Raw genomic sequence first — 56256 nt, forward strand, 5'->3', positions numbered from 1 at the left:
GCTGAAGACGAAGTCGGGCGCCAAGAAGCGCTTCAAGATCACCGCCAAGGGCAAGGTCAAGGTGGCCCAGGCGGGCAAGCGACACGGGATGATCAAGCGGTCGACGAAGTTCATCCGCCAGGCCCGTGGCACGACCGTGATGTCCCCGCAGGACACCAAGGTCGTCAAGTCGTTCATGCCCTACGCCTGAGGAGGTTGATCCATGGCTCGAGTGAAGCGCGGCGTCACCGCCCACGCCAAGCACAAGAAGGTTCTGAAGCAGGCCAAGGGGTATTACGGCCGGCGTAAGAATACGATCCGCGTCGCCAAGCAGGCCGTCGAGAAGGCGAACCAGTACGCCTATCGCGACCGCAAGGTGCGCAAGCGCCAGTTCCGGGCGCTCTGGATTCAGCGCATCAACGCCGCGGTCCGTCCGCTCGGCCTCACCTATGCGCGTCTCGTCGACGGCCTCAACAAGGCCGGCATCGAGGTCGACCGCAAGGTGCTGTCCGATCTGGCGATCCACGAGCCTGCGGCGTTCGCGGCGATCGTGGAGCAGGCCCGCGCCGCCCTCCCGGCGGAGCTGCAGGGCAACCCCGCCGCCTGAGGCGTCCCCCGCCGGCACGTCCGGCGATCCGATCCGATGGCGAATGTGTGTTCGGCGGGCCCCACGGCCCGCCGAATGCGTTTCAAGGCCGCCCGTGCCGCCCGCGGAGAACCTGCAATCGGCGGCGGAGGCGCGGCGCGCGGCCTTATCGCGGATGGCGCGAGAGACCTGCGGCGATCAGGTCGTGGGGCGCTGCGGCTTCCAGGTGGTGCGGAACACGGAATCCCAGATCGTCGTCGTCACGCCGTAGTTCACCGTCTCGTCGCGGTGATGGTGGATCGCGTGGTGGCGCTTGAGGGTGCGGGCCCAGGCGTTGCGCATCGGCAGATGGTGGCAGGCGACGTGGACGTATTCGTAGGCCTGGTAACCGAGAAGGACCCCGGCGTTGAGCGCCAGCGACACCGCGAGCGGCACCCCGACCAGCCACATGAAGACGGTGTAGACGAGCGACAGATAGACGGTGATCTTGAGCTGGAGCTTGACGTTGATGCGCTCCTTGATCGGGTCGTTGTGGTGCGGCCGGTGGCTCGGGAAGCACTTGCGCACGATCTTCAAGCGCTTGTCCTCCGGCTCCCAGTGCAGCACCCAGCGGTGCAGGAGGTATTCCAGGAACGTCCAGTAGAAGAGGCCGGCGGCGACGACGCCGAGCACCATCAGCGGCGCGCCGCTCCAGGCGATGGCGAGGAGGGTGTAGAGCACCGCCATTCCCGTCGATACCAGCAGGATCGGCTTGAGGCCCGACATTCCCATGATGGTGAAGGGGGTGTGGCGGAACGGTCCCGTGTCCGCCGCCTCGTGCGACAGTGCCATAGCCTCTCCGTCAGCGGTCCGCCGATGCTCTCGTGCTCGGCGATCTCCGAAGGACGGCGCAGCACTAGCGTTGCATTCGAACAGTTAAACAGAACGACACCAGTCGTCGCATGTAGATGCCACACTTCGGAATGGATTGCGAGCCCTCCGCGCGTGGTGCAGAAGGGCAACGACGGACGGTCAACCGCCACATCCGGTGCGGCCCGCCGCCGCCGCGTCTTCTTTCGCAAGCGCGGTCTGTTAGAGTTCGGCAAACGACAGGATTGACACCTATGGACGTGGCGCCCACCCCGCTCCCGGACGACTTGGCTGCCCTCGAGGCAGACATCAACGCCGCCGTGGACGCTGCGGGCGACGAGGCGGCGCTGGAGGCGGTGCGGGTCGCCGCGCTCGGCAAGAAGGGCTCCGTCTCGGAGAAGATGAAGACGCTCGGCCGGATGAGCCCGGACGAGCGCAAGACGATGGGTCCGGCCCTCAACGGCCTCAAGGCCCGCATCGGCGACGCCATCGCCGCGCGGCGCGAGACCTTGGCCGCGGAAGCGCTCACCCGCCGCCTCGCCGCCGAGACGGTGGACGTCACGCTGGAGCCTCAGCTCGGCGGCACCGTCGACGGGCGCATCCACCCCATCAGCCAGGTGATGGACGAGCTCGTCGCGATCTTCGCCGACCTCGGCTTCACCATCGCCGAGGGGCCGGACATCGAGACCGACGACCTCAACTTCACCAAGCTGAACTTCCCCGAGGGTCATCCCGCGCGGGACATGCACGACACCTTCTTCCTGCCCGAGCGGGCGGACGGGACGCGGCGGCTGTTGCGCACCCACACCTCGCCGGTGCAGATCCGCACCATGCTGCGGCAGAAGCCGCCGATCCGCATCATCGCGCCCGGCCGCACCTATCGCTGCGATTCCGATCAGACTCACACCCCGATGTTCCATCAGGTTGAGGGACTCGTCATCGACGAGCAGGCCCACGTCGGCCACCTCAAGTGGGTGCTGACGGAGTTCTGCAAGGCCTTCTTCGAGGTCGAGGATGCGGCGATGCGCTTCCGCCCGTCCTTCTTCCCGTTCACCGAGCCGTCCTACGAGGTCGACATCCGCTGCCGCCGCTCCGCCGACGGCATCGAGCTCGGCACCGGGGACGACTGGCTCGAGATCCTCGGCTCCGGCATGGTGCACCCGAACGTGCTGCGCAATTGCGGCCTCGATCCCGACGTCTACCAGGGCTTCGCCTGGGGGATGGGGATCGACCGCATCGCCATGCTCAAATACGGCATGCCGGACCTCCGCGCCTTCTTCGAAGCCGACGTGCGCTGGCTCGGCCACTACGGCTTCGGTCCGCTCGATCGCCCCTCGCTCGCGGGAGGCCTGTCGAGGTGATTCGCCGGCTCGCCGCGGCGATCCTCCTTCTCAGTCTCGCGAGCTGCATCTCCGCACCGCCGACCGACGTCAGCGTCCGCACCTACAAGGTGTCGGGCTCGTCGCTGTCGGCGCTGGAGCGCTCGTTGTCGACCCACGGCCCAGAGGTTCCGGGGCTGAGCGGGAGGGCCTTCGCCGCGGTCGAGACCACGTTCCTGCACTCCTTCGAGCCGGTGCAGCAGGGCAGTGTCTGCCGCTACTCGCGTAGCGGTCGCGTCGGCATCCGCTCCGAGGTGATCCTGCCCGAGTGGCGCCAGCGCGAGACGGCGGCGCCGGATCTCAAGGAGAAGTGGGACGTCATCTCGAGCTACGCCGTGATCCACGAGTCGGGTCACATCAAGATCAGTCAGAAATATGCCCGCCAACTCGAGTCGGCCTATCGGCAGGCTTCCGCACCGACGTGCGCGGAGCTAGAGGCGAAAATGGAACGGATCATCGGCCCGATCGCCGATGCCCACGTCCGCGCGCAGCAGCACTTCGATGCGACGGACATGCCCCGTTTCCGCAGCTATCTGCGCCAGCACGGCTATTCGATCGGCGGCTAACTCCAACCGAAGACCAGTCATGAAGTTCACCCTGTCCTGGTTGAAGGACCATCTCGATACCGACGCCTCGTTGGAGGCGATCCTCGACGGCCTCACCGTCATCGGCCTCGAAGTGGAGGGCGTGGAGGATCGCGCCGCCCCGCTCGCGCCCTTCCGCATCGCCCGCGTGGTGACGGCGGAGCAGCACCCCGACGCCGACCGCCTGCGTGTCCTCACCGTGGATGCGGGGGCGGGCGCCGTCGTGCAGGTGGTCTGCGGCGCGCCCAATGCGCGGGCGGGCCTCGTGGGCGTGTTCGCCGCGCCGGGCACGCACATCCCGGGCACCGGGGTCGACCTCGCCATCGGCACCATCCGCGGCGTCGAGAGCCGGGGCATGATGCTGTCCGAGCGTGAAATGGGTCTGTCGGACGCGCACGAGGGCATCGTCGACCTGCCGGACGACGCGCCGGTGGGCACGCCCTACGTCGAGTGGGCGAAGCTCGACGATCCGGTGATCGAGATCGGCGTGACCCCCAACCGCGCCGACTGCCTCGGCGTGCGCGGCGTCGCCCGCGACCTCGCCGCCGCCGGCCTCGGCGCACTGAAGCCGCTCTATGACGACAAGGTGCCCGCCGCCCACGACGGCAACCTGCCGCCCGCCGTGGACCTTGAGACCGCCGATCCCGCCTACTGTCCGGCCTTCGCCCTGCGTCTCATCGAGGGCGTCAAGAACGGCCCATCGCCGGAGTGGATGAAGCGCCGGCTCACCGCCATCGGCCTGCGTCCCATCAACCGCCTGGTCGACGTCACCAACTACCTCACCTACGACCTCAACCGGCCGCTGCACGTGTTCGACGCCGACAAGGTGTCGGGCGCCCTCACGGTGCGGCAGGCGGCGGAGGGGGAGACCTTCGAGGCGCTCGACGGGCGCACCTATACGCTCGATCCCTCGATGGTGGTGATCGCCGACGCCAACGGCGTGGAGTCGCTCGCCGGCGTGATGGGCGGCGAGGCGTCCGGCTCCTCGGAGGCGACGACGCGGGTCCTGGTGGAATCGGCGCTGTGGGACCCGATCAACATCGCCCGCACCGGCCGCACCCTCGGCATCAACTCCGATGCGCGCCATCGCTTCGAGCGCGGCGTCGATCCCGCCTTCGCCGAGCCGGGGCTCGAGATCGCCACCCGGCTGATCCTGGAGCTCTGCGGCGGCACGCCGGGGCCCACCGTAACGGTGGGCCAGGTGCCGGATGCGACGCGCGTGATCGCCTTCCCACCGACGGAGATCAAGCGTCTCTCCGGCCTCGACGTCACCGAGGATGCCGCGGCCGAGACGCTCGCGGCGCTCGGCTTCACCGTCGACCGCAGCGCGACGCCGTGGCAGGTGACGACCCCGTCCTGGCGCGCCGACGTGGAGGGTAAGGCCGATCTGGTGGAAGAGGTGGTGCGCATCGTCGGCATCGACGACGTGGCGCCGACGCCGCTTCCGCGCCTCGCCCCCGTGGCGCCCAAGGTGCTGACGACGCTTCAGTCGCGCGTTGCGACCGCGCGCCGGGCGCTCGCCGCGCGCGGCATGGTCGAGGCGGTGACGTGGTCGTTCGTGAGCAAGCCGGATGCCGAGGCCTTCGGTGGTGGCGGCGCGGCGCTGGCGCTCGCGAACCCCATCGCCGAGGCGCTGAGCGACATGCGGCCGAGCCTATTGCCGGGCCTCGTGCGGGCGGTGACGCGCAACGTCAATCGCGGCCACGCCGACCTCGCCCTCTTCGAGGTGGGGCAGGTGTTCGCGGGCGACGAGCCGGAGGACCAGACGACGTCGGCAGCGGGCGTGCGGCAGGGCCGCAATCGGCCTGCGGGCGTCGGCCGGCACTGGTCGCATGCGGGCGCCGCGGCCGACGTGTTCGACGCCAAGGCCGACATCCTCGCCGCGCTCGCCGCGATCGGCGGTCCGGCCGACCGGGTCGAGGTGACGCGCGATGCGCCGTCCCACTACCACCCCGGCCGCTCCGGCACGCTGCGCCTCGGGCCGAAGGTGCTCGGCCACTTCGGCGAGCTCCACCCGGCGCTGTTGGCCGAGATGGACGCCCCCGAGCGCCTCGTCGGCTTCGAGCTGACCCTCGAGGCGGTGCCCGAGCCGCGTCGCAAGGCCACCAAGAAGCCGGCCCTGTCGGCCTCCGACCTGATGCCGGTGCGCCGCGACTTCGCCTTCATCGTGACCGAGGCGACCGACGCGCGCGCGCTGGTGAAGGCGGCGAAGGGCAGCCGGAAGGACCTCATCACCGACGTCACGGTGTTCGACGTCTATCGCGGCCAGGGTGTGCCCGAGGGTCACAAGTCGGTGGCGATCGAGGTGACCCTGCAGCCGGTCGACCGCACGCTGACCGACGAGGACATCGAGACGGTGTCGCAGGCGCTGGTGGACGCGGTGGCGAAGGCGACCGGAGCGACGCTGCGCGGCTGACGCTCTCCGCACAAGCATCGTGGTCGAACCTCGGTGCTTGTGCGAAGACGGTCCGACACCGCGACGAATGGAACCCCGTCGCACGCCATCGCTTGCGGGGAGGGCGGGGCGTCGCTAGGTACGGGACGAACAGGTCAAAGGCGCTCCATGGGCTCGATCCTCCAACTGATCCTCACCATCATCCAGCTCTATACCTGGGTGGTGATCGCATCAGCGGTCTTTTCTTGGCTTTACGCCTTCAACGTGGTGAACCCGCGCAACCAGTTCGTGGCGACGATCGGCACCACGCTCTATAAGCTCACCGAGCCGGCGCTCCGCCCGATCCGCAACGTGCTGCCGGACATGGGGGGGCTCGACCTGTCGCCTCTCGTCCTGCTGCTCGGCCTCTATTTCCTGCAGGTTCTGATCGTCAACAACGCGCCGCTGCTCGTCTGACCTCGGCGCGCGCCGCACCCGTTCCGCCGGGCCGCCGGGCGATCGCCGTCCCGCATGCGGCTGTGCATCGTTGGGGTCGGCATCTTGCCAAGCCCCGTTCTATTCCGGACAGTTGCTGCGACTTGCCGGATTTACGGACATGGTGATCGGTCTGCTCCCCGTCTCGACGCAGGTTGAGGCGCACGAACGATTTGTCTCGACGAGGGGCGCAGTGCTTGCGCGCGCGGCGTCGGCATGATGCAGCTCGACCTCTTTCCGATGGAGCTTCACCTGCGCTGCATCGAGCCCGGAAAGAACAAGTACCGCTTCTACGCGCTCTCGGTGCAGCCGACGCTGTTCGGCGAGTGGGTTCTCGTGCGCGAGTGGGGCCGCATCGGCCGGGCGGGGCGGCGGCGGCACGACCACTACCGCGCCGCCGGGCCCGCCTGCGACGCTCTCCACGCGCTGGCGCAGCAGAAGAAGCGCCGCGGATACCGCGGATAGGCGCCGCCTCCCGCCGCCAGAGCCGCCACCGCCTCAAAAGGAGCCGAAGGCGCTCGCGAGGAGGATGACCGCGACGAGGGCGAGGAGTGCGCTCACCACCGCCGCCATCACCACGTCGAAGTAGCTCTCCTTGTGGCTGGAGCCGCAGACGGCGAGCATCGTCACGACGGCGCCGTTGTGGGGGAGGCTGTCGAGGGTGCCGGAGGAGATGACGGTGACCCGGTGCAGCACCTCCGGGTCGAGGCCCGTTGTCGCGGCGATCTCCATGAAGGTGGAGCCGAGCGCGTCGAGGGCGATCGTCATGCCGCCCGACGCCGAGCCGGTGAGGGCGGCGAGGATGTTGGTGGCGACAGCGAGGGATACCAGCGGGCCACCCTCGATCCCGAGCACCCATTCCTTCACCGCTTCGAAGGCGGGGAGCGCGGCCACCACCGCACCGAAGCCGACGAGGCTCGCGACGCTGAGGATCGGCAGCACCGAGGCGTTGGCACCGGCATCGACGGAGGCGCGCAGCTGCGGCAGGCGGCGGAAGGAGGTGGCGAGGAGCGCGAGAATGCCCGATAGGAGCGCCACCGCCACCGCCCATACCCCGCCGACGGCGCCGAGGCTCGTCTCGCTCCAGCCCGGCTCGGCGAGGAAGCCGAAGTCGAGGCTCGGCAGGATGAGCTGGGCCATCAGAAGGTTGACGACGACGACGACCGCGAGCGGCAGGATCGCGAGGGTCGCGCTGGGTCGCTGGAGGCTGCGGGTGCCCGCGCCGATCTCGTTCGGATCGAATTCTCGCGCCGTGGTGGCGAGCTCGCGCACGGTGAGGTCGTCCGCCAGCGCCGTTGCCGCGGTCTCGCCGTAGCCTTCGCCCGCCGCGGCGGCGCGCCGCCGGCGCAGGTTGAGCCACCAGAGGCCGAACCCCAGCATCACCGCCGAGGCGATGATGCCGAGCCCCGGCGCGGCGAAGGCCGTGGTGCCGAAGAAGGGCATCGGGATCGCATTCTGGATCGCCGGCGTGCCGGGCAGGGCCGACATGGTGAAGGTCGAGGTGCCGAGGGCGAGCGCGGCAGGCAGCAGTCGTTTGGGCACTGCGCCGGCACGGAAGAGGGCCTGACCCATCGGCGCGATCACGAAGAAGGCGACGAAGAGGCTCACGCCGCCGTAGGTGACGAGGGCGCCGGCGAGGACCACCGCGAGGATCGCCCGCTTCGGACCGAGCGTGCGGGTCATGACGTCGGCGATGGCGTCCACGGACCGCGAATCTTCCATCAGCTTGCCGAACAGGGCGCCGAGCAAGAAGAGGGGGAAGAACTGGGCGATGAAACCCGCCGCCGCCCCCATGAAGGTCTGCGTCCAGTGGGCGAGCAGTGGCGCGCCGGAAAAGGCCGCCGCCACGAGCGCCGCGAAGGGGGCGAGGAGAAGGATGGTCCAGCCGCGAAAGGCGAGGCTCATCAGGATTGCGAGGCCGATCAGAATGCCGAGGAGGCCCATCGCGTCACATTCCTTCGAGGAGGTCTTCGAACTGGAATGACGAGCGCACGCCGACGTCCGCGCCGCTGGTCGTGGCGAAGTCCATCGCTGCGCGGCGGCCCTCGTCGCGCAGCATCTTCAGGAACGGCCATTCCGCGTTGAGCTTGGAGGAGGCGCTAAGCTCCACCATCTTCTCGCTCGTGATGCGGTGGAGGCGCATTTCGGCCCACTGGCGGCCCTCGACGCTGCCGGGGTCGACGACCTGTCGCATCAGCGCGATCATCTTCAATTCCTTGAGGAGGGTCGCGTTGAACGACACTTCGTTCACCCGGTTGAGGATGTCGCGGGCATGCCGCGGCACGTCGGGGCGCGTCACCGGGTTGATCTGAACGAGGAAGGTGTCGCGCGAGGTGCACTCGCGCACCAGCGGAGTGATCGTGGGATTGCCGGCGTAGCCGCCGTCCCAGTAAGCCTCGCCGTCGATCCAGACGGGCTCGTACATCGTCGGCAGGCAGGCTGATGCGAGGAGCACGTCGGCGGTGATCTCGTGACGGCGGAACACCCGTCCGCGCCCCGTGCGCACGTTGGTGGCGGTGATGAACAGCTTGATCGGCCCCTCGGCGAGCGCCTTGAAATCGATCACGTCGTCGAGGATGTCGCGCAGCGGGTTCCAGGTGTAGAGACCGCTCAGCGCATAGGGCGAGACGAAGCGCGCCATCATGTCGGCGAAGATGTACATGGGCGAGTTGTCGAGCGTCCAGTTGCCCATCATCCGGTCGACCGGGGTGCGCTGGAACGGGCTCGCCATCGCCGCCCGCGATACGGCACGCCAGAAGCGATGGAGGTGGGTGCGCGCGCCCTCGCGGCCGCCGACCTGCATGCCGTAAGCGAAGACGGCGGCGTTCATGGCTCCCGCCGAGGTGCCGGAGATCGCCTCGACCTCAAGCCAGGGATAGTCGAGCAGCCGGTCGAGGGCGCCCCAGGCGAAGGCCCCATGCGAGCCTCCGCCCTGTAGGGCGAGGTCGATCAGGAGCGGGGCCCGCTCGACCGCGGTCGTCGCACCGTCCTGCGGCATCCTGCGCACCTCCACGTCGGCCCGTCGCCGAACAGAAGCGATGTGCCCCGATCGGGTCCGGCGCCTCGCGTGGCGACGTATCGCTGCCGTGGTGGCACTTGCAACACCGGTGCCGGCTCGGCGCCGGAGGGTACCGTGCCGCCGGGAGGCGCCGTCAGCGCGTTCTGTGGCCGGCGTTCAGCACGGTGAGGTTGGGGGGCGTCACCTCGCCTTCCGGCTGCGCCGTCTCGTCGTCGGTGAGAAGGCCCCGGGTCGCGAGATGGCGTTCGGGCCGCCCGTAATAATATCCCTGGATCAGGACGCAGCCTTCCGCGCAGAGGTAGTTCAACTGCTCGATGGTCTCGACGCCTTCGGCGATGACGGGAACGTCGAGCGCGGTTCCCAGCGACAAGATCGCCCGGACGATGCCCTTCGATTTCTCGGACGAATTGAGGTCTTCGATGAGGGAGCGATCGAGCTTGATCTTGTCGAACGGGAACGAGTTCAGCATGGCGAGCGAAGAATAGCCGGCGCCGAAATCGTCCATGGAGATCGACACGCCGAGCTGCTTGACGGCGTGGAGCACCGCGCCCGCCTTGGCGCCGTCGGCGATGAAGCAGCTCTCCGTCACCTCGAGCTCCAGCCGCTTCGGATCCATCCCGGTGATCTCCAGAATGCTCTTCAGCTTGGCGACGAAGTTCGGGGCGACGAGCTGGAGCGGCGAGAGGTTGACGGAGACCGGCAGCTGACTCGGCCACGCCGCCGCCTCCGCGCAGGCGGTTCGCAGCACCCACTCGCCGAGCTTCACGATCAGCCCCGACTGCTCGGCGAGGGGGATGAAGTCGTTCGGCGGCACCAGACCGCGCTCCGGATGCCGCCAGCGCACCAGCGCCTCGTAGCTGACCGCCTCCTCCGCGGGCAGGCGGATCTGCACCTGATAGTGCAGCTCCAGCTCGTTGCGGGCGATCGCCTGGCGCATGTCGTCGACGAGGCGGCGCTGCATTCGCGCGGTGTCGTCCATGGCCTTGTCGTAGAGGCAGATGTGGTCGCCGCCGGAGGCCTTGGCGCGATACATCGCGAGGTCGGCGTTGTTGATCAGCACGGTCACCTCGTCCCCGTCGTTGGGATAAAGCGCCATGCCGATGCTCGCGTGGCATTGGAGCAGCGCGCCTTCGAACTCCACCGGCTTGGAGAAGGTGGCGTCGATCCGCTCGGCGAGGGCGATGGCCTCCTCCTTCGAGTGGACCTTGGCGAACACGGCGAACTCGTCGCCGCCGAGCCGGGCGGCCATCTGATTGCGGTCGAGCGCATCCTTCAGCCGCATTCCGGCGGTGCGCAGGACGCGATCGCCCGCGGCGTGGCCGTAGGTGTCGTTGACCTCCTTGAAGCGGTTGAGATCGATGGCGAGCACCGCGAAGTGGGCGGGCGACGCGTTCCAGTGCAGCACCGCCGTGCACTGCTCCAGGAAGGAGGCGCGGTTCCGCAGGCCGGTGAGGCTGTCATACTCGGCGAGGAAGACGATCCGCTTCTCCTGGGCGAGGCGTTGGCTCATGTCGCGCAGCGAGAAGACGGTGAGCGGCCGGCCGTCGGTGGTGCCGGCCTCGGTGTGCACGGCGAACTCGACCGGAATGCTTTCGCCCGCAGCCCGCGTCAGGCTCGATGAGAGGAGGGTCGCCTGGGGCAGGGCGCTCGGAAGGAGCAGGAACTCGCCCATCGAGCGGCCCAGCAGCTCCGCCCGGGACATGCCGGTCATCCGCTCCAGCGCGGCGTTCGCCTCCACGATCCTCTCGTCCTGCACCACCGCCATCCCGTCGACGGCGCTCTGGGTCAGGTGGCGGAGCTGGGAGGACGACTTCTCCTGCGCCTGGGCGTCGAGGAAGTAGCTGATGGCGCCGGTGAAGAGGAGGAGGAGGCCGATGCCGGTCACCGCAAAGGCGATGAGCCCGCGGGCGACGTCGTCGACGATGTCGCCTGCGGCCGGCGCGTTCGGATAGATCGAGAGCGCCGCCATGCCCGTGAAGTGGAGCGCGACGATGGTCAGCGACAGGAGGCCCGCGCCGACCAGCACGGCCCTGCGCGGCGTCGATCGAGCGATCTGGCTGAAGGCCGCGACGCCGAAGAGGACCGACAGGACGATCGAGACGACGACGAGGACGGGGCTCCACTCCACCGTGCCGTTCACCGCCAGCGCCATCATGCCGCAATAGTGCATGGCGGCGATGGCGACGCCGAAGGCTGCGCCGCCGAGGGGGGCGGCATAGCGCAGCTTCTCGCTCGCCATGCCGAACGCGGCGAAGCAACCGACGATCGCGAGAAGCAGCGAGACCAGCGTGATGGTGGGATCGTAGGTGACGACGACGCCCGGCACGTAGCCGAGCATGGCGATGAAGTGCGTGCACCAGATGGTGCAACCGGCGGCGATGGCACCGAGCGCGATCCAGGCGAGGCGCGCGTGCCCGTAACTTGCGATGACTCGACGCAGGAGGCGGGCCGTGATGGCGCTGCCGACGAGGCAGAGCACGACCGCGAGGCCGACGAGAGCGAGATTATGCCCAAAGGCAACGCAGGAAGCGAGGCGCAGCATGTGCCACTCCAAACCAGGCAGTCAGTCTGATCTAATAGGCCTTGATCCCGCGGTGCAACACTTTGCAGAAAGACAAGTGATCGGTCGTCGTCCTGAATGATGCATCGAACAGGGTTCCGACTGCTCCATATGACCTGATCCCGCCGAATGACCAGACATGTGACGCGCAATCAGGCGGTGCACAATGGCGTGATGAGCCCGCCGTCCGACGCGTTTGCCGGTGAGGGCTCGGCGCCGCAGCGCCGCAGCGCCGCAGCGCCGCAGCGCCGCAGCGCCGATGCGGCGGCGTTGTGTCCGTGCATCTGGGGTGGGGAAGCGGAGTGTCGACGGCGGCTCGGGATGCCGCATCGGCCCGCCCGCCGCCGTCGTCGGGCGGGATGTGCGCGGGCGCGGCGAGCCGAGGGGGCCGCCCGGCGAGGTCGTGCGGCCTCGCCATTCGCCGGGAGGCCGACGGCTACCAGGCGCCGGCCTTCAGCTCCTCCAGCGCGCCCTCGATGGTCTGCGCGGCCGTCGCGGCGTCGGTACGGCCGGACAAGAGAGCGTGGACTTCGGCGCTGAACACCTGCGAGACGGCGTTGTAGGCCGTGCCGGTCGTCGTCGACGGGCGATAGACGAAGTCGAGGTCGGCGACGTCGGGGAGAAAGTCCACCGCCGCCTGCAGTTCGGGATCGCGGTAGAGATCGGGCCGGCTCGGACCGTAGGAGGCTTCGATGGCGCGCTCCTTCTGCAGCTTTCGGGAGGTGAGGAAGCCGATGAGATCGGCCGCTTCCTTCGGGTTGGCGGAGGCTTTCGACACGCCGAGCTGCCAGCCGCCGAGCGTGCCGGCCGCATGGCCCTCGCTCCCGCCCGGGAGAGGGGCGATGCCGACGTCGCCGGACACGGCGCTGAGCGGCGAATTGAGCAGCGTCCACACGTAGGGCCAGTTGCGCATGAAGACGGCGTTGCCGGCCTGGAAGGCGTAGCGGGTCTCCTCCTCGTCGTAGTCGAGAACGTCCGGAGAGACGATGTCGCCCATCCAGCCAGCGACCTTGTCGAGCGCCGCGACGGCTCGCGGATTGTTGATCGTCACCGTGCCGTCGGGCTCGACGATCCGGCCGCCGCCGTGGCTGTAGATCCACTCGAGCGCGTTGCAGGTGAGGCCCTCGTAGTCGCGCCCCTGGAAGACGAGACCCCAGAGCTCGGTGTTGCCCTCGCCGCGCTCGCCCTCCTGGATCAGCCGCGCGGTGTCGGCGAGCTCGTCCCAGGTCTTCGGAACCTCCCGCCCGTACTTGTCGAGGAGGTCACGCCGGTAGAGGAGATAGCCCGCGTCCATGAACATCGGGATCGCCTTGAGCTCGCCGTCCACGGTGTTGTTTTCGATGATTTCCTGGACGTGATCCTTGGCCGCCTCGCCGAGATAGGGGCGCAGGTCGATCAGGTCGTCGCCGACGACGGCGGGCCACACCACGTCGATCAGGAACACGTCGATCTTGCCGGTACCCTCCGCCATGACGGCGCGATAGAGGTCGAGGCGCTTTGCCGAGTTATTGGGCATCGGAAAGGTGAGGACCGTGTTGCCGGTCTGGGCGCCCCACTCCTCGGCGGCGGCGCGGCAGTCCTCATACTCGATGCCGACGGCGCCGCAGGCGAGCGTCACCGTCGCGGCGCGGGCGTCGCCGCCCCATCCTGAGGCGAGAAGACCGCCGGCGATCGACAGGCCGAGCATGCGGAAGAGTCGTGTCGTGTTGGGCATGACAGATGCCTTCTCAGCAGTGGGTGCAGGCGGGTTGGGGGAAGCAGCGCGGGTAGTTCGCGTAGAGAGCCGCAATCATCATGAGATGAAGACTTGTGTCAAAATAGTTTTTCATCTTCATCTCGAGGGATTTGAATGAGGCTGTCTTATTCGAACTCATGCAACCGAGGATGTCGTGCATTAATTCATAGGAATTTCCCCAGAACCGATCGGTCTTTCCCATGGTCATCACGTTGAAGCTGAACGTCGGCCCATTGATCGGATTGCCCCAGATCTCGTTCAGGACCTGAGCCGTCTTCTTGTGCATGAGGCCCGCCTGGAGCAGATACATCGGAATGCGCACCGCGTCGTAGCTGAACTTCCGCGGGAAACCGCGCGCCGGCTCGGGTTCGCCGTATTCGTTGATGGCGGTCCAGTCCGACGGGGGATGGATCATGTCGTCGAGAATGCGGAAGCTGTCCCGATAGACCTCGTCCCACGGATAGTCGGGCGCCAGTCCTTCGTAGATCTGCAGCGCGAGCGGGATGAAGTAGCTCATGTTGACGATGGCGTAGGGACTGTTGCGACTGGGGCGCGCCCACTCGCCCGGAAGCAAGAGCGTGTATCCGCCATAGTTGAGGATGAGCTTCTTACCCACAGCGTTGGCGATTCGCCGGGCCTCCAAGAGATAGGACTGGTTTCCCCATTTCACCGTTGCAAGTGCCAAAGCCATGCCGATGAAGAGTTCTCCGTCCGTTGCATTGTTCCGGTCGGTGATGCCCCGCCCGGGCACGAACTTCCATGAAATGAGCCCATCCGCGCGCTGCATTTCGGATTTAGTAAAATTCCAAATCAGATCGAACGCTGCCTGATCGTTTCCAAGCAGGGCGAGCATCATTCCATAACCTTGGCTTTCCGAATGGGTAATGCCGCCATTCTGCGGATCGAAGACTCGACCGCTCGGTTTGATGAAGGTCTTTTTGTAAATCGTGAACGCGCTGGAGAACCAGTACTGCGTTTGCGGGTCCAATTCTCCAAGATAAGGCTTGAAAGAGTCCGCACTATCTTCGGCTAAGGCCGACACATTCATGACGACAATCATGAATGTCGCGCAAATTAAGGAAATGCTTGAGCGATTTATTCCTTTGTTTTGCAGCATAAGCCCTCACCGTAAGGTTTGACAACCAAAGGTCACAGTTTGGGGAATAATGTATTCAAATCTAGGTTAAAGCAATCTGTCGTGAGTCCGACATTCGTCGAAAGGCGGTACTAATTCGTCGTGCGAGGGTCCGAAACCTGTCATATGTTCGGACATGTAAATCGACTGGCCGAGGCGGCCGGCGCGGTGGGGGAGGGGTGTTGCTAAGGAGCGCGATTTGGTGAAGGGCTATCGCGCACGCCGACACCATCGGTATCGATCGAGAGGCTGGCCGCGCCCATGACGTCGCTCCGCAAGTTCATCCTGCCGCTCGGCGTCGTCGCCCTCGTCGGCGTCGCGGCCTACGCGATGTGGCTGGAAGTTCGTCCCAGCGCGCTTCCCGAAGGGTTTGCGGCCTCGAACGGGCGGATCGAGGCCGTCGAGATCGACATCGCGGCCAAGTCCAGCGGGCGTGTGAAGGAGATCCTCGTCGACGAGGGGGACTTCGTGGAGGCCGGCGCCGTGCTGGTGCGGATGGACACCGCCGTCCTCGAAGCCCAGCTGCGGGAGGCGCAGGCGAACCTCGAGCAGGCCAAGATCGGGGTGAAGACGGCCGGCGACGAGGTGACGCAGGCGGAGGCCGAGAAGCGCGCCGCCGAAGCCGTCGTCAAGCAGCGCCAGGCCGAGCTCGAGATCGCCCAGAAGACGTTCGAGCGCGCCGATCATCTCGTGACGCGCAACGCGATCGCCGTCTCCGAGCTCGACGAGGCGCGTGCGGCGCATCAGGGGGCCGAGGCCGCCGTCGCCGCCGCCGAGGCTTCGCTCGCCGCGGCGGACGCCGCGATCGGGCTGGCGAAGTCCGGCGTCGTCCTCGCGAAGGCGAAGATCAACGCCGTCGAGGCGACCATCGAGAGCATCCAGGCCGACCTCGACGATGCCGTCCTGAAGTCGCCCCGCCCCGGCCGCATCCAATATCTCGTCGCCCGGCCCGGCGAGGTGGTCTCGGGTGGCGCGACGATCCTCAACCTCGTCGACGTCGGCGACGTCTACATGACCTTCTTCCTGCCCACCGCCGATGCCGGGCGGATCGCGGTCGGCACCGAGGCCCGCATCGTCCTCGACGCCGCGCCGCAGTACGTCATTCCGGCGAGCGTGTCGTTCGTCGCGAGCGTCGCCCAGTTCACGCCCAAGACGGTCGAGACGCGGGAGGAGCGCGAGAAGCTGATGTTCCGCGTCAAGGCGCGCATCGATCCGGCGGTGCTGAAGGAATATGTGCGCTACGTGAAGACCGGCCTGCCGGGGACGGCGACGGTCCGCGTCGATCCACGGGTCGCCTGGCCGGAAGAGCTGCAGCCGAGGCTTCCCTGAATGAGCGAAGCGGCGGCGCAGGAGGCGGGCGTTCCGGTGGTCGCGCGCCTGCGCAATGTCGGCCTGCACTATCGGCGCGCCGAGGCGCTCGCCGACGTGACGCTCGACATCGAGGCGCGGCGCATGGTGGGCTTCATCGGCCCCGACGGGGTCGGCAAGTCGAGCCTCTTCTCGCTCGTCGCCGGGGCGCGCAAGGTGCAGACCGGCAGCGTGGAGGTGCTCGGCGGGGACATGCGCGACGCCGCCCACCGCCAGACGGCCTGCCCGCGCATCGCCTACATGCCGCAGGGGCTCGGCAAGAACCTCTACGCCACCCTGTCGGTCGCCGAGAATATCGACTTCTTCGCCCGCCTCTTCGGCCACGACCGGGCCGAACGCCGGCGCCGCATCGCCGACCTCACCACGAGCACCGGGCTCGCGCCGTTCGTCGACCGGCCGGCCGGCAAACTTTCGGGCGGGATGAAGCAGAAGCTCGGCCTCTGCTGCGCCCTCGTGCACGATCCCGACCTTCTTATTCTCGACGAGCCGACGACCGGCGTCGATCCCCTGTCGCGACGGCAGTTCTGGGAGCTGATCGACCGTATCCGAGCGAGCCGGCCGGCAATGAGCGTGATCGTCGCGACCGCCTACATGGAGGAGGCCGCCCGCTTCGACCATCTCGTCGCGATGGACGCGGGCAGGATCCTCGCCGAGGGCACGCCCGCCGCGCTGCTGGAGCGCACCGGCACCACCTCGCTCGAAGCCGCGTTCGTGGAGCTCCTGCCGCAGGAGCAGCGGCTCGGCTACGAGGGCGTGACGATCCCGCCGCAGCCCGACGGGGCCGACGGCGACATCGCCATCGAGGCGGAGGGGCTGACGAAGCGCTTCGGCGACTTCACCGCCGTCGACCACGTCTCCTTCCGTATCCGGCGCGGCGAGATCTTCGGCTTTCTGGGCTCGAACGGCTGCGGCAAGACGACGACGATGAAGATGCTCACCGGCCTGTTGTCGGTGAGCGAGGGTCGGGCGCTGCTCTTCGGTCAGGAGATCGACCCCGACGATCTTCGCACCCGCCGGCGCGTCGGCTACATGAGCCAGGCCTTCTCGCTCTACGGCGAGCTGACGGTTCGGCAGAACCTCGAACTCCACGCGCGCCTCTTCCACCTGCCCCTTGAGGAGCGGGAGGGGCGGATCGCGGAGATGATCGAGCGCTTCGATCTCGCCGACGTGACGGGCAGCCTGCCGGAGGCGCTGCCGCTCGGCCACCGCCAGCGTCTGTCGCTCGCCGTCGCGATGATCCACGCGCCGGAGCTCCTCATTCTCGACGAGCCGACGTCGGGGGTCGATCCCGTCGCACGCGACGCGTTCTGGCGCATCCTCGCCGAGCTGTCGCGGCGCGACCGGGTGACCATCTTCATCTCCACCCACTTCATGAACGAGGCGGAGCGGTGCGATCGCATCTCGTTGATGCACAACGGCAAGGTGCTTGTGACCGGAGAGCCGGCGGCGCTCGTCACAGAGCGCGGCGTCGAGCGGCTGGAGGATGCGTTCATCGCCTGGCTCGACGAGGCGTCCACCGCGCCACAGGCGCCCGCCGTCGCGACTCCGACGCCGGCAGCCGTCGAGACGTCCGCCACCGAGGGCGTGGCGCAGACGCAGCTTCGCCGCTACTTCGACCCGCGCCGCATGCTCAGCTATTCCAACCGCGAGGCGCTGGAGCTGCGGCGCGACCCGATCCGCCTGACGCTCGCCCTGCTCGGCAGCGTGATCCTGATGCTCGTGATGGGCTACGGCATCAGCCTCGACGTGGAGGGCCTCACCTTCGCCGTGCTCGACCGCGACCAGACGACCACGAGCCGGGACTATTCCTACGCCATCTCCGGCTCGCGCTACTTTCTGGAGAAGCCGCCGCTGACGAGCTACGCCGAACTCGACCAGCGGATGCGCGATGGCGACATCAGCCTCGCCATCGAGATCCCGCCGGGCTTCGCCCGCGACGTCGCCCGCGGCAGTGACATCTCCGTCGCCGCCTGGATCGACGGTGCGATGCCGACGCGCGCCGAGACGATCTCCGGCTACGTCCAGGGCATGCACGCTCACTGGCTGGAGGCCAAGGCGCGTGAGGCGGGCAACGCCGACGCGCTGTCGGGCCTCGTCACCATCGAGACGCGCTATCTCTACAACCCCGACGTCAAGAGCATCATCGCCATCGTGCCCGCCGTCATCCCGGTGCTTCTGATGCTCATTCCCTCGATGCTCGCCGCGCTCAGCGTGGTGCGCGAGAAGGAGCTCGGCTCGATCGTCAACTTCTACGTGACGCCGACGACGCGGCTGGAGTTCCTCGTCGGCAAGCAGATCCCCTACGTCGTCCTGTCGACGCTGAGCTTCCTGACGCTGCTCGTCCTCGCCGTCTTCGTGCTGGGCGTGCCGTTCAGCGGCAGCGTCCTCACGATCACCCTCGCGGCGATCATCTACGTCACCTCCTCGACGGCCATCGGGCTCCTGATCTCCACCTTCATGAAGAGCCAGATCGCGGCCCTCTTCGGCACCTCGATCCTCTCGATGCTGCCGGCCGTCAGCTTTTCCGGCATGATCGATCCGGTGTCCTCGCTGGAGGGCATCGGCCGCGTCATCGGCGAGATCTACCCGACGAGCTACTTTCTGACGATCTCGCGCGGCGCCTTCTCGAAAGGGCTCGGTCTCGCCGATCTCTGGCCCTCGTTCCTGCCGCTCCTCGTGGCGATCCCGGTCATCCTCGGCGCCGCGGTGCTGGCGCTCGCCAAGCAGGATCGCTGATGCGCACCCTCGCCAACATCGGTCATCTCGGCGTCAAGGAGCTGCGCAGCCTGTCGCGCGATCCGACGATGCTGATCCTCGTGGTCTACGCCTTCACCCTCGCGATCTACTCCGGGGCGACGGCGATGCCGGAGACGCTCAACCGGGCGCCGATCGCCATCATCGACTACGATCGCTCCCAGCTCTCGGCCCGCATCACCGACGCTTTCTACCTGCCCTATTTCACCGAGCCGTCGCTCATCGGCGAAGCCGAGATGGATCGCCGGATGGACGAGGGGATCGACACCTTCGCCCTGTCGATCCCGCCCGATTTCGAGCGCGACGTGCTCGCCGGCAACGCTCCCGCGGTGCAGCTCAACGTCGACGCCACGCGCATCTCGCAGGGCTTCACCGGCGCGGGCTACGTCCAGTCGATCGTCTCCGGCATCGTCACCGACTTCGTCGAGGGTCATCGCTCGGTGGACGACCTCTCGGTGGACCTCACCTTGCGATCGCGTTTCAACCCGACGCTCGACAAGTCCTGGTTCGGCGGGATCATGGAGATCATCGACAACGTCACGATGCTGTCGATCATCCTCACCGGCGCGGCGCTGATCCGCGAGCGCGAGCACGGCACCGTCGAGCATCTGCTGGTGATGCCGCTGACGCCCTTCGAGATCATGATCTCGAAGGTCTGGTCGATGGGGCTCGTCGTGCTCGTCGCCACCGCCTTCGCGCTGCTCGTGATGGTGCAGGGGCTCCTGGCGGTGCCGATCGAAGGGTCGATCCCGCTCTTCCTCGCCGGCGCGGCCCTCCACCTCTTCGCGACCACCTCGATGGGGATCTTCCTCGCCACCGTCGCCCGCTCGATGCCGCGGTTCGGCCTGCTCCTCATCCTCACGCTGCTGCCGCTGCAGATGCTCTCGGGCGGCAACACGCCGCGCGAGAGCATGCCGGAGTTCATCCAGACCATCATGCTCGCGGCGCCGACGACCCACTTCGTGTCGCTCGCCCAGGCGATCCTCTATCGCGGCGCGGGCCTCTCGGTGGTGTGGCCGCAGTTCCTCGCCCTCATCGCCATCGGCGGGGTGCTCTTCGCCCTCGCCCTCGTGCGGTTCCGCTCCACGATCAGCGCGATGGCCTGAGCCGCGGCGCAGGTCGACAGCGCCGGCGCCGCGGCTAAGCGCGAAGCTCCGGCAGGTCCTTGTAGAAATCGAGCGCCTCGGGGTTGGCGAGAGCCTCCTTGTTCTTCACCTCGCGGCCGTGCACCACGTCGCGCACCGCGAGCTCGGTGATCTTGCCGGACTTGGTGCGGGGGATGTCGGCCACGGCGACGACGACGGCCGGCACGTGGCGCGGCGAGGCGCCGGTGCGCACCTGCGTCTTGATGCGCTTGACGAGGGTCTCGTCGAGGGTGGCGCCCTCGGCGAGGCGCACGAAGAGGACGACGCGGACGTCGTCGTCGTGGTTCTGGCCGATGGCGATGGATTCCAGGACCTCCGGGATCTGCTCCACCTGGGCATAGATCTCGGCCGTACCGATGCGCACGCCGCCGGGGTTCAACACCGCGTCGGAGCGGCCGTGGATGATGATGCCGCCGTGCTCGGTCCACTCGGCGAAGTCGCCGTGGCACCAGACATTGTCGAACCGCTCGAAATAGGCGGCGTGATATTTGGTGCCTTGCGGATCGTTCCAGAACATCGCCGGCATCGAGGGGAAGGGGCGGCGGCAGACGAGCTCGCCCTTGCCGGCGGGGAGGTGGCTGCCGTCGTCGGCGGCGACGTCCACCGCGAGGCCGAGGCCGGGGCCCTGGATCTCGCCGGCCCAGACGGGCTTCGTCGGCACGCCGAGGACGAAGCAGCTCACGATGTCGGTCCCGCCGGAGATCGAGGCGAGGTGCACGTCGCTCTTGATGGCGTCGTAGACCCAGCGGAAGCTCTCGGAGGCGAGCGGCGAGCCCGTCGAGCAGATGGTGCGCAGCGCGGAGAGGTCGTGGGTCTGCGCCGGTCGCGCGCCCTCCTTCTTGAGGGCGTCGATATATTTGGCGCTGGTGCCGAAGAGGGTGACGCTCTCGGCCTCGGCATAGTCCCACAGGACGCGATGGCTGGGGGCGAAAGGGGAGCCGTCGTAGAGGATGAGCGTCGCCTCGCTCGCGAGCGCGGTGACGAGCCAGTTCCACATCATCCAGCCGCAGGTGGTGAAGTAGAACACGCGATCGCCGGGCCGGATCTCGGAGTGGTAGAGGTGCTCCTTGACGTGCTGGATGAGGACGCCGCCGGCGGTGTGGACGATGCACTTCGGCACGCCCGTGGTGCCGGAGGAGAACAGCACGAAGCCCGGCTCGTTGAACGGCACGCGGGTGAAGCTCGGCTCGGTCTCGGTGCGCTCTCCCACCACGCGGTCGTAGGTGGTGGCGTCGGCGACGTTGGCGGCGAGCTCGGACGCGCGCAGCGGGTCGAGGTAGGGGACGACGAGCAGCGCCTTCGGGGCGAGCACGCTCGCGACCGCGGCGACCTTCTGCGACACGTCGATAGGCTTGCCGTTGTACCAGTAGCCGTCGCAGGCGACGAATACGGTGGGCTCGATCTGACCGAAGCGGTCGAGCACGCCGCGCTCGCCGAAGTCGGGCGAGCACGAGGAGAAGACCGCCCCCAGCGAGGCCGTCGCCATGCAGGTGACGATCGTCTCGGGCAGGTTGGGCAGCATCGCCGCGACGCGGTCGCCCCGCTTCACGCCCGCCTCGGACAAGAAGGCGGCGACGCGGGCGACCTCGGCGCGCAGCTCGCCCCGCGTGAGGCGGCGCTCCACCTTGTCCTCGCCACGGAAGACGATCGCCTCGGCGTCGGCCGGGCCGCCGAGGCAGTTTTCGGCGTAGTTGATCATCCCGTCGGGAAAGAACCGGCCGCCCGGCATCTTGTCGCCGTCGACGAGCAGGGTTGCGCCCTTCTCGCCGACGAGGCCGGCGTCGTCCCACACCGCGTCCCAGAAGGCGCCAGGATCCTCGATGGACCAGGCGTGGAGGGCGTCGAAGTCGGGCAGGGGGCGCCCGGCACGGCCGCTGCAGAGGGTCGCGAGACGGGCGATCGCGGTATCCTCGACATGCTTCGGGCGCCAGAGCGGTTCGTTCGACATGGGGTCCTCCTCAACGGTCACGATCGTTTTGCCATGGGGGATGGCCATGGATCACGGGTTTTCTGTTCCTATATCTCGCTTAACGGAGGAAGGAATGAGCGAATTCAATCATCGGGGCAGCGTGGTCGAGCGTGTCCTAGGCGGATCGCCGCTCGGCGTGCTGCTCCGGCTGATCGTCCTGTCGTTCGTCGTGGGGGTGGTGCTCACGGTGCTCGACATCAACCCGGCGGACATCGTGCGCTGGGTGGAGGACCGTTTGCGCTACTTCTCGAGCCTCGGCTTCGACACCGTGGAGGAGGCGGTGCGCATCCTCATTCTCGGCGCCGTGGTGGTCGTGCCGGTGTGGCTGGTGCTGCGCGTGCTGCGGCTGATGTCGCGCTGAGCCGCGGCCTTCCTCGCCGAACCAAAAAAAGCGGCCCTCACGGACCGCTTTTTCATTGGGACTGCCGCTTCGTTGGGACTGCCGCCCGATCGGCGCTGCGCCGGAAGGGCTCGGTGTTGCCCGCGCTCTCCCGAGGCGCCGTCCGTTCCGGCCGGTCGCGTCATCCCCCGCCGGGCGCGCCATCGTGGTCCGGTGAGCGCGAGGGCGACGGCGGGGTGAGCGGCCGGTGGGCCTCAGCGGGCGGTGGGAGCGAGCACCATCACCATCTGGCGGCCTTCGAGCTTCGGCTCGGCCTCCACCTTGGCGATCTCCTGGGTGTCGGTGCGCACCTTGTTCAGCAGCTCCATGCCGAGATTCTGGTGCGCCATCTCGCGCCCGCGGAAGCGTAGCGTGACTTTGACCTTGTCGCCGCCTTCGAAGAATTTGCGAATGGCCTTCATCTTCACGTCATAATCGTGCGTGTCGATGTTGGGACGCATCTTGATCTCTTTGACCTCGAAGGTCTTTTGCTTTTTGCGCGCCTCGGCGGCTTTCTTCTGCGTCTGGAATTTGAAGCGGCCGTAGTCCAGGATCTTGCACACCGGCGGGTCGGCGTTGGGGGCGACCTCAACGAGGTCGAGCCCGGCGTCCTCCGCGAGCTGCATCGCTTCGTCGATCGACACGATGCCACGGTTGGAACCGTCGGCGTCGACAAGCTGCACGCGCGGAACGCGAATATCCCGGTTCGTCCGGGGGCCTTGCTTCAGAACGGGAGCAGGGGCGCGATGGGGTCGGCGAATGGCAAGTTCTCCACAAATCGTTGGGCGATACGACGCGTCTCACCGCGCCCGAACAACGCAACAACGCGTCGTCCGGTTCGGCGATAGTGTCGCTCATCCCCTAATATAGCGCGGAAACGCCGTCTTCCAAAAGGGAATGGTAGACGCCGAGTGTTTTTCGCTTCATGGCGTCCAGCGAAAAATTGGCGAGGGCGTGGGCGCGGCCGCGCCGGCCGATGGCGTCGCGCGTGTCGTGGCTCGCCATCAGCGCCTCGAAGAGGGCGTCGGCGAGGGCGTGCGCGTCGCGCGGGGGCACCCTCCAGCCGGTACGCTTGTCGCGGCCCACCTCGGGCGGGGCGAGCACCGTCTCGCGCACCGCGCCGAGGTCGGTGACGACGACGGGAAGTCGCGCGGCCTGCGCTTCCACGGCGGCGCGGCCGAAGGCTTCGGGCTCGATCGAGGGTTGCACGGCGATGGTCGCCGCCGCCATCGCCCCCGGCACGTCGTCGACGTGGCCGACGAGGCGCACCCGCTTCTCGATGTCGAGCGCCCGCGCCTTGTTGATCAGCTTGTCGCGGTAGTCGGTGCGGCCCTGCTCGTCGCCGGCGAGGACGCAGACCCACGGGCCGGTGTGCTTGTGGGCGAGGAGGGCGACCGCGTCGAGAAGCACTTCCTGCCCCTTCCACGGCGTCAGCCGGGCGACGTTGATGAGCACGGGAACGCGCGGGTCGACATGCCAGCGCCGGCGCAGCTCCATGCCGCGCGCGCCGGCGTCGGCCTCGAAGGCGGTGAGGTCGATGCCGCGATGGATGGTGACGAGGCGCGAGGCCGCGAAGGGGTGCCGCTTGGCCACCAGCTTGGCGGTGAAGCCGGAGTTGGCGATCACGATGTCGCCCCGCGCCATCACCGAGTTGTAGCGATTCTTCAGGATCGTGCGCTCGTTGTAGGCGCCGTGATAGGTGGTGACGAAGGGGCGGTAGGTCCACGACGCCGCCCACAGCGAGGACCAGGCGGGAGCGCGCGAGCGGGCGTGGATGATGTCGACGCCCTCCTGCTCCATGAGGTCGGCGAGGCGGGAGGCGTTGGCGCGCATCGGCAGGAGGCTCTTGGTGGCGACCGGCATCATGATGTGCTCGGCGCCGGTGGCGAGGAGCTCGTCGAGCATGCGGCCGCCCTCCGACACCACGAGCGCGCGGTCGCCCTGCGCCACCAGCGCGGCGGCGATGTCGATGGTGGTCCGTTCCGCCCCGCCGGTGCCGAGCTCCGGCACCACTTGCAGGATGGTCATCGGCCGCGCACTCATGCCGTTTTCGTCCCCTCGTCGCAGGGCGAGGCGCCCCGATGGTCTCGTATCCTGCGAATCAGTAGCAGAGGAAAAACGCCCAATGGTTGACGAACCGCTGTTCATCCCCTCCGACACCGCCGACGTGGCCGTGCGCATCACCGAAGGGGAGGGGCCGACGGTGCTGTGGTGCGGCGGCTTTCGCTCCGACATGATGGGCGGCAAGGCGGTGGCGCTCGCCGACTGGGGCGCGCGGACCGGGCGGCGCGTGGTGCGCTTCGACTACCGCGGCCACGGCGAATCGGGCGGCCGGTTCGAAGATCTCGCGATGTCGGACTGGCTCGCCGACGCCGAGCGTGTGATGGACCGCTTCTGCCCGGGGCCGACGGTGGTGGTCGGCTCCTCGATGGGCGGGTGGATCGGCCTTCTCCTCGCCAGGGCGCGGCTCCGCGCCGGCACGCCGCTCGCCGGACTGGTGCTGATCGCCCCCGCGGCCGACTTCACCGAGCGGCTGATGTGGCCGCAGCTGCCGGACGACCGCAAGGCCGAGATCGAGCGCGAGGGACTGACGCTGCTGCCGTCGGCCTACGGCGATCCCTACCCGATCACCCGTCGCCTGATCGAGGACGGGCGCAACCACCTCCTCTACGGCGACGCGCCCATCGAGACCGGCTGCCCCGTCCACATCCTGCAAGGGGTGATGGACGAGGACGTGCCCTACCGTCATGCGCTGGAGCTGGTGGAGCGCCTCGCCCACGACGACGTGGTGCTGACCCTCGTCAAGGACGGCGATCACCGCCTGTCGCGCGAGGAGGACATCGCCCGCCTCATCGCCGCGGTGGAGGGGATCGTCGACGACGCCTGACGGGCTCGCCTCAGGTGGCGTCCTTGCCGCGGCTGATGGCGGCGATGCCGGTGCGGGAGACCTCCACCAGTCCGACCGTCGCCATCAGCGCCACGAAGCGCTCGATGTCGGTGGTGGCGCCGGTGATCTCGAACACGAAGCTCTCGAGGGTCGCGTCCACCGTGCGGGCGTCGAAGGCCTGGGCGAGGCGGAGCGCCTCGACGCGGCTCTCGCCGCGGCCCTCCACCTTGACGAGCGCCAGCTCGCGCTCGATCGCGTCGCGCTTGTCGGCGGTGAGGTCGGCGACGCGGTGGACGGGCACCAGGCGGGCGAGCTGGTTCTTGATCTGATCGATGACCATCGGCGTGCCGGTGGTCACGATGGTGATGCGCGAGAGGCCGCGCGCGTGCTCGGTCTCCGACACGGTGAGCGAGTCGATGTTGTAGCCGCGGCCCGAGAACAGGCCGATGACGCGGGCGAGCACGCCCGGCTCGTTGTCGACGAGCACGGAGAGAGTGTGGCGCTCCTGCGCCGGCTCGGGCGAAAGGGCCGGCGAGACGCCGATCGGTTGTGTGTTCATGGCTCCACCAATGTTCTGGCACGGCTGGCGAGCGCGCCCGGCTCGCCGTCGATCCGCACCGTCTTGAGGCGCGAGGTGGAACCGGAGGTGACGGCCACATCGCTTTTCCTGACGCCGAACGCCTTGGCGATCAGCGCTTCGACCGCCTTGTTGGCGGCTCCCTTGTCGGGCACCGCGCGCACCTTGAGGGCGAGGCGGACGCTGCCGTCGTCGAGGCTGAGCGGCCCTTCGATGCGGTCGGCCGACGCCTTGGGCGTCACGCGGACGGCGAGGAGAAGGCCGTCGTCCACGTGCCGCCAGAAGGCGTTGGCGTCCGCCATCGGGCTTAGACGAGCGCCTGGCCCTCGGCCTCGATGGCGTTCTCCACCATCTCCGCCTCGAGGTCGTCACCCGACGCGAGCAGGATCTCGTTGTGCGGCTTGCCCGACGGGATCATCGGGAAGCAGTTGGTGAGATCGGCGACGCGGCAGTCCATGAGGACGGGGCCGGGGGTTGCGAGCATCTCCTCGATCGCGGCGTCGAGGCGCGAGGGATCGGTGACGCGCACGCCCTTCGCCCCGTAGGCCTCGGCGAGCTTCACGAAGTCGGGCATCGCCTCGGTGTAGGAGTGCGACAGGCGGTTGCCGTGGTTGAGCTGCTGCCACTGGCGCACCATGCCCATGTGCTGGTTGTTCATGATGAACACCTTCACCGGCAGGTCGTACTGCACCGCGGTCGACATCTCCTGGATGTTCATCTGGATCGACGCGTCGCCGGCGATGCAGAGGACCAGCGAGCCCGGGTGGGCGATCTGCGCGCCGATGGCGGCGGGCAGGCCGTAGCCCATGGTGCCGAGACCGCCGGAGGTCATCCAGCGGTTCGGCTTGTCGAAGCCGTAGAACTGGGCCGCCCACATCTGGTGCTGGCCGACGTCGGTGGTGACGTAGACGTCGCGATCCTTGGTGAGGGCGAACAGGCGCTCGATGGATTCCTGCGGCATGATGGTGGACGGCCGCGTCGTGTAGGCGAGCGACTTCTTGGCCCGCCAGCCGTCGATCTCCTTCCACCACGGGGCGAGGCGCTTCTTGTCGTGCGGCCCGCTCTCCGACCACACGCGCACGATGTCCTCGAGCGCGTGGGCGGCGTCGCCGATGATCGGCAGGTCCACCTTCACGTTCTTGTTGATCGAGGAGGGATCGATGTCGATGTGGATCTTGCGCGAGCCGGGCGAGAAGGCGTCGATACGGCCGGTGATGCGGTCGTCGAAGCGCGCCCCGATGCAGATCATCAGGTCGCAGCCGTGCATGGCGAGGTTCGACTCGTAGGTGCCGTGCATGCCGAGCATGCCGAGCCACTGCGGGTGGCTCGCCGGCATCGCGCCGAGGCCCATCAGCGTCGACGTCACCGGGAAGCCGGTGAGATCGGCGAGCTCGCGCATGAGGTGGCTCGCCGCCGGCCCGGAGTTGATGAGGCCGCCGCCGGTATAGAAGATCGGCCGCGAGGCCGCCTTCATCAGCGCCACGGCCTGACGGATGCCCTCCATCTCGGGCCGCAGGCGGGGCTGATAGGTCTTGTGGCGCGCGTTGCGCGGCGGGGCGTAGCGGCCGAGCCCGACCTGCACGTCCTTCGGAATGTCGATGACGACGGGGCCGGGACGGCCGGAGGTCGCCACGTAGAACGCCTCGAACAGGATGCGGGGCAGCTCGTCGACACTCTTCACCAGCCAGTTGTGCTTGGTGCACGGGCGGGTGATGCCGACCGTGTCGCACTCCTGGAAGGCGTCGGAGCCGATGAGATGGGTCGGCACCTGGCCGGAAATGCAAATGAGCGGGATCGAATCCATCATCGCATCGGTGAGGGCCGTCACCGCGTTGGTGGCGCCGGGGCCGGAGGTGACCAGCATGACGCCGGGGCGGCCGGTGGAGCGGGCATAGCCTTCGGCCATGTGGCCGGCGCCCTGCTCGTGGCGCGCGAGGACGTGGGTGACGTCGGTCTGCTGGAAGATCTCGTCATAGATCGGGAGCACGGCCCCGCCGGGGTAGCCGAAGATGGTGTCGACGCCGTGGTCTTTCAGCGCCTCGATGACCATTTGCGCACCGCTCATGCGGCCTGAGTTGCGCTCGTCCATTGTCGTTCTCCGGATCCGCCGTGAGGCGGTCTATTGTCACCGACCCGCTCGGGGTCTGGCGAGCGGGCAACAAAAAAGGCCCCAAGGGGCCCATGTTCCGCGCATCACCGTTCCCGGGCCTGGTCAACAGGCCCCGGTGATGCGCTCCGCTACGATAATAAGCCGACGTGCCATTTCGATGTCGCTTCCGAGTGATCTTCTTCGCGTCTGAGGAAGCCCGGCTATCACGTCTCGCCCTCGCGTGCAACGACGATCGTCGCCGCAGCGCCGTCGCCGATCTTCGCGGCTGCGACATCGCGGCCGTCGGATTCGCCGACGCACGACTGCAATTGGCGGACGGCGTGCGCCATTCTGGTGATGGTGCAACGCAGCGAAGGAACCGCCCATGATTTCTCTCCTCGACAGCCCGTCCGGCTACGGACTCGTGAGCCGCGGCCTCCATTGGGGGATGGCGCTCGTCATCGCCTGGCAGTTCACGAGTGCGGTTCTGCGCGTCGTCGCATCCGACACGCCGGTGGAGGAGTTCTTCTGGTCGACCCACTATTCGGTTGGCTTCACCATCCTGCTGCTCGTGCTGGTGCGGGGACTGTGGGGGCTCGCGAACCTCGCGCGGCGGCCGCGGACGGAGGGGCCGGCGCTCCAGCGGCGGCTCGCGGGCATCGCCCACCTCGTCCTCTACGGGCTGATGGCGGTGGTGCCGGTGCTCGCGATCGCCCGCGCGGCGGGCAGTGGGCGGGGCCTTCGCGTCTTCGGCGTGGAGCTCATCGCCGGCGGCGGCGAGCGGGTGCCGCAGCTGATGGCGCCGGCGAACCTCCTGCACGGCAATCTCGGCTGGCTGCTCTTGGCGCTGATCGCGGGCCACACGCTGATGGCGCTCTATCACGGCCTGTTGCGCGCCGATCCGACGCTCGACCGCATGACCAAGGGCTGGAGCGACAAGGGGAGCGCTACCGCCTGACCGGCGACAAGGAGGGCACCGTCGCCTGACCGGCGACGAGGAGGGCAACCGTCGCCTGACCGGCGACAAGGAGGGCACTGCCACCTGACCGGCGGCGAGGGCTCACGGGAAGTCCGGCGCGCGGCGCGGCCAGTCGGGGAAGCGGTTGCGGAACCACGTCTCCTGGCGCTTCGCATATTGGCGGCTTTCGGCGACGGCGCGGGTGATCGCGGCGTCGCGGTCGAGGCGGCCGGCGGCGTGGGCGGCGAGGGGCGCGACGCCGATCGCCTTCATCACCGGCCGCGACGGGTCGAGGCCGCGGTCGGCGAGGGCGGCGGCCTCTGCGAGCGCGCCGGCCTCCATCATGGTCTCGAAGCGGGTGGCGATCCGGCGACGCAGGGCGGCCCGGTCCGGCGCGAGAACGATGCGCTCCACCTCCGGCCCGAGCGGCAGGACGGGGCGCGAGCGCTCGGCGTGGAAGGTGGCGAGGGAGCGCCCGGTCGCTTCCACCACTTCCAGCGCGCGTACGATGCGTTGGGGGTCGCTGGGGCGAAGCCGGGCGGCCATCACGGGGTCGCGGCGGGCGAGCTCGGCGTGGAGCGCCTCGGGCGCCTCGCGCGCCTGGCGGGCCCGCCAGTGGGAACGCACCGCCTCGGGCACGGCCGGCACCGGGGCGAGCCCCTCGGTGAGGGCGGCGAAATAGAGGCCGGTGCCGCCGACGAGGATCGGCAGGCGTCCCGCCCCCTGGACCTCGGCGATGGTGGCCGCGACATCGGCGAGCCACTGGGCGACCGAATAGGCGGCCGCCCCGTCGACATGGCCATAGAGCGCGTGCGGCACGCTCGCCTCCTCGTCCGCGTCGGGGCGGGCGGTGAGGATGCGCAGATCGCGATAGACCTGCATCGCATCGGCGTTGATGACGGTCCCGCCGCGCTCTTTCGCGAGGGCGAGGGCCAATCCCGACTTGCCCGAAGCCGTCGGACCGGCGATGAGGACGGCCATGGATCTCGTCGTCACACTCGTCGCCCCCGTCTCGCTCGACCCGTCCCGCGTGGTCCCCTTCGTCCGCGAACTCGGCGCCTTGCGCGCCGAGCGGCTCGGCACGCGCGCCGCGGACGTCTTCCTCTGCGCGGACCTCGCCGCAACGCGCGCCGCCGTCAAGGCGCTCGCCGGGGACGATGCGCTCGACGCCCTCGTCCAGCCGCTCGCGCACCGGACGAAGCGCCTCGTGGTGAGCGACATGGACTCCACCATGATCGAGCAGGAATGCATCGACGAGCTCGCCGGGGTCCATGGGCTGAAGCCGCGGGTCGCGGCGATCACCGAGCGGGCGATGCGGGGCGAGCTCGATTTCGCCGCGGCGCTGACGGAGCGGGTGGGGCTCTTGAAGGGCATCCCCGAGGCCTCGATCGATGAGCTGTTGGCGCGCGTCATCACCCCGTCGCCGGGGGCGGCGACACTCGCGGCGACCTGCCGCGCGCACGGCGTGCGCACGGTGCTGGTGTCGGGCGGGTTCACGGCGTTCGCCGAGCCGGTGGCCGCGCGCCTCGGCATCGACGTCGCCTTCGCCAACCGCCTCATCGCGGCCGACGGCGTGCTCACCGGCGAGGTCGCGCATCCGATCCTCGGCGCCGACGCCAAGCGCGAACGCCTGCTCGCCGAGGCGGACGCGCTCGGCGTGTCGCTCGACGACACCATGGCGATCGGCGACGGCGCCAACGACCTCGCGATGATCGAAAAGGCTGGGCTCGGCCTCGCCTACAAGGCGAAGCCGAAGGTTGCTGCTGCCGCCGACGGGGCGATCCAGCACACCGACCTCAAGACGGTGCTCTATGCGATGGGAATCGCTCCGGAGCGGTTCGTGGTGCCCGAAGGCGACGGGGCGCCCTGAAGCGGCCCGGTGCGGCCTCGGCTGAAGGTGCGGCGTCGGCTGAAGGTCCGGTCCCGACCGGACGGGCGGCCGGACGCCGCCCGATGAATCAGAGAACCCCGAAGCAGATGGCGAGAACGAAGGCCATCGCCGCAGTCACCGTCACGAGGCCGGTGCCCCGGGCTTGTAGTGTGCGAAACCTATACATGGCGTCCCCCTGATCTGACGATCGATCGTTGTTGTTCTTGACGCTCGGAATCCCAACCATACAGGCCCGGGATCACCGCATCAACCACTCTCGACAAATGCCCCGGATGTGACCTCCGGCTAGCGCGGTCCGGCTGGACCTTTGGCAGGTTCTGTCGCCAAGCTTGCGCGAGCCTTGCCGGCGCGTCGGCAGGCGCGGAACCCCGAGATTTCCACTTTGCGCGAACTTGATCTAGGGAATGCGCCGCAAAGGGAGAACCATGATGAGCACCGCCTACATCGTCGACTATATCCGCACGCCTATCGGACGCTTCGGCGGCAGCCTCTCCGCCGTGCGGGCCGACGATCTGGCGGCGATTCCTCTCCGGGCGCTCATGGCGCGCAACGAGGCTGTGGATTTCTCTCTCGTCGACGACGTGATCATGGGTTGCGCCAACCAGGCGGGTGAGGACAACCGCAACGTCGCCCGCATGGGCGTGCTCCTCGCCGAGATGCCGGTGGAGGTGACGGGCACCACCATCAACCGCCTCTGCGGCTCGGGGATGGACGCCGTCGCCATGGCCTCGCGCATGATCAAGACGGGGGAAGCCGACCTCGTCATCGCCGGCGGTGCCGAATCGATGTCGCGTGCCCCCTTCGTGATGCCGAAGGCCGACACCGCCTTCTCCCGCAAGGCCGAGATCTACGACACCACCATCGGCTGGCGCTTCGTTCACCCGATGATGAAGAAGCTCTACGAGACGCACTCGATGCCCGAGACGGGCGAGAACGTGGCGGAGGACTATGGAGTGTCGCGCGCCGATCAGGACGCCTTCGCGTTCCGCTCGCAGCAGCGCGCCGCCGCCGCGGCCAGCCGTCTCGCCGAGGAGATCGTCCCGGTGACGATCCCGCAGCGCAAGGGCGGCCCGAAGGTGGTGAGCGCCGACGAGCATCCCCGCCCCGACACCAGCCTCGAAGCGCTCGCCAAGCTGCCGACGCCGTTCCGCAAGGACGGCAGCGTGACCGCCGGCAACTCCTCCGGCGTCAACGACGGCGGCGCGGCCCTCCTCCTCGCTTCGGAGAAGATGATGGAGCGCTTTGGCCTCACCGCGATGGCGAAGGTGGTGGCGGCGGCGACGGCCGGTGTGCCGCCGCGCGTGATGGGCATCGGCCCGGCACCCGCCAGCACGAAGCTGATGGAGCGCATCGGCACCACCATCGGCGACTTCGATGTGATCGAGCTCAACGAGGCCTTCGCCAGCCAGTCGCTCGCCGTGCTGCGCATGCTCGGCCTGCCCGACGACGCGGCCCACGTGAACATCAATGGCGGGGCGATCGCGCTCGGCCATCCGCTCGGCATGTCCGGCGCCCGCCTCGTGGGCACGGCGGCCGTGGAGCTCGCGGCGGGACGCGGCAAGCGGGCGCTCACCACCATGTGCATCGGCGTCGGCCAGGGCATCGCCCTCGCGCTCGAGGCCGCGTGAACGAGATCACCCGCATCACGGCGCCGCCGCGGCCGCCCAAACCAAGCGCCATCGGCGCCCGGCCCATCGCGGCGGGCGAAGCCTGGCCGTTGGCGAAGCGGCTGTGGCGCGACTATCTCCACACCCACCGCAACACGCTGCTCCTCACGCTGGTGGCGGTCGCCTTCGTGGCGGCGTCCACCAGCCTCTATCCGCTGATCATCAACTGGGCGTTCGATTCCTTCGCCGCGAAGAGCACCTGGGCGATTACCACGCTGCCCTTCCTCATCCTGGTCGCCTCGTGCGGCAAGGCGGCCTCGCTCTACTCCCAGGTCGCGCTCACCCAGCGCGTCGTCACGCGGGTGGAGACGGACATGCAGAAGGACCTTTACGGCCACCTCGTGTCCGCCGATCTCGCGCAGATCGCCGCCGAGAGCCCCGCCGCCTGGACGCAGCGCTTCACCACCGATCTCCTCTATGTGCGCCTGGCGCTCACCCGCGTCACCGGCGTTCTGGTGCGCGACGGGCTGACGATCGTCGCCCTCTTCGCCACCATGATCTACCTCGACTGGGTGCTCTCGCTGATCGCCGGGGTGATCCTGCCGCTCGCCCTCATCCCGGTGAGCCGGATCGGCAAGCGGCTGCGCCGCGTCTCCCGCTCCACCCAGGAGGAGACCGGCGGCATGGCGAGCCTCACCTCCGAGACTTTCGCCGCCGCCCGCGTGGTGAAGACCTACCGCCTCGAAGACTATCTCGGCCGGCGCGCCGACCGCGTGTTCGAGAGCCTGCGCACGCTGCGCCTCAACGCCGCCCTCCAGAAGGGGCGGATGGAGCCGGTGCTGGAAGCGCTCGGCGGCGTCGCCGTCACGGTCATCCTCCTCGTCATCGGCTGGCGCATCCTGTCGGGTGACAGCACCGTCGGCGAGTTCTCCGGCTTCCTCGGCGCGCTCCTCATCGCGGCGCAGCCGATCCGCGCACTCGGCAACCTCTCCGCCGTGGTGCAGGAGGGATTCGCCGCCCTGAGCCGCTACTATGCCGTGCTCGACACGCGCCCCACGGTGACCGATCGGCCCGGCGCCGTGGCGGTGGCGCTCGGCCCGGACCCGGTGCGCTTCGAGGGCGTGACCTTCGGCTACCGGCCCGGCGCCTCGGCGCTCCACGGCGTCGCCTTCGAGGCGGCCGGCGGGGCGACCACCGCCATCGTCGGCCGCAGCGGGGCGGGCAAGTCCACCATCTTCAACCTCATCCCGCGTCTCTACGAGCCGTCCAAGGGCCGCATCCTGATCGGCGACACCGACATCGGCGCGATGACGATCGACAGCCTCCGCTCACAGATCGCCGTGGTGTCGCAGGACGTGGTGCTCTTCAACGACACGGTCGCCGCCAACATCGCGCTCGGGCGGGAGGGGGCGAGCCGGGCCGACATCGAGGCGGCCGCCCACCTCGCCGGCGCGCACGACTTCATCGCGCAGCACGCCGAGGGCTACGACGCCTCGGTGGGCGAGCGGGGCGGCAACTTCTCCGGCGGCGAGCGCCAGCGGATCGCCCTCGCGCGCGCCTTTCTGAAGGATGCGCCGATCCTCCTCCTCGACGAGGCGACGAGTGCGCTCGACGCCGAATCGGAGGCCGCCGTGCGGGCGGCTTTGGCGCGGCTCGCGACGGGCCGCACGACCCTCGTGATCGCCCACCGCCTCGCCACGGTCCGGGCGGCGGAGAAGATCATCGTGCTCGACGCCGGCCGCATCGCCGAGACCGGCACCCACGCCGAGCTGGTCGCCGCCGACGGGCTCTACGCCCGCTTCCACCGCCTCCAGCTCGCCGAGGACTGAGCCCGGCCTATTCGCGCTGGATGGCGGCGAGCACCGCGTCGGCAGCACGGTTGGAGCGGAAGGCGGCGTTGAGGGCGGCGGGGTCGTAGACTTCCTCCACCCAGTCCGCGAAGGAGAGGCCGGCGGCCTCGCCGGTCGCCTCGTAGGCGTCGAGAAAGGCGTCGAGCACGCCGGTGCGCGCCTGCGCCACGTGGCCGTAGCGCCAGGAGAGCTGGCGCTTGGCCTCGGCCGTGGAGATGTCGTCGAGGATGATCAGCCAGAGGGCGGCGCCGAGGCCGGCCCGATCGGCGCCCGACTTGCAGTGCATCAGGACCGGGGCCTCGAGCGTCGGCAGGAGGGCGATCGCCTGGCGCAGCGTGTCCTTCGGCGGGGCCGCGCGCGACAGGAGCACCAGCCGCTCGAAGCGCAGCCCTGCCCGCGCGCACGCCTCCTGCTCCAGAAGATCGCCGCCGAAGCCGTCGCCGCGCAGCGACAGCACGGTCTTGACCCCCGCCTGCTTCGCCCAGCGCACGTCGGCGGGGGAGGGCTGCGCCGAGCGCCACAGCACGGGCGTCACGGCGTGGCGGTTGCGATAGGCGAGGCGCAGCACGCCGTGGTCGGCGAGCATCAGGCTCGCCCACGCCTCGCGCCGGTCGCGGTCGCTCTCGATGGGGCGGCGCCAGCGGTCGGCCCGCGCCTTGCGGCGGGCGCGCGCGGCGGGCGTGCGCCCGCGCAGGATCTTGATGAAGCTCGTCAAAACTATGCCCCGTGCGACGCCTTCGGCTCGGCCGCGGCGTCAGTCCCCCACCGCGAGGCCGCCGGGGCGACGCGGGTCGCTCGCGCCGGTGAGCACGCCGTCCGGACCGACGGCGATCGACTGCGCCGCGCCCATCGCGTCCTGTATGCGCACATCGTGGCCCTTCTCCTCCAACAGGCGGATGGTGTCGTGGGAAATCCCTTCCTCGATGCGGATATAGTCGGGAAGCCACTGATGATGCACCCTCGGCGCCGCCGTCGCGGTGGCGATGTCGCGTTCGTGCACCGTGGCGTTGAGGATCACCTGCAACACGGTGGTGATGATGCGGCTGCCGCCCGGTGAGCCGGTGACGAGGGCGGGCTTGCCGTCCTTCAGGAGGATCGTCGGCGTCATCGAGGAGAGCGGGCGCTTGCGCGGCTCGACGGCGTTGGCCGCGCCGCCCACGAGGCCGTAGGCGTTGGGCACGCCGGGCTTCGCCGAGAAGTCGTCGAGCTCGTTGTTGAGGAGGAAACCGGCGCCGGCCGCCGCGAAGCCGACGCCGTAGGAGAAGTTGAGCGTGTAGGTGTTGGAGACGGCGTTGCCCGCCGCGTCGACGATCGAGAAGTGGGTGGTCTCGTTGCTCTCGTAGGGCAGCGTCCCCGGATCGGCGGCGATCTCGGAGGACGGGGTGGCGCGGTCCATGTCGATCCGGTCGCGGATCGTCGCCGCGTAGTCCTTCGACGTGAGGGCGGCGATGGGCACGTCCACGAAGTCCGGATCGCCGAGATAGACGGCCCGATCGGCGTAGGCATATTTCTCCGCCTCTACCATCATGTGGATCATGTTGGCGCTGTTGAGGCCCCAGGTGCCGAACGGGGAGGGCTCCAGGATGTTGAGGAGCTGGACGAGGTGCACCCCGCCGGAGGAGGGCGGCGGCATCGACACCACCTCGTAGTCCTTGAAGGTGCCGCGCACCGGCTCGCGCACCACGGCCTCGTAGGTGGCGAGGTCGTCGAGCGTCATGCGCCCGCCCTTGGCGGCGACGGCCGCCACGATCGCCTCGGCCACCGGACCCTCGTAGAAGGCCGCGGGACCGGCCTCGCCGATCGCCTCCAGCGTGTCGGCGAGGGTGGGGAGGGCGAGGGTGCTGCCGGCGGCGGGAGGCTCGCCGCCGGGATAGAAGAGGGCGGCCGCGGCGGCGTCGGCGAGGAGGCGGTCGCGGAAATAAGGCGTGGCGAGCGCCGCCGCCATCGCCGGCGACACGGTGAAGCCGTCGCGGGCGAGGGCGACGGCGGGGGCGACGAGATCGGCGAGGCTGAGCTTGCCGGAGCCGTAGCGCTCGTGGGCGAGGGCGAGGCCGGCGACGGTTCCCGGCACGCCCACGGCGAGCCCCGACCGGCGCGACAGCTCGGGCGAGGCCTCGCCCGAGGCGTCGAGGAACATATCCCTCGTCGCCGCACGCGGGGCCATCTCGCGATAGTCGACGGCGACGTTCTCCCCCTCGGCGGTGTGGATCACCATGAAGCCGCCGCCGCCGATGTTGCCGGCCCGCGGCAGCGTCACGGCGAGGGCGAAGCCCACGGCCACCGCCGCGTCGACGGCATTGCCGCCGTGCCGCAGGATGTCGAGCCCCACCTCGCTCGCCTGGGCCTCCTGGGTCACCACCATCTGGTGTTCGGCCATCACCGGCACGAAGCGCTGACCGTTGGCGATGATCTGCGCCTCGGCCGCCGACCCCGACGCGATCAGCGCGAGGGCGATCGCCGCCGACCGCGCGACGCCTCGCCAGGCGGAGACCGCGAAGAAGGACCAGGGTGCCGTCATGATCTGCTCCATGGTTGGTTAGGTGCCGAAAACCGAAGCGTCCAGCCTATATCTGTTGTCGACTTTTCGGATGTTTCGCTGAGCCGATGAGAATTGACACACCGTCGCGGTCTGCCTATTTCGACGCCGGTCCGATAGGACGATTGTCATTTGCGCAATCGGTGAACTGTGAAGTCGCGGATGGGGTTAGGGCTCCATTTGCGGTGCCGGCGGCGGGTCGGTTCGGAGGATGTGCCGGGGAATGTCGCGACTCAACATGCATCGGATGGCGCTCGAGCGTGTGCCATTCTCGATCGTCATCTCCAACCCCTTCCTCGAGGACACCCCCATCGTCTTCGTGAACCGGGCCTTCACCCACCTCACCGGCTATTCCGCCGAGGTCTCGGTGGGACGCAACTGCCGCTTCCTGCAAGGTAAGGACACCGAGCCCGAGGCCATCGAGGCGATCCGCACGGCGATGCGGCGGCGCGAGGAGGTCTCCACCGAGATCCTCAACTACAAGGCCGACGGGACGCCGTTCCGCAACCACGTCTACATCGCCCCGCTCAACGACCCCGACGGCAATCTGCAGTTCTTCATCGGCCTGCAGCGCGCGGTGGGGGCGAAGGGCTCCGAGGTCGTCTCCGACGGCATCGAGGAGGCGCTTCGCGAGATCCACCACCGGGTGAAGAACCACCTGTCCATCGTGGTGGGGATGATCCGCATGCAGGCCCGCGCCGACAAGGCGGATTCGGTCGGCAACTACGTCACCCTCGCGCGCCGCATCGAGACGCTGCAGTTCCTCTACGACGAGATGACCACCGGCGGCACGCGCCGCGCCTCAGACAAGGACATCGCCCTCGGCGCCTACGTCTCGCGCATCGCCTCCGCCATCGCCTATCTCGACGGGCGCGAGAGCGTGCGCCTCAATCTCGACCTCAGCAACCTGCACGCGCCCGTCGACACGGCGGCGCAGGTGGGTCTTCTCGTGTCGGAGCTCCTGACCAACGCCTACCAGCACGCCTTCGACGATCGGGCCGAGGGGCTGATCGAGGTGCGCCTGTTCGAGTTGAGCGGCGGCGTCGTCCGGCTGCAGGTGATCGACGACGGCGTGGGCCTCGCCGAGGGGTCGAGCTGGCCCGACGGCGGCAATCTCGGCGGCAAGATCGTGCGCTCGCTGGCGACCGGCCTCGACGCCGAGCTCGACGTGTCGGGTGCGGGACGGGGCACCACCGTCACGGTGGACATCCCGACCAAGGCCGCCGCGCCGTCCGACCCGTCGAGCGGCGGTTCGATCGCCGACGAATAGCGCCGCCGCGGATGGCGGCGCGTCATTCGCGCTTCGCCGCGCCCTCGGGCGGCGGCAGGTGGTCGACCCGCGGCCCCTTGTCGCGCCGGCGGTCCTGCGAGATCTCCTCCATCACCTGGACGTAGGCGAGCGCGGCGAAGAGCACCGTCCCGCCGAGGATGTTGCCGGCGAGGGCGGGCAGGATGACACCGCCGACGGCGCCGACCGGATCGATCCGGCCTTCGAGCAGGAGGAGAAAGGCTTCGCCCGAACCCGCCACCACGTGGGTGAAGTCGCCGAGCGCGATGACGTAGGTGATGATGAAGATCAGGAGCACCTTGCTGCCGCGCGAGGTCGGCATGCACCAGACGAGAGCGGCGATGAGGAAGCCGGCGACGACGCCGTAGCGCAGCGTCTCGAACGGCGTGTTCGCCATCACCTTGGCGGAGACCTCGACGATGCCGGCGAGCTGCTCGGGCCGGACGATGCCGCCGACCGAGAGGAGCATCGCCCCGAGGAAGGTGCCGACGAGATTGGCGCTGAGCACGATCGCCCAGAGCCGCCCGGTGCGCCAGAAGGCGTGCTTGGTCGGGTTGGCGAGGAGCGGCAGCACCGGCGTCGTGGTGTCCTCGGTGAAGAGCTGCATGCGGCCGGTGATGACGATGATGAAGCCCACCGTGTAGCCCATGTCGGCGATGAGATGGCGGCCCGCAAAGGCCGGCAGGGCGTGATGGAGAAGCCCTTCGGCGATCACCGATATCATCAGCATCAGCCCCGCCGAGACGCCCGAGCCGAAGAGGGAGATGGCCGGGCGGTTGATCTCCTCGAGGCCGCGGGCGCTGATCGAGGCGTAGACCACCGGCGCGCGCGGGCCGGCGCGGCGGATCGCCTCCCGCTCCTCGCCGTGGGTGAGGTTGCGGATCGCGGGATCGGTGTCGCCGGCGCGAGGGTCGCGCTCGACACGGTCGGACTGAAGCGTGGCCATCCTCTCCGTCGCGGGTCCTCGCGCAGCGCACCGAAGGGCGGGCCGGGCGGTGGTGACGTCCTGCGGGAAAGAACGGGAGCGGGCGGGCGTCCGTTCCGCCGGCTGCCGTCAGTCGGCCCGGCCGGCGAGGGTGAGCGCGACGATGCGCATCAGCGTTTCGGGTGCCTCGATGTGCGGCATGTGGCCGACGCCGGGCAGGAGATGGCGGGCGAACACCGCCGGCGCCGCCAGCGCCTGATGCACCGGCACCACCTCGTCCGCCTCGCCCCACACGAGGGTGACGGGGAAGGGGGCGGCGGCGAGGCTGGAGAGCGGCAGCACGCCTTGCCCATCGCCGCGGGCGATGTGGCCGAGGATGGTGGCGAAGGAGGCGCGCAGTGCCGGGTCCGCGCGCTGCTCGGCGACGAGGCGAGGGAGCGCGTCCGGAATTGTCGAGGCCGGGCCGAAGAACGCGTCGAGCACCGCCGCGATCTCCTCGGTGGTCTGCATCGCGGCGTAGCGGGTGAGGAGGGGCACGTTCATCTCCCGCCCGAAGCCGCCGGGGGAGACGAGGATGAGGCGTTCCACGAGGTCGGGTCGCTTCAGCCCCACGATGGAGGCGACGGCGCCGCCCATCGAATGGCCGATGAAGGCGGCGCGGGCGATCCCCATGGCGTCGAGGCTCGCGATCAGCGCCTCGGCGGCCCCGGTGGCGTCGGCCCGGCCCGGATAGTCGACCGCCTTGCCGTGACCCGGCAGGTCGAAGGCGATGGTGCGCCGCAGCGCGGAAAGCCCGCCCATGAGGCCGGCGAAGGCCAGCATGTCGCCACCGAAGCCGTGGGCGAGGACGATGGGGGGCGACTTGCGGCCCCGGGCACGGTGAGGCAGCGGCAGATGGGGCGTGGACATGGAGGCTCCAGCGGTGGACCGGACGCAGATGGTTAACGCGTCGGTAACGATATTGGTTGAGGATTCGTCAACCATTGGAGATCGGATCGATGCCTGTCGTCACGTCCCTCAAGCTGATCCTTGCCATGGCTGCGCTGATGAGCTTTGCGGCGCCCGCGCTCGGCGTCGAACTCACCGATCCGCGTACCGGCAAGACCTTCACCTACCGCCCGTCCTTCGTCGAACGGCCGAAGGTCGAGGAGGATCGGCCGCAGTATCGCTTCTTCGACGCCGCGAGCCGCAAGTGGGTCACCTATCAGGCGACGCGCGAGGAGATGCGCGAGCGCCACCGCATGAAGTATGCGCGGGCCGAGGTGCGCTTCGTGTCCTCCGAGCCCACCGGCACGGTGATCGTCGACACCACCTCGCGCTATCTCTATTTCCTCAAGGGCGACGGGACGGCGATCCGCTACGGCATCGGCGTGGGCCGCGAGGGCTTCACGTGGGCCGGCGTCCAGCGAATCTCGAAGAAGGCGGAATGGCCCGACTGGCGCCCGCCCGCCGAGATGCGCGAGCGCGAGCCCTGGCTTCCGGAGTGGATGCCCGGCGGCCCGGAGAACCCGCTCGGCGCGCGCGCCCTCTATCTCGGCTCCACCCTCTACCGCATTCACGGCACCACCCACGACGAGACCATCGGCTACGCCGTGTCCTCCGGCTGCATCCGCATGCTGAACGAGGACGTGAGCGATCTCTATAGCCGCGTGAAGGTCGGGACCGAGGTGGTGGTGCTCGGCCCGAATTCGGACCGCAGCGGCCTCCTCGCCGCTCTCAGCGGCTTCTGAGGCTGCGACGGTGGAGGGTACGGCGCGGATGATCAGGCCGGCCTGATCGTCGCGCCCTCCGCACCGGCGACGATCGCGAGGACGGCGGCTTCGGGCAGGCCGTCCCACGTGTCGCGGCGAATGACCGGCGGCGCGCTGAGCCCCATCTCGCGGGCGACGAGGCAGCCGACGACGAGGATCGCGTCCACCTTGGTGAGGAGCACCGCCGCCGGTGCGAGGCCGGCGTGGACGAGCTCCAGCATCACCGAAGAGGACGAGGAGGAGCCGATCAGGTCCGGGATAGCCACCACGCGGCCGGCGAGCGACACGCCGCGCTGGGGGTGGCGGCCGTTGATGATGCGGCCCGTCGCCGGATCGACGCCGCCCCAGAAGCTGAGCGGCGCGGTGAGCGGCAGGAAAGCGCCCGACGCGGTGCCGGCGAAGAGGGTGTCGGCGGTCAGCTCCACAGCGAAAGGTCCCGCCGCAGCGTGCCGGCGACGGCGGTCTCGACGCAATCGGCGAGGCTGCCGTAGATCACCGCGTGGCCGATGTTGCCGGGCGCATAGTGGGCGAACTTGCCGGAGTTGGTCATGAGCACGCCACCGGCGGCGGGGATGATGCGGGTCGCGACGATGCAGGTGTCGGCGACGAGGGTCACCCCGGCCGCGTCGAGGGCGGGAAGGTGGCCGCGCGCCTCGAGCTCGGCCACCACGTGGCGCCCGGTGTTGGCGTAGAAGGGCAGGCGGGCGCGACGGCCGGCGAAGGTGTCGATCAGCGCCTCGAACTCGCCGAGCGAGAGGTGGGGGGAGCCGATGCCCACCGCGCTCACCGCCTCGTCGGCTCCGGTCGCGGTGGACAGCAGCGCGAGCGCCTCGCCGATGTCGCCCATGGTGAGGCGCTCGACGTCGGCATCTGCGCCGTCGAGCGCGGCGGCGAGGGTGGGGGCCTCCGGCGTCTCGCCGACCACGTGGAAGAGGCCGACGGCGCCGAACGAGGCCGCCGCCGCGCCGAGCGCCTTCAGCCGATCCTCCGAGGCGAAGCCTTCGAGCCCGGTGATCGCCGGCACCCGCTCGCCGGCCTTGCGGCCGGTCAGCGCGCCGAGCACGGGCCAGAAGGCGTCCTCGTCCTTGAGGCGGTCGGGCAGGGCGGAGGCGTCGAGCACGAGGCGCGCCCGGCGGTTCTGCGGCAGATGCAGGCCGACGGCGGGGGCGGCGCCGGCGATGGCGCAGGCGATGTCGAGAAAGTCGCCGTAGCGGTTGGTGCGGGCGCCGAGCACGGAATTGCAGAAGGCGACGGCGTTGCTCTCGCCCCAGGCGACGTCCTCGCCCACGGCGGGACGGTGGCCCGCCTGATAGGGCGCGCAGGTGAAGGTGGAGCGGCAGCCGAGCGCCTGATAGGCCTGCATCAGCCGTAGCGCCATCGCCCGGCGCTCCGGCGGCATCCGCACGTTGCCCGGCTTCATCAGGTCGAGGGCGCCGATATTGAGCGTCGCCGGCACCGCGACACTGGCGCCGAGCGCGACGAGATGCTCGGCGAAGAGGGTGCCGGCGTCGCCGTGGTAGAGGCAGCCGTCGATGTGAGCGGAGGCGACGGGCACCAGACGGCGCGCGCCGAGGAGGCGGGCGGCGTCGGCAACGAGGCGCATCGCGGCGGCGGCGCCCTCGCCCGCCTCACCGGCGAGCATCGCCCGCTCGCGCTCGCCGAGGGTCAACGACCCGGTCTCCTCCATCGCCCAACCCCTCGCCGCATCGTGGCGCGGCCCGCGCCTGCGAGCGCTGCCGTCAACGCTGATAGATGTAGCCGCGGGCGATCTTCTCCTCAATCTCGGCGGCGGCGCGGGCGGAGCAGCCCTGGGTATAGAGGTCGATGGCGGAGGAGACGTTGATGCCCTCGCCCTCGAGGTCGCGGATCTTCTCCGGGTTGCCGGTGATGAGCTGCACCGAGTGGATGCGCAGCGCCTTGAGGAGCTTCGCCGCGGCGGTGTAGCCGCGGTGGTCGACGGAGAAGCCGCGGGCGATGTTCGCTTCGTCCGAGGAGTAGCGGCGCGGCCCGCGATGGCCGTCGGTGAAGCCATATTGGAGGGCGAGGCAATCGAGCTTGTTGGGCAGGCCGATGCCGCGCCCTTCCTGGCGCAGATAGATGAACACGCCTTCGCGCCGCGCCTCCATCTCCTCCATGGCGAGGCGGAGCTGGTCGCCGCAGTCGCACATCGAGGAGCCGAAGGCGTCGCCGAGGATGCACTCGGAGTGGACGCGGGAGACCACGTCGTGCCCGCCGGCGAATTCGTCGAGCGCGGCCTTGTAGAGATCGTCGACCTTCAGCCAGTCGCGCTGACCGTAGAGCATGGCGAAATGCGGGTGGTGGCCGAGCGGTTCGTCCTTCTCCTCGAAGCCGACGCACAACCAGATGCGGTTCTGCAGCTCGACCGGGGCGATCGACCGACAGTTCAACCCGTGCGCGTCCATTGAGTCCCTTAGATCCATTCCCTCACGTCCTCGGCAACGCTTGCACCTTCCCCCACGTCTTGGTGCTGCGCGCGGGAAGGTCAACGCAGAGGTCGCGATTGTCGCGCACCGGCGCCGCGAGGGCTACGCAAACGGCCCCGTTCTTAGTTCAACTCTGGGTTCACAAGTTCGTGGGGAGGCGGCCGCTTGACAGGAGGATGCCCGCCCTTCCTCCTGTGGGCGAACCACAGGCGCCCGTCGACCAGGGCGTGCGCGACCGGAGGATGTGAGGATGGCAGTGGATCAGCAGTCGGCCGGGCGCGCTCTGCCAGTAGCCTATTCGGCGGTGGCGAAGGGCTTCCACTGGATCACGGTGCTCGCCGTCGCCGCGCTTCTCGCGCTGGGCTTCTGGATGGCCTCGCGCGCGGAGGCGAACGTCTGGGGGTCGCTGACCGACACCCTCTTCGCCTCGCACAAGATCATCGGCTTCACGCTCCTCTGGTTCACCGCGGCGCGCCTTCTGTGGCGGCTGTTCCGCGGGGCGCCGCCGGCGGCGGTGAGCGGCGTGCAGAAGCTCGTGGCGGCGATCACCCATTGGGGCCTCTACGCCGTCCTGATCGCGGTGCCGCTGTCGGGGTGGGCGGCGGTGTCGGCCTTTCCCGCCCTCAACATCTTCGGCCTCTTCGACCTGCCGGCGCTGATCTCGCCCGACAAGGAAGCCTACGGGCAGATCATCGAGGTGCACGAGACGTTGGTCTGGGTGCTGATCGTCCTCGCCGTTCTCCACATCGCGGCGGCGCTCTATCACGGCGTGGTGCGGCGCGACGGGGTGTTCTCGCGGATGTGGCCGCGGTCGCTCTGAACCCCATGGTGGCGGACGGGCCAGTGGATGGGGCGGTGCTCGAAAGCCTTGCGGCCCTCGCGGTCGCGCGGGCGACGGGGGCGCCGCTGGTGGTGGCGCAGATCGGCCAGTCGATCGACGGGCGCATCGCCACCCCGTCGGGGCATTCCCACTACATCAACGGGCCGGACGCCATCGGCGTCCTCCATCAGCTGCGCGCGAACGTCGATGCGGTGGTCGTCGGCGCCGGCACCGCCCAGGCCGACGATCCGCAGCTCACCGTGCGCCACTGCATCGGCCGCGATCCGGCGCGGGTGCTGATCGATCGGCGCCGCCGGGCGGGGGCGGGGCTGCGGATGCTCGCCGGTCCCGGGCGGCGCATCGTCTTCGGCGCCGCCGCGCCGGACGATCCGGAAGGGGTGGAGGTGATCCCGCCGGCGGCGGTGGACGCGCCGCTGGAGCCCGCCGCGATCCTCGCTGCCCTCGCCGCGCGGGGATTGCGCCAAGTGCTGGTGGAGGGCGGGGCGGCCACGGTGAGCGCCTTCCTCGCCGCCGGCGCGCTCGACCGGCTCTGCGTCCTCGTCGCGCCGATGCTGATCGGCTCCGGTCCCATCGGCGTCGATCTGCCGGGGATCGACCGGCTCGACGATGCGCTGCGGCCGCGCGTCACCGTGCTGCCGCTCCCCGGCGGCGACGTGGTGTTCGACTGCGACCTCAGGAGTTGAGCGGCAGCGCCAGAACGTCCTCGTGGCCGACGAGGAGGCGGCTGACGCCCTCCGCCCGCGCGGCGCGCCAGTCGGCGATGGCGTCGGCCGCGTCGGGGCGGATCTCGTGGGCGGCGGCGGCCCAGCCGTCGAGCGTCGCGGCGATCAGCGCGGCGTCCGCCTCGCCGAGGACCCAGGGGGTGTCGCGTCGCTCCACGGCGAAGCCCGCCGCCGCGAACACCTCCACGATGACGGCGGGTCCGTCGGGCCCGACGGCGCGGCCGAACGACTTCTCGCCTTGTTGGTGCGCGTTGAAGGCCTCGCGCATCGCCGCGTCGAAGGGGTGGGCGGGGGTGAGTTCCAGCCGACCGTCATAGGTCAGCATGGCGAGGAGCGGGGTCCGGTCGGCCGCGAGACGGTCGGCGAGGGCGGCGATGTAGTCGCGCGAGGCGAGGTCGAAGAGGGCGGACGCGGTCACGAGGTCGGCCCGCCCCTCCCAGGGAGCCGGCGTGGCGGTCAGATCGGCGACGCGGGTGCTGACGGTGATGTCGCCCGGCGGCGCCTTACCATGCGCGAGGAGGCTGGCATCGGCGTCGACGAGCAGCCAGTCCTGCGGTCCGGGCAGGCGGGAGGCGAGCGCACGCAAGGTCGCGCCGGTGCCGGCGCCGAGGTCGACGATCCGCAGTCGATCCCCGACGGTTCCGCGGGCGATGCGGCCGGCGCGATCGATCAGCTCGAGGCTGCGCGCGCGGGCGTCGGCCGGGGCGCGCAGTGACAGCCAGTCGGCGGAAAAGCTCAACCCTGCAGCTCCTGCACCAGACGGGAGACGATGGCGCCCGTCTCCTCCCATCCGTCGAACGTCTTGGCTGCGGCGGCGGCGCCGGCGGAGAGGCGCTCCGACAGGGCCGGACCGGTGAGGACGGTGCGCAGGGCGGCGGCGAAGGCATCGGCGGCGTCGACGTCGACGAGGATGCCGGCGGTCTCGGGAACGACGTCGGGGATCGCGCCGCCGCGGGTCGCGACGATCGGCAGGCCGGACGCCATCGCCTCCGCGAACACCATGCCGAATCCCTCGTAGCGCGAGGCGAGGGCGAAGAGGCTCGCCTCGCGGTAGACGGCGCGGATCTCCGCTTGCCCCGCCTCGCCGATGAAGGCGATGCGGCGACCGAGCCCGGCGGCGGCGATCTGGTTGGCGAGGGCGACCACCGCGTCGGGCGCGCGATCGAGGCTGCCGATGATGGTGGCGTTCCACGCGAGGTCGCTCACCTTCGCGAGCGCCGCGACGAGGATGTCGAACCCCTTGCGCGGCACGATGCTGGCGACGGACACGATGCGCGGCGGACGGGCCGGCCGGCGCGCGGTGGACTGGTGCCAGGCCCCGTCGAGGCCGGGCACGGCGACGTGGATGGCGTCGGCGGCGACGCCATAGTCGGCGACGAGGGTGTCGCGGGTGTGGCGGCTCGTCACCACCACGGCGCGGGCATGGGTGAGGGCGGCGCGCTCGCGTGCGGCGATGGCGGGGGCCGCGTCCGGCGCGACGCCCGTCTCGAGCGCCAGCGGGTGGTGCACGACGGCGACGATCGGCGCGGCGACCCGTTCGAGCCCCTCGGCCGGCAGGGCGCCATAGGCCAGACCGTCGACGAGCAGCGTTGTGGTGGCGGGAACGGCGGCGAGGCGGGAGAGGGCGCCGTCGAGCGTCGGCCCGTCGGGATCGGGGAAGCCGTCGCCCAAGGCGAGCGGGGTCACCGTGTGGCCCGCCGCCTTGAGGGCTTCGATGAGCCGCCGGTCGTAGCCGTAGCCGCCGGTGAGCGTGTCGAGATCGCCGGGATAGGCGAACGTGATTGGGCGCATCTCAGAGATCGGCTTCGTACCAGGCCCGGGCGACGTGGGACTCGTTGAGCGCGACACGTAGCCGCCTGACATTGGCGCCATCCTCCCCCATGCCGCCGCTTCTCAATTCGGCGGCGAGCTTATCGAAGATCCACTTCGCCAGAACCTCGGTGGTGGACCGGGTCGCCGCGAAATCGGGTAACGCATCGAGATTGCGAAAGTTCAGCTCGCCGAGAACGCGCTTCAGCACGTCGGCGGCGAGGCCGATATCGATCACGATGTCGTTGGGACCTAAGGTATCGCAGAAGAAGGCGGCGTCGACCACGAAGGTCGCCCCATGAAGCTGCTGCGCCGGGCCGAAGGCGTCGCCGGAGAGGCTATGGGCGATCATGATGTGGTCGCGGACTTCGAGGGCGTACATTCAGGCTCCTTGGGCGTCGTAGGTGATGAGAATCCCGAGCGCACCGGGCTCCTTGAGCAGGCCGGGCAGGCGGGCGGGCGCTTCGGCGAGGGGGACTTCGTGGCTGATGAGGGCGTCGAGGGCATCGTCTTCCAGGAGGCGCATGACGGTAGCGAGGCGGCGGCGGTGGGTCCAGCGAGCCGCCCGCGCCGCGGGGATGCGTCCCACCTGCGAGGACTGGATGGTGAGGCGGCGGGCGTGGAAGGCGCCGCCGAGGGTGACGCGCTGGGTGCCCTCGCCGTGCCAGCTCGCCTCCACGATGCGCGCCTCGAGGCCGGCGGCGGCGATCGCCATGTCGAGCCCGGCATCGGAGCCGGTGGCGTTGATCGCCACGTCGACGTCGGCGGGAAGGGAGTGCGGGGCGGCGAAGGCGGCCCCCATCGCCTCCGCGGCGGCGCGCTTGGCGGGGTCGGCGTCGGCGAGCGTCACCTCCACCCCGGCGATGCGGGACAGGAGGCGCGCGACGAGCAGGCCCACCACCCCGGCGCCGATCACAAGGACGCGATCGCCGAGCGAGGCACCGGAGTCCCACACGATGTTGAGGGCCGTCTCGAGGTTGGCGGCGAGGGTGGCGCGGCGCGGCGGCACGCCTTCGGGCACCAGCGACACCGCGTCGGCGGCGACCACCGCGGCCGACTGATGCGGGTGGAGCGCGAAGCCGATGCGCCCGATCAGCGCCGCCGGCCCCTCCGCGATGCGGCCGACGAGGGCGTAGCCGTACTTCACCGGAAACGGGAACTCGCCTTCCTGGTGGGGGCAGCGCATCCGCTCCGTTTCGGACGCCGGGACGCGGCCTTCGAGCACTAGACGCTCGGTGCCGCGGCTCACCGCCGAGGCGATGGCGACGAGCCGGACGGCGTCGGAACCGACGGGCGGGAGCGGGGCGGACGCTAACGCATACGTGTCTTTTCTTTCGCACCACAACGCCGTAGCGCGATGCTCGTCACATCCTCTGGCCGCAATATGCCGCATCTCACTCCCCGGTTGACGAACCGAACAACGAACACAGTTGGGGCAGCACGCCGCGGACGCCAGAGCGGCGGGACCACGTTCGGCCTGCCCGCCGAAGAAAGGGAGACCATGGTGCACCGATCCGCCTCAGACACCACGTTCGCGACGCAGCGGCCCCTGTCGGACCGGGGACGGCTGCGGCGCGCGGGGCGCCTTCTACGGCGCCGGCGGATCATGGTGGCGACGCTCAACGGCGCCACCATCCTCACGCTCGCGGTGGCGATGGGGGTGGTGCTGTTCTCGACAGGCTTCGCGCTCGCGAAGGTCGGCATGTGGCTCGCCTTCGTCACGACGCTGCCGTGGCTCTCCATCGGCTTCTGGAACGCGATCATCGGCACGTTCGTGCTCGCCCGTGGCGAGGACGGCGACGACCCCTTGGCGCTGGAGGCGCCGGCCTTCGCCCCCGTCACCACCCGCACGGCGCTCGCGATGGCCTTGCGCAACGAGGCGCCGGGCCCGGCGATCGCGCGGGTGCGGGCGATGCTCGACGATCTCGCCCGCGAGGGGATGGCGGCGCATTTCGACGTGCATCTCCTGAGCGACACCGACGATCCGGAGATCGCGGCGGAGGAGGAGAGGCTCGTCGCCGCCTGGCGGGCGCAGAGCCCATTGGCCGATCAGATCTTCTATCGCCGACGGGCCGTCAACACCGGCTACAAGGCGGGCAATCTGGAAGAGTTCTGCCGCCGGGCGGGGGAGGATTACGACTTCTTCCTGCCGCTCGACGCCGACAGCTTCATGGGGGCGGCGGCGGTGCTGCGCCTGGTGCGCATCATGCAACGTCACCGCCGCATCGGCATCTTGCAGAGCCTCGTGGTGGGCACGCCCGCGACCGCCTTCTTCACCCGCGTGTTCCAGTTCGGCATGCGCCACGGGATGCGGGCCTATACCGCGGGCTCGGCCTGGTGGACGGGCGATTGCGGCCCCTATTGGGGTCACAATGCGTTGATCCGCACCCGCGCCTTCCGCGACCACTGTTCGCTGCCGACGCTGAACGGCAGGGGCCCGCTCGGCGGCGCGATCATGAGCCACGACCAGGTCGAGGCGGTGCTGATGCGGCGCGCCGGCTACCACGTGCGGGTGCTGGCGGAGGAGGGGGAAAGCTACGAGGAGAACCCGCCGACGCTGCCCGACTTCATCCGCCGCGAGCTGCGCTGGTGCCAGGGCAACATGCAGTATTTTCAGCTCCTCGCGATGCCCGGTCTGCGGCCGATGAGCCGGGTTCAGCTGTCGCTCGCGATCCTGATGTATCTCGGCGCGCCGGCATGGATGGCGTTCATGGGCTTCGGCGTCGCGCTTCTCTTCGGGCCGGCGGGCGTCGGGGACTATCCGGTGGGCCTCGGCCTCGCGATCTTCGCGGCGGTGATGGCGATGACCTTCGCGCCCAAGCTGATGGGGCTCGCCGGCGTCGTCGCCTCGGCGCGCGAGAGCGCCCGCTACGGCGGCCGGGGCCAGGTGGTGCTCGGCGGCGTGGTGGAGCTTCTGTGCTCGGCGATCGTCGCGCCGGTGGTGGCGTTCGCGGTGGCGGTGTTCGCCGTGGGCCTCGCCTTCGGCCAGCGGCTCGACTGGCGGGCCCAGTCGCGCGCGGTGAGGCGCGTCGGCTGGGGCGAGGCGATCACCACCTTCCTGCCGCAGACGGCGGCGGGGATCGCCCTCTTCGCCGTGTTCGCGGTGATGGCGCCGGGGGTGCTCCCGTGGGCCGCGCCGGTGATCGCGGGCTTCGTGCTCGCGGTGCCCTTCGCCGTCCTCAGTGCCGGCGAAGGCGTGGGGCGGTGGGCGACCGCCGTCGGCCTCTGCGCGATCCCGGAGGAGGGGCAGCCGCACCCGACGCTGTCGCGGCTGGCGCTCGCGGCATAGCGCCCGTCCCGCCGAAGTGGGAGCGCTTGGGCGGGACGACGTGCTTCCGCTCAACGATGTGGGCGCGGAATGCTCCAGCGCCGCACCGCGCCGTGCGGCGAGCAGATACAAAAACGGCCCGGCGGAAGGCCGGGCCGTCGAGGGGTCGTTCGGTCGTTCAGGCCGGGGAGGCGAGCTGCTCCTGCGGCCGCTCCAGTTCGCGGGCGGCGCGCATGACGGCCTTCTGCACCTTCTCGAAGGCGCGTACCTCGATCTGCCGCACGCGCTCGCGCGAGACGCCGAATTCGGTGGAGAGCGCCTCCAGCGTCATCGGCTCTTCGGCGAGGCGGCGCATTTCGAAGATGCGCTTCTCGCGCTCGTTGAGCACGCCGAGGGCGTTCTTCAGGAGGGCGCGACGGTTGTCGAGCTCCTCGCTCTCGGCTAGGATTTCCTCCTGGCTGTTGCTCTCGTCGACCAGCCAGTCCTGCCACTCGCCCGAATCGGCCTCCTGACGGATCGGCGCGTTGAGCGAGGAATCGCCCGACAGGCGCCGGTTCATCGAGATCACGTCCGCTTCGGGCACGTTGAGCTTCTCGGCGATGGTGCTCACCTGATCCGGGCGCAGGTCGCCGTCCTCCAGCGCCTGAATCGAGCTCTTCACCTTGCGCAGGTTGAAGAACAGACGCTTCTGGTTGGCGGTTGTGCCAAGCTTGACGAGGCTCCAAGAGCGCAAGATGTACTCTTGGATTGCCGCCTTGATCCACCACATAGCATAGGTGGCGAGGCGGAAGCCCTTTTCGGGGTCGAAACGCTTCACCGCCTGCATGAGGCCGACGTTGCCTTCCGAGATGACCTCGGAGATGGGAAGACCATAGCCACGGTAACCCATCGCGATCTTGGCGACGAGGCGGAGGTGGCTGGTGACGAGCTTGTGGGCCGAATCGGAGTCGTCATGCTCAAGGTACGCCTTGGCGAGCATGTACTCCTCTTGCGGCTCCAACATGGGAAACTTGCGGATCTCATCCAGATAGCGCGACAGTCCTGCCTCGCCGGATGCGATCGCCGGTAGGGATTGGGCCATAAAGTCCCTCCTATTGGGGGTGCGCCACCCGTCGGGCGTGACGCGTGCGCGGTCCGAAGGCACCGCGGGACCGCTCTACATGGGTATTCTGCTGAGCGAATTCAACACTCCCAGGCCGGGCCGAAGCTTGCAACTTACCATAAGTACACGTTGATCGGGCTGAACTGGACATGAATCAGCCTTGCGATTTTGTGCGCAGTACCGTCACGAGGTGCGCGAGGTCGTCCGGCAACGGCGCGTCGAAGGCCATCGTCTCGCCCGTCACCGGGTGGCGGATGGTGAGGTGGCCGGCATGCAGCGCCTGCCGCCCGAGCGCGGCGAGGGCGGCCCGCGCCGCCTCCGGCAAACGGTTCGCCTTGCTCGCAAATCCCGCCCCGTAGAGCGGGTCGCCGAGGAGCGGGTGGCCGATGGCCGCGAGATGCACCCGGATCTGATGGGTGCGCCCGGTCTCGAGCTCGCATTCGACGAGGCTCGCCTCCCCGAGCCGCTCCTTCAATTGATAGTGGGTGATCGCTTCCTTGCCGCCCGCGCGCACCGCGAAGCGCTGGCGGTCGGACGGGTGGCGCCCCAGCGGCCGGTCGATGGTGCCAGTCGCCGGCGACGGCTCGCCCCACACGAGGGCGGTGTAGCGCCGCCGGAGCGGCCCGGTGCGGCCGTGGTCGGCGAACTGGGCGGCGAGCGACTGGTGGGCGACGTCGCTCTTTGCCGCCACCATCACGCCCGAGGTGTCCTTGTCGAGCCGATGCACGATGCCGGGGCGCAGCACGCCGCCGATGCCCGAAAGGCTGCCGGCGCAGTGGTGGAGGAGGGCGTTGACGAGCGTACCCGAGGCGTGGCCGGCGGCCGGATGCACCACGAGCCCCGCCGGCTTGGCGATGATGATGACGGCGTCGTCCTCGTAGAGCACGTCGAGCGGGATCGGCTCCGGGACGGGCTCGGCGGCGACGGGGGGCGGCGGCACCAGAACCAGCGTGTCGCCCGGCTTCACCTTGTAGCTGGGGTCGGCGAGCGGTGCACCGTTGAGTTCCACCGCGCCAGACCGTATCAGCCCCTGGATGCGGGTGCGGCTGAGGTTCGCCACCGCGGATGCGAGGGCCGCGTCGGCACGCCCTGCGCGTTCCACATTCACCTCGATTTCGTCCTCGTCCATGGAGCGCCCGTGACTGACATCGAACCGGAGAGCGAGCTCGATCCCGCCATGGAGCGGGTGCGCAAGAAGCTGACCCGTCTGCTCCTGGTGTCGTCGGCGATCATGGGCCTCGGATTCGTGACCGTTGGTATCGCGGTGGTCTATCGCGTGTCGAGGGATACGGCCAGCGTGCCGGAGCCGGCGGCGCCCGTCGCCCTTCCGATCGAGCCGGGCGAGCTGGTGGCGGCGACGGTTTCGGGCGAGCGGCTCGTCCTCACCGTCGGCGGCGATAATCCGCGCATCGAAGTGCGCCGGCTCGGCGACGGGGCGCTCACCGACACCTTCATGCTGGCGCGCCCGGCAACGCCGGAGCCGCCGCGCTGAGCTGAGCCGAGGCGCGGCGGCGTCGCTTCCGGATCAGGCGATCTCCATCACCACGCGGCCATCGATCTTGCCACCCTTCATGCGGTCGAAGATGGCGTTGATGTTGTCGAGCTTGTCCCAGGAGAAGTGGGAGGCGACCTTGCCCTCGCCGGCGAACTCCAGCGCCTCCACGAGGTCCTGGCGGGTGCCGACGATGGAGCCGCGCACGGTGATGCCGTTCAGCACCACGTCGAAGATCGGCAGCGGGAAGTCGCCCGGCGGCAGGCCGACGAGGGCCATGGTGCCGTGCCGCCGCGTCATCGCGACGGCCTGGGCGAAGGCGCCCCGCGACACGGCGGTGACGAGCACCCCGTGGGCGCCGCCGTCGGTGATCTTGCGGACCTCTTCCACCGCATCGTTGGCGCGGGCGTCGACGGTGGCGTCGGCGCCGAGCGATGCCGCCAGCGCGAGCTTGTCCTCGGCGACGTCGACGGCGAGGACGTGCATCCCCATCGCCTTCGCATATTGCACCGCCATGTGGCCGAGGCCGCCGATGCCGGAGACGACGGCCCACTGGCCGGGCTTCGCCCCGGTCTCCTTGAGGCCCTTGTAGACCGTCACCCCGGCGCACAGCACCGGGGCCGCGGGGCCGAACTCGAGCGCGTCGGGCAGATGGCCCACATAGTCGGGGTCGGCGAGCACATATTCGGCGAAACCGCCGTTGACGGTATAACCCGTCATCTGCTGGTCGTAGCAGAGCGTCTCCCATCCGGTGCGGCAGTGCTCGCAGTGGCCGCACGCGGTGTGGAGCCACGGCACGCCGATACGGTCGCCCTCCTTCACCGCGGTCACGTCGGCGCCGACCGCCGCCACGTAGCCGACGCCCTCGTGCCCGGGCACGAAGGGCGGGGTCGGCTTCACCGGCCAGTCGCCGGAGGCGGCGTGGAGATCGGTGTGGCAGACGCCGGACGCCGCCACCTTCATCAGGATCTGGCCGCGCCCGACCTCGGGTACCGGCATGTCCTCGATCACCAGCGGCTCGCCGAACGCATGCACGACCGCCGCCTTCATCATCTTCGCCATGATAGCGTACCTCGCTTTCAGTCCGGACGGATGTCCGCACCGCCGCGCCGACGGACCTGCCGCCGTATGGCGGGCGGCCGGTCGGGCGTGCAGCTCGATCGGGAACCGCGCGGGGGCGCGTTCGGATCCCCAGGAGGTCGAGGTGCCGCAGGTCGGACGAGGCGGACAGTCCGCCAGCTTCACCGGCCCGAGGGCGGCCTTCAGCCTCACCGGGAACGCGTCTCCACCCGGCCTGCCAACCGTCCACCCCCGACCATCCTCCAAGCCGCAGGTCCGCACAAGGTTCGTATCGTGGCGGACTTCACCGGGCGGCCGATCGCCGGGCCGCCGGCCGCTGCCGGAGGGCGCGTCGCCGTCGGCGAAGATCAGAGCCCGCGGCCGGGAATCCAGTCGGTGCCGGCAAGCGGCACGCCCGCCATCGCCGCCGCCTCGATGGTGAGGGCGACGAGGTCCTCCGGCTCCAGATTGTGCACGTGCGACTTGCCGCAGGCACGGGCGATGGTCTGCGCCTCCAGCGTCAGGACGCCGAGATAGTTGGCGAGGCGGCGGCCGGCGAGCACCGGGTCGAGGCGGCTCGCGAGCTCCGGCCGCTGGGTGGTGATGCCGGCGGGGTCGTTGCCCTCGTGCCAATCGTCGTAGGCGCCGGCGGTGGTGCCGAGTGCCCGGTACTCCTCCTCCAGCGCCGGGTCGTTGTCGCCGAGGGCGATCAACGCGGCGGTGCCGATCGAGACGGCGTCGGCGCCGAGCGCCAGCGCCTTGGCGACGTCGGCGCCGGAGCGGATGCCGCCCGACACGACGAGCTGCACCTTGCGGTGCATGCCGAGGTCCTCGAGCGCCTTCACCGCGGGCCGGATCGCGGCGAGCGTCGGAATGCCGACATGCTCGATGAAGACCTCCTGCGTCGCCGCGGTGCCGCCCTGCATGCCGTCGAGCACGACGACGTCGGCGCCGGACTTCACCGCCAGCGCCACGTCGTAATAGGGGCGGCTCGCGCCCACCTTCACGTAGATCGGGATCCGCCAGTCGGTGATCTCGCGCAATTCCTCGATCTTGATCTCGAGATCGTCGGGGCCGGTCCAGTCGGGATGGCGGCAGGCGGAGCGCTGGTCGATGCCCTCCGGCAGGTCGCGCATCTCGGCGACGCGCTCGTTGATCTTCTGTCCGAGCAGCATGCCGCCGCCGCCGGGCTTGGCGCCCTGGCCCACCACCACCTCGATGGCGTCGGCGCGGCGCAGGTCGTCGGGGCTCATGCCGTAGCGGGAGGGGAGGAGCTGGTAGACGAGCGTCGTGGAATGGCCGCGCTCCTCCTCCGTCATGCCGCCGTCGCCGGTGGTGGTGGAGGTGCCCATCGCCGAGGCGCCGCGGCCGAGCGCTTCCTTCGCCTGGGCCGACAGCGAGCCGAAGCTCATGCCGGCGACGGTGACGGGGATCTTGAGCCGCACCGGCTCGCGGGCGAAGCGGGTGCCGAGCACGACGTCGGTGCCGCAGCGCTCGCGGTAGCCCTCGAGCGGATAGCGCGACACCGAGGCGCCGAGGAAGAGGAGGTCGTCGAAGTGGGGTACGCGGCGCTTCGCCCCGCCGCCGCGGATGTCGTAGATGCCGGTCGCCGCCGCCCGCTGGATCTCGGAGATCGTGTGCGGGTCGAAGGTGGCGGAGAAGCGGGGCAGCGTCCTGTGGGTCATGTCGGGCTCGGATGGCGGGCTCAGTAGGCGTCGAGGTTGTCGACCTTGAAGTGGTAGAGGCTGCGGGCCGAGGCGTAGAGGCGGAAGTCGCCGGGATCGGCGAGCCCCGCCTCGTCGAGCACGGCGGCGAGGGCGGCGCGGTCGTCGTCCCCCATCGTCGTCTCGACGCAGTCGGCGCCGAGGCTCGCGACCGTCCCGCGCACGAAGAGCCGCGCCTCGTAGAGCGAATCGCCCAACGCCTCGCCGGCGTCGCCGAACACGACGAGATTGCCCTTCTGCGCCATGAACGCGCTCATCGGCCCCACCGAGCCCTTCACCACGATGTCGATCCCCTTCATGGAGATGCCGCAGCGCGCCGCCGCGTTGCCCTCGATGACGAGGAGCCCGCCGCGGCCCGACGCGCCCGCCGACTGGCTGGCGTCGCCCTTCACCGTCACCCGGCCCGACATCATGTTCTCGGCGACGCCCACCCCGGCGTTGCCGCGAATGGTGACGTCGGCGTCCTTGTTCATGCCGGCGCAGTAGTAGCCGACATGGCCCTTGAGATCGACGGTGATCGGCACCGTCAGCCCGCAGGCGATGGCGTGGCGGCCGGCGGGGTTCTCCACGTTCCAATGGGTGTCGTTGGTGTCGACGGGAAGGGCGTGGAGGGCGGCGTTCAGTTCGCGCAGCGGGCGGTCGGCAAGGTCGAAGTAGCTCACTCCGGACGCTCCCAGGCGTAGACGCGGCCCGGCTCGGGCTCGAAGAGGTGCGCGTCCTCGATGCCGGGAAGGCCCGCCAGCGCGCGGAACTCGGAGCCGAAGGCGACATAGTCGTCGGTCTCGGCCATCACCGCCGGCTTGCAGGCGATGGGGTCGCGCAGCACCGCGAAGCCGGTGCGGGTGCCGACGAGGAAGGTGTAGAAGCCGTCGAGGTCGGCGAGGGCGGCGGTCAGCGCCTCCTCCAGCGAGGCGCCCTCGCGCATGCGAAAGGTGAGGTAGCCGGCGGCGACCTCCGAATCGTTCTCGGTCTCGAAGGCGATGCCCTCGCGGACGAGCATGCGGCGCACGCCGTTGTGGTTCGACAGCGAGCCGTTGTGGACGAGGCACTGGTCGGGCCCGGTCGAGAAGGGATGGGCGCCGCGCGTGGTGACGGCCGACTCCGTCGCCATGCGGGTGTGGCCGAC

General features: G+C 69.6%; 53 protein-coding genes (2 of these 53 cut by a window edge). 22 read left to right on the forward strand and 31 right to left on the reverse strand.

Annotated features, from left to right (window positions below; translation table 11 throughout):
* Positions 1-190, forward strand: partial view of a 50S ribosomal protein L35 gene (gene rpmI, locus JCR33_RS10525; protein WP_198882005.1) — the 3' portion only. 8 nt of this gene lie to the left of the window's left edge; only the last 190 of its 198 coding nucleotides appear in the window; its start codon lies off the left edge, out of view; it ends in the stop codon at positions 188-190.
* A 12-nt stretch (positions 191-202) separates the two neighbouring features.
* A complete protein-coding gene (gene rplT, locus JCR33_RS10530) occupies positions 203-586 on the forward strand; it encodes a 50S ribosomal protein L20 (protein WP_198882006.1) in 384 nt (127 codons plus the stop codon).
* A 177-nt stretch (positions 587-763) separates the two neighbouring features.
* Here rplT and JCR33_RS10535 read toward each other — a convergent pair whose 3' ends face one another.
* The gene (locus tag JCR33_RS10535) at positions 764-1396 is read right to left on the reverse strand and encodes a sterol desaturase family protein (protein WP_198882007.1); all 633 of its coding nucleotides are present in this window, start codon (positions 1394-1396) and stop codon (positions 764-766) included.
* Between the two features lie 272 nt (positions 1397-1668).
* Between JCR33_RS10535 and pheS the strand changes: the two genes are divergently transcribed.
* The 5 genes from pheS (at position 1669) to JCR33_RS10560 (ending at position 6711) form a co-directional block, all read left to right on the forward strand.
* Positions 1669-2775: a phenylalanine--tRNA ligase subunit alpha gene (pheS, locus tag JCR33_RS10540; protein WP_198882008.1), complete on the forward strand. Its 1107-nt coding sequence runs from the start codon at positions 1669-1671 to the stop codon at positions 2773-2775.
* Complete coding sequence (locus JCR33_RS10545) at positions 2772-3359, forward strand: DUF922 domain-containing protein (RefSeq protein WP_198882009.1); 588 nt, start codon at positions 2772-2774, stop codon at positions 3357-3359. The genes pheS and JCR33_RS10545 overlap by 4 nt, the downstream gene beginning before the upstream one ends.
* A 19-nt stretch (positions 3360-3378) precedes the next feature.
* On the forward strand, positions 3379-5793 hold the full coding sequence (pheT, locus tag JCR33_RS10550; protein ID WP_198882010.1) for a phenylalanine--tRNA ligase subunit beta: 2415 nt from the start codon (positions 3379-3381) through the stop codon (positions 5791-5793).
* A gap of 147 nt (positions 5794-5940) precedes the next feature.
* Positions 5941-6228 carry a YggT family protein gene (locus tag JCR33_RS10555; RefSeq protein ID WP_198882011.1) on the forward strand — a complete coding sequence of 96 codons (288 nt, stop codon included), beginning with the start codon at positions 5941-5943 and terminating at the stop codon, positions 6226-6228.
* 234 nt (positions 6229-6462) lie between these two features.
* The gene (locus tag JCR33_RS10560) at positions 6463-6711 is read left to right on the forward strand and encodes a WGR domain-containing protein (RefSeq protein ID WP_198882012.1); all 249 of its coding nucleotides are present in this window, start codon (positions 6463-6465) and stop codon (positions 6709-6711) included.
* 33 nt (positions 6712-6744) lie between these two features.
* On the opposite strand, the gene JCR33_RS10565 is transcribed toward JCR33_RS10560, so the two are convergent.
* From JCR33_RS10565 to JCR33_RS10585, 5 genes are all read right to left on the reverse strand, one after another.
* Positions 6745-8190, reverse strand: a complete 1446-nt coding sequence (locus JCR33_RS10565; protein WP_198882013.1) for a GntP family permease — start codon at positions 8188-8190, stop codon at positions 6745-6747.
* A gap of 4 nt (positions 8191-8194) precedes the next feature.
* Positions 8195-9244 (reverse strand): patatin-like phospholipase family protein, encoded by a 1050-nt coding sequence (locus tag JCR33_RS10570; protein ID WP_198882014.1) that lies wholly within the window; start codon positions 9242-9244, stop codon positions 8195-8197.
* Positions 9245-9398: 154 nt separating this feature from the next.
* The gene (locus JCR33_RS10575) at positions 9399-11807 is read right to left on the reverse strand and encodes a bifunctional diguanylate cyclase/phosphodiesterase (RefSeq protein WP_198882015.1); all 2409 of its coding nucleotides are present in this window, start codon (positions 11805-11807) and stop codon (positions 9399-9401) included.
* 454 nt (positions 11808-12261) lie between these two features.
* Positions 12262-13539, reverse strand: coding sequence for an ABC transporter substrate-binding protein (locus tag JCR33_RS10580; RefSeq protein ID WP_232372485.1), 1278 nt, complete (start codon positions 13537-13539; stop codon positions 12262-12264).
* A gap of 13 nt (positions 13540-13552) precedes the next feature.
* Positions 13553-14620: a glycosyl hydrolase family 8 gene (locus tag JCR33_RS10585; protein ID WP_198882016.1), complete on the reverse strand. Its 1068-nt coding sequence runs from the start codon at positions 14618-14620 to the stop codon at positions 13553-13555.
* A 336-nt stretch (positions 14621-14956) separates the two neighbouring features.
* Between JCR33_RS10585 and JCR33_RS10590 the strand changes: the two genes are divergently transcribed.
* The 3 genes from JCR33_RS10590 to JCR33_RS10600 are packed head-to-tail and all read left to right on the forward strand — an operon-like array spanning position 14957 to position 19923.
* Positions 14957-16024 (forward strand): HlyD family secretion protein, encoded by a 1068-nt coding sequence (locus JCR33_RS10590; protein WP_198882017.1) that lies wholly within the window; start codon positions 14957-14959, stop codon positions 16022-16024.
* Complete coding sequence (gene rbbA, locus JCR33_RS10595; RefSeq protein ID WP_198882018.1) at positions 16025-18799, forward strand: ribosome-associated ATPase/putative transporter RbbA; 2775 nt, start codon at positions 16025-16027, stop codon at positions 18797-18799. It abuts the gene before it with no gap.
* Positions 18799-19923, forward strand: coding sequence for an ABC transporter permease (locus JCR33_RS10600; RefSeq protein WP_198882019.1), 1125 nt, complete (start codon positions 18799-18801; stop codon positions 19921-19923). The genes rbbA and JCR33_RS10600 overlap by 1 nt, the downstream gene beginning before the upstream one ends.
* Before the next feature lie 34 nt (positions 19924-19957).
* On the opposite strand, the gene JCR33_RS10605 is transcribed toward JCR33_RS10600, so the two are convergent.
* Entirely contained in the window at positions 19958-21910 is a 1953-nt protein-coding gene (locus JCR33_RS10605) for an acetoacetate--CoA ligase (protein ID WP_211110203.1), read from the reverse strand.
* A gap of 94 nt (positions 21911-22004) precedes the next feature.
* Here JCR33_RS10605 and JCR33_RS10610 point away from each other — a divergent pair, with 94 nt between their 5' ends.
* A complete protein-coding gene (locus tag JCR33_RS10610) occupies positions 22005-22292 on the forward strand; it encodes a DUF6460 domain-containing protein (RefSeq protein ID WP_198882021.1) in 288 nt (95 codons plus the stop codon).
* 233 nt (positions 22293-22525) lie between these two features.
* On the opposite strand, the gene infC is transcribed toward JCR33_RS10610, so the two are convergent.
* On the reverse strand, positions 22526-23071 hold the full coding sequence (gene infC, locus JCR33_RS10615) for a translation initiation factor IF-3 (protein WP_332461167.1): 546 nt from the start codon (positions 23069-23071) through the stop codon (positions 22526-22528).
* 100 nt (positions 23072-23171) lie between these two features.
* The gene (locus tag JCR33_RS10620; RefSeq protein ID WP_198882022.1) at positions 23172-24353 is read right to left on the reverse strand and encodes a glycosyltransferase family 4 protein; all 1182 of its coding nucleotides are present in this window, start codon (positions 24351-24353) and stop codon (positions 23172-23174) included.
* 82 nt (positions 24354-24435) lie between these two features.
* Here JCR33_RS10620 and JCR33_RS10625 point away from each other — a divergent pair, with 82 nt between their 5' ends.
* Positions 24436-25197 carry an alpha/beta hydrolase gene (locus tag JCR33_RS10625; RefSeq protein ID WP_198882023.1) on the forward strand — a complete coding sequence of 254 codons (762 nt, stop codon included), beginning with the start codon at positions 24436-24438 and terminating at the stop codon, positions 25195-25197.
* A gap of 10 nt (positions 25198-25207) precedes the next feature.
* On the opposite strand, the gene ilvN is transcribed toward JCR33_RS10625, so the two are convergent.
* From ilvN to JCR33_RS25305, 4 genes are all read right to left on the reverse strand, one after another.
* Complete coding sequence (gene ilvN, locus JCR33_RS10630) at positions 25208-25756, reverse strand: acetolactate synthase small subunit (RefSeq protein WP_198882024.1); 549 nt, start codon at positions 25754-25756, stop codon at positions 25208-25210.
* Positions 25753-26076, reverse strand: a complete 324-nt coding sequence (locus tag JCR33_RS10635; RefSeq protein ID WP_198882025.1) for a DUF167 family protein — start codon at positions 26074-26076, stop codon at positions 25753-25755. Before JCR33_RS10635 ends, ilvN begins: the two co-directional genes overlap by 4 nt.
* Before the next feature lie 5 nt (positions 26077-26081).
* The gene (locus tag JCR33_RS10640) at positions 26082-27863 is read right to left on the reverse strand and encodes an acetolactate synthase 3 large subunit (protein ID WP_198882026.1); all 1782 of its coding nucleotides are present in this window, start codon (positions 27861-27863) and stop codon (positions 26082-26084) included.
* 224 nt (positions 27864-28087) lie between these two features.
* On the reverse strand, positions 28088-28213 hold the full coding sequence (locus JCR33_RS25305; RefSeq protein WP_269751167.1) for a hypothetical protein: 126 nt from the start codon (positions 28211-28213) through the stop codon (positions 28088-28090).
* A gap of 35 nt (positions 28214-28248) precedes the next feature.
* Here JCR33_RS25305 and JCR33_RS10645 point away from each other — a divergent pair, with 35 nt between their 5' ends.
* Positions 28249-28821 carry a cytochrome b gene (locus tag JCR33_RS10645; protein WP_198882027.1) on the forward strand — a complete coding sequence of 191 codons (573 nt, stop codon included), beginning with the start codon at positions 28249-28251 and terminating at the stop codon, positions 28819-28821.
* A gap of 102 nt (positions 28822-28923) precedes the next feature.
* On the opposite strand, the gene miaA is transcribed toward JCR33_RS10645, so the two are convergent.
* Positions 28924-29802, reverse strand: a complete 879-nt coding sequence (miaA, locus tag JCR33_RS10650) for a tRNA (adenosine(37)-N6)-dimethylallyltransferase MiaA (RefSeq protein ID WP_198882028.1) — start codon at positions 29800-29802, stop codon at positions 28924-28926.
* On the opposite strand from miaA, the gene serB reads away from it, so the two are divergent.
* The 3 genes from serB (at position 29801) to JCR33_RS10665 (ending at position 34148) form a co-directional block, all read left to right on the forward strand.
* Positions 29801-30691: a phosphoserine phosphatase SerB gene (gene serB / locus JCR33_RS10655; protein ID WP_198882029.1), complete on the forward strand. Its 891-nt coding sequence runs from the start codon at positions 29801-29803 to the stop codon at positions 30689-30691. The two genes, miaA and serB, sit on opposite strands and share 2 nt — an antisense overlap.
* Before the next feature lie 449 nt (positions 30692-31140).
* Entirely contained in the window at positions 31141-32340 is a 1200-nt protein-coding gene (gene pcaF / locus JCR33_RS10660; protein ID WP_198882030.1) for a 3-oxoadipyl-CoA thiolase, read from the forward strand.
* Complete coding sequence (locus tag JCR33_RS10665; protein WP_198882031.1) at positions 32337-34148, forward strand: ABC transporter ATP-binding protein; 1812 nt, start codon at positions 32337-32339, stop codon at positions 34146-34148. The genes pcaF and JCR33_RS10665 overlap by 4 nt, the downstream gene beginning before the upstream one ends.
* A 7-nt stretch (positions 34149-34155) precedes the next feature.
* Here the strand turns inward: JCR33_RS10665 and JCR33_RS10670 are convergent, their stop codons facing one another.
* On the reverse strand, positions 34156-34884 hold the full coding sequence (locus JCR33_RS10670; RefSeq protein ID WP_198882032.1) for a fused DSP-PTPase phosphatase/NAD kinase-like protein: 729 nt from the start codon (positions 34882-34884) through the stop codon (positions 34156-34158).
* A gap of 39 nt (positions 34885-34923) precedes the next feature.
* Positions 34924-36687 carry a gamma-glutamyltransferase gene (gene ggt / locus JCR33_RS10675; RefSeq protein WP_198882033.1) on the reverse strand — a complete coding sequence of 588 codons (1764 nt, stop codon included), beginning with the start codon at positions 36685-36687 and terminating at the stop codon, positions 34924-34926.
* Between the two features lie 241 nt (positions 36688-36928).
* On the opposite strand from ggt, the gene JCR33_RS10680 reads away from it, so the two are divergent.
* Entirely contained in the window at positions 36929-37975 is a 1047-nt protein-coding gene (locus tag JCR33_RS10680) for a PAS domain-containing protein (RefSeq protein WP_198882034.1), read from the forward strand.
* A 22-nt stretch (positions 37976-37997) separates the two neighbouring features.
* On the opposite strand, the gene JCR33_RS10685 is transcribed toward JCR33_RS10680, so the two are convergent.
* Positions 37998-38939, reverse strand: coding sequence for a formate/nitrite transporter family protein (locus JCR33_RS10685; RefSeq protein WP_198882035.1), 942 nt, complete (start codon positions 38937-38939; stop codon positions 37998-38000).
* A 108-nt stretch (positions 38940-39047) separates the two neighbouring features.
* The gene (locus tag JCR33_RS10690) at positions 39048-39827 is read right to left on the reverse strand and encodes an alpha/beta fold hydrolase (protein ID WP_198882036.1); all 780 of its coding nucleotides are present in this window, start codon (positions 39825-39827) and stop codon (positions 39048-39050) included.
* 89 nt (positions 39828-39916) lie between these two features.
* Between JCR33_RS10690 and JCR33_RS10695 the strand changes: the two genes are divergently transcribed.
* Complete coding sequence (locus JCR33_RS10695; RefSeq protein WP_198882037.1) at positions 39917-40648, forward strand: L,D-transpeptidase; 732 nt, start codon at positions 39917-39919, stop codon at positions 40646-40648.
* A gap of 32 nt (positions 40649-40680) precedes the next feature.
* On the opposite strand, the gene JCR33_RS10700 is transcribed toward JCR33_RS10695, so the two are convergent.
* Genes JCR33_RS10700 through JCR33_RS10710 form a run of 3 tightly spaced genes read right to left on the reverse strand, consistent with a single transcriptional unit; the run spans position 40681 to position 43077 of the window.
* Positions 40681-41094 (reverse strand): aconitase X swivel domain-containing protein, encoded by a 414-nt coding sequence (locus JCR33_RS10700; protein ID WP_198882038.1) that lies wholly within the window; start codon positions 41092-41094, stop codon positions 40681-40683.
* Positions 41085-42356, reverse strand: coding sequence for an aconitase X (locus tag JCR33_RS10705; protein WP_198882039.1), 1272 nt, complete (start codon positions 42354-42356; stop codon positions 41085-41087). The genes JCR33_RS10700 and JCR33_RS10705 overlap by 10 nt, the downstream gene beginning before the upstream one ends.
* 52 nt (positions 42357-42408) lie before the next feature.
* Complete coding sequence (locus JCR33_RS10710; protein WP_198882040.1) at positions 42409-43077, reverse strand: GTP cyclohydrolase II; 669 nt, start codon at positions 43075-43077, stop codon at positions 42409-42411.
* A 286-nt stretch (positions 43078-43363) separates the two neighbouring features.
* Here JCR33_RS10710 and JCR33_RS10715 point away from each other — a divergent pair, with 286 nt between their 5' ends.
* Together JCR33_RS10715 and JCR33_RS10720 are read left to right on the forward strand one after the other, a co-directional pair.
* Entirely contained in the window at positions 43364-43933 is a 570-nt protein-coding gene (locus tag JCR33_RS10715) for a cytochrome b (protein WP_198882041.1), read from the forward strand.
* Between the two features lie 35 nt (positions 43934-43968).
* Complete coding sequence (locus JCR33_RS10720) at positions 43969-44637, forward strand: RibD family protein (RefSeq protein WP_332461162.1); 669 nt, start codon at positions 43969-43971, stop codon at positions 44635-44637.
* Here the strand turns inward: JCR33_RS10720 and JCR33_RS10725 are convergent.
* From JCR33_RS10725 to JCR33_RS10740, 4 genes are read right to left on the reverse strand one after another with little or no spacing between them, the layout of a single operon-like run.
* A complete protein-coding gene (locus tag JCR33_RS10725; RefSeq protein ID WP_198882042.1) occupies positions 44627-45415 on the reverse strand; it encodes a class I SAM-dependent methyltransferase in 789 nt (262 codons plus the stop codon). The genes JCR33_RS10720 and JCR33_RS10725 overlap by 11 nt on opposite strands.
* Positions 45412-46467, reverse strand: a complete 1056-nt coding sequence (locus JCR33_RS10730; protein WP_198882043.1) for a glycosyltransferase family 4 protein — start codon at positions 46465-46467, stop codon at positions 45412-45414. The genes JCR33_RS10725 and JCR33_RS10730 overlap by 4 nt, the downstream gene beginning before the upstream one ends.
* A 1-nt stretch (position 46468) precedes the next feature.
* Complete coding sequence (locus JCR33_RS10735; protein WP_198882044.1) at positions 46469-46867, reverse strand: 6-pyruvoyl trahydropterin synthase family protein; 399 nt, start codon at positions 46865-46867, stop codon at positions 46469-46471.
* The gene (locus JCR33_RS10740; RefSeq protein ID WP_232372486.1) at positions 46868-47671 is read right to left on the reverse strand and encodes a zinc-dependent alcohol dehydrogenase; all 804 of its coding nucleotides are present in this window, start codon (positions 47669-47671) and stop codon (positions 46868-46870) included.
* A gap of 198 nt (positions 47672-47869) precedes the next feature.
* Between JCR33_RS10740 and mdoH the strand changes: the two genes are divergently transcribed.
* Positions 47870-49774, forward strand: a complete 1905-nt coding sequence (gene mdoH / locus JCR33_RS10745; protein WP_198882046.1) for a glucans biosynthesis glucosyltransferase MdoH — start codon at positions 47870-47872, stop codon at positions 49772-49774.
* Between the two features lie 157 nt (positions 49775-49931).
* On the opposite strand, the gene rpoH is transcribed toward mdoH, so the two are convergent.
* Positions 49932-50834 (reverse strand): RNA polymerase sigma factor RpoH, encoded by a 903-nt coding sequence (gene rpoH, locus JCR33_RS10750; RefSeq protein WP_198882047.1) that lies wholly within the window; start codon positions 50832-50834, stop codon positions 49932-49934.
* Between the two features lie 175 nt (positions 50835-51009).
* Complete coding sequence (locus JCR33_RS10755) at positions 51010-51984, reverse strand: RluA family pseudouridine synthase (protein WP_198882048.1); 975 nt, start codon at positions 51982-51984, stop codon at positions 51010-51012.
* A gap of 9 nt (positions 51985-51993) precedes the next feature.
* Between JCR33_RS10755 and JCR33_RS10760 the strand changes: the two genes are divergently transcribed.
* A complete protein-coding gene (locus JCR33_RS10760; RefSeq protein ID WP_198882049.1) occupies positions 51994-52347 on the forward strand; it encodes a hypothetical protein in 354 nt (117 codons plus the stop codon).
* Between the two features lie 33 nt (positions 52348-52380).
* Here JCR33_RS10760 and adhP read toward each other — a convergent pair whose 3' ends face one another.
* From adhP to JCR33_RS10780, 4 genes are all read right to left on the reverse strand, one after another.
* Positions 52381-53409, reverse strand: a complete 1029-nt coding sequence (gene adhP, locus JCR33_RS10765) for an alcohol dehydrogenase AdhP (RefSeq protein ID WP_198882050.1) — start codon at positions 53407-53409, stop codon at positions 52381-52383.
* A 365-nt stretch (positions 53410-53774) separates the two neighbouring features.
* A complete protein-coding gene (locus tag JCR33_RS10770) occupies positions 53775-55091 on the reverse strand; it encodes an FMN-binding glutamate synthase family protein (protein WP_198882051.1) in 1317 nt (438 codons plus the stop codon).
* Between the two features lie 20 nt (positions 55092-55111).
* A complete protein-coding gene (locus JCR33_RS10775) occupies positions 55112-55792 on the reverse strand; it encodes a GltB/FmdC/FwdC-like GXGXG domain-containing protein (RefSeq protein ID WP_198882052.1) in 681 nt (226 codons plus the stop codon).
* Positions 55789-56256: the 3' portion of a class II glutamine amidotransferase gene (locus JCR33_RS10780; RefSeq protein ID WP_198882053.1), read on the reverse strand. The gene runs 420 nt beyond the window's last position; 468 of the gene's 888 nt are visible here — the last part of the coding sequence; its start codon lies beyond the right edge, outside the window — the gene reads right to left on this strand; it ends in the stop codon at positions 55789-55791. The genes JCR33_RS10775 and JCR33_RS10780 overlap by 4 nt, the downstream gene beginning before the upstream one ends.

Source organism: Acuticoccus mangrovi, from assembly GCF_016411865.1.
GTDB lineage: Bacteria > Pseudomonadota > Alphaproteobacteria > Rhizobiales > Amorphaceae > Acuticoccus > Acuticoccus mangrovi.

Bases quoted from the DNA above. Each gene is read 5' to 3' on its own strand.
- serB (WP_198882029.1), top strand. From the start codon at position 29,801: ATGGATCTCGTCGTCACACTCGTCGCCCCCGTCTCGCTCGACCCGTCC.
- JCR33_RS10705 (WP_198882039.1), bottom strand. From the start codon at position 42,356: ATGGAGGAGACCGGGTCGTTGACCCTCGGCGAGCGCGAGCGGGCGATG.
- JCR33_RS10695 (WP_198882037.1), top strand. From the start codon at position 39,917: ATGCCTGTCGTCACGTCCCTCAAGCTGATCCTTGCCATGGCTGCGCTG.
- JCR33_RS10535 (WP_198882007.1), bottom strand. From the start codon at position 1,396: ATGGCACTGTCGCACGAGGCGGCGGACACGGGACCGTTCCGCCACACC.
- JCR33_RS10575 (WP_198882015.1), bottom strand. From the start codon at position 11,807: ATGCTGCGCCTCGCTTCCTGCGTTGCCTTTGGGCATAATCTCGCTCTC.
- JCR33_RS10735 (WP_198882044.1), bottom strand. From the start codon at position 46,867: ATGTACGCCCTCGAAGTCCGCGACCACATCATGATCGCCCATAGCCTC.
- JCR33_RS10555 (WP_198882011.1), top strand. From the start codon at position 5,941: ATGGGCTCGATCCTCCAACTGATCCTCACCATCATCCAGCTCTATACC.
- pcaF (WP_198882030.1), top strand. From the start codon at position 31,141: ATGAGCACCGCCTACATCGTCGACTATATCCGCACGCCTATCGGACGC.
- JCR33_RS10610 (WP_198882021.1), top strand. From the start codon at position 22,005: ATGAGCGAATTCAATCATCGGGGCAGCGTGGTCGAGCGTGTCCTAGGC.
- JCR33_RS10600 (WP_198882019.1), top strand. From the start codon at position 18,799: ATGCGCACCCTCGCCAACATCGGTCATCTCGGCGTCAAGGAGCTGCGC.
- pheS (WP_198882008.1), top strand. From the start codon at position 1,669: ATGGACGTGGCGCCCACCCCGCTCCCGGACGACTTGGCTGCCCTCGAG.
- JCR33_RS10605 (WP_211110203.1), bottom strand. From the start codon at position 21,910: ATGTCGAACGAACCGCTCTGGCGCCCGAAGCATGTCGAGGATACCGCG.
- pheT (WP_198882010.1), top strand. From the start codon at position 3,379: ATGAAGTTCACCCTGTCCTGGTTGAAGGACCATCTCGATACCGACGCC.
- JCR33_RS10565 (WP_198882013.1), bottom strand. From the start codon at position 8,190: ATGGGCCTCCTCGGCATTCTGATCGGCCTCGCAATCCTGATGAGCCTC.
- JCR33_RS10620 (WP_198882022.1), bottom strand. From the start codon at position 24,353: ATGAGTGCGCGGCCGATGACCATCCTGCAAGTGGTGCCGGAGCTCGGC.
- JCR33_RS10715 (WP_198882041.1), top strand. From the start codon at position 43,364: ATGGCAGTGGATCAGCAGTCGGCCGGGCGCGCTCTGCCAGTAGCCTAT.
- JCR33_RS25305 (WP_269751167.1), bottom strand. From the start codon at position 28,213: ATGGCGCACGCCGTCCGCCAATTGCAGTCGTGCGTCGGCGAATCCGAC.
- rbbA (WP_198882018.1), top strand. From the start codon at position 16,025: ATGAGCGAAGCGGCGGCGCAGGAGGCGGGCGTTCCGGTGGTCGCGCGC.
- JCR33_RS10685 (WP_198882035.1), bottom strand. From the start codon at position 38,939: ATGGCCACGCTTCAGTCCGACCGTGTCGAGCGCGACCCTCGCGCCGGC.
- JCR33_RS10690 (WP_198882036.1), bottom strand. From the start codon at position 39,827: ATGTCCACGCCCCATCTGCCGCTGCCTCACCGTGCCCGGGGCCGCAAG.
- rplT (WP_198882006.1), top strand. From the start codon at position 203: ATGGCTCGAGTGAAGCGCGGCGTCACCGCCCACGCCAAGCACAAGAAG.
- JCR33_RS10585 (WP_198882016.1), bottom strand. From the start codon at position 14,620: ATGATTGTCGTCATGAATGTGTCGGCCTTAGCCGAAGATAGTGCGGAC.
- JCR33_RS10645 (WP_198882027.1), top strand. From the start codon at position 28,249: ATGATTTCTCTCCTCGACAGCCCGTCCGGCTACGGACTCGTGAGCCGC.
- JCR33_RS10590 (WP_198882017.1), top strand. From the start codon at position 14,957: ATGACGTCGCTCCGCAAGTTCATCCTGCCGCTCGGCGTCGTCGCCCTC.
- rpoH (WP_198882047.1), bottom strand. From the start codon at position 50,834: ATGGCCCAATCCCTACCGGCGATCGCATCCGGCGAGGCAGGACTGTCG.
- adhP (WP_198882050.1), bottom strand. From the start codon at position 53,409: ATGGCGAAGATGATGAAGGCGGCGGTCGTGCATGCGTTCGGCGAGCCG.
- JCR33_RS10770 (WP_198882051.1), bottom strand. From the start codon at position 55,091: ATGACCCACAGGACGCTGCCCCGCTTCTCCGCCACCTTCGACCCGCAC.
- ggt (WP_198882033.1), bottom strand. From the start codon at position 36,687: ATGACGGCACCCTGGTCCTTCTTCGCGGTCTCCGCCTGGCGAGGCGTC.
- JCR33_RS10680 (WP_198882034.1), top strand. From the start codon at position 36,929: ATGTCGCGACTCAACATGCATCGGATGGCGCTCGAGCGTGTGCCATTC.
- ilvN (WP_198882024.1), bottom strand. From the start codon at position 25,756: ATGAACACACAACCGATCGGCGTCTCGCCGGCCCTTTCGCCCGAGCCG.
- JCR33_RS10570 (WP_198882014.1), bottom strand. From the start codon at position 9,244: ATGCCGCAGGACGGTGCGACGACCGCGGTCGAGCGGGCCCCGCTCCTG.
- JCR33_RS10755 (WP_198882048.1), bottom strand. From the start codon at position 51,984: ATGGACGAGGACGAAATCGAGGTGAATGTGGAACGCGCAGGGCGTGCC.
- JCR33_RS10560 (WP_198882012.1), top strand. From the start codon at position 6,463: ATGATGCAGCTCGACCTCTTTCCGATGGAGCTTCACCTGCGCTGCATC.
- mdoH (WP_198882046.1), top strand. From the start codon at position 47,870: ATGCCGCATCTCACTCCCCGGTTGACGAACCGAACAACGAACACAGTT.
- JCR33_RS10730 (WP_198882043.1), bottom strand. From the start codon at position 46,467: ATGCGCCCAATCACGTTCGCCTATCCCGGCGATCTCGACACGCTCACC.
- JCR33_RS10580 (WP_232372485.1), bottom strand. From the start codon at position 13,539: ATGCCCAACACGACACGACTCTTCCGCATGCTCGGCCTGTCGATCGCC.
- JCR33_RS10740 (WP_232372486.1), bottom strand. From the start codon at position 47,671: ATGCGCTGCCCCCACCAGGAAGGCGAGTTCCCGTTTCCGGTGAAGTAC.
- JCR33_RS10640 (WP_198882026.1), bottom strand. From the start codon at position 27,863: ATGGACGAGCGCAACTCAGGCCGCATGAGCGGTGCGCAAATGGTCATC.
- JCR33_RS10635 (WP_198882025.1), bottom strand. From the start codon at position 26,076: ATGGCGGACGCCAACGCCTTCTGGCGGCACGTGGACGACGGCCTTCTC.
- miaA (WP_198882028.1), bottom strand. From the start codon at position 29,802: ATGGCCGTCCTCATCGCCGGTCCGACGGCTTCGGGCAAGTCGGGATTG.
- JCR33_RS10625 (WP_198882023.1), top strand. From the start codon at position 24,436: ATGGTTGACGAACCGCTGTTCATCCCCTCCGACACCGCCGACGTGGCC.